Genomic DNA, 57671 nt, shown 5'->3' on the forward strand with positions numbered 1-57671 from the left:
GGAGCCCGCAGAGGATATCGAGGTTCTATGGCGTGCTGATTATGGTGTTATGGACCAAGGCAGTGCTTTGCGCACAACCATCGTGCCAAGTCTGAAAGGGGAGACCGATGTATTTGGGGACTACGCTCTCGATACACCCACGATTGAAGATAGGGATTCTTTCGGTACCTCTCTGACGGTGAGTAAAGATTTCGATAATTTTACCTTCACCTCGATTACCGCTTATCGAAAATTTGATGCGCACTTGCAGCAGGATGAAGATGGTACCGCCAATCCAGATCATATGTTTGGGTCTGCCAATACCGATGACCAGAGTCAGTTCTCGCAAGAATTCCGACTCAATGGTGCTACCGATACGGTTAAATGGACTCTGGGGGCCTCTTATTCTCAAGAAGAGTTGGACCATACGACTTACGCCTATTTCACTACCGGTTCTGTTGAATCCTTTGCTGTGTATGAAGGGGTTAAAGCGCTCTATCCAGATCTGACTCAGACAGAGCAGGAGGACCTGGCGGTTATTAATCGGCAGTATTTTGAGTCGATGGGGCTAGAGGGCGCCGCTAGTGCGACTTTTGTCTACGACCTGATGTTGCAAAGTGGTCAGGTGGATGAGCTGTTATTTGCCTTGGGTGCGCCAGACTATGTCACAGGCAGCATGCTTAAAGCAGATCAGGTTGTAGGGCAGATGATGGCGGGTTTCCAGCCTTGGATAGCCTCCGATGCGCCCTGGAATGAGAGTGTGCGCAACACCGGTGATTATCGCTCCACAGCGATCTATGGTGATATGACTTGGGGTATCACCGATAAGATGGATCTCACGGTAGGTGCTCGCTACACCTACGATAAAAAAGATTTCACTATCCAAACCGCCTATGGCAACAGCATTCCCCTGTCACTGTCTGGCGGAGAAGTTGATCTCCTAGATGAAGATGGCAATAAGGTTGGCAGTATAGCGCTACCAGCAATTGACTTGGGCTCAGAGCGTTTCGGCATTGCCTTCTACAACAATGGTCAAACTGAGCTTAATTCCAAGTTGAGCGACAGTTGGAGTGATATTTCCGGCCGCATCGTGCTCGACTATCGCTGGACGGACGAGATGATGACCTTTATCTCCCTGGCGGATGGTTTTAAAGCCGGTGGATTTAACAGTCTTAACTTTGGTCCGGGCGTTGAGTCGTCTTTCGATCAGGAAGATGTGGTCAATCTGGAAGTGGGCCTGAAGAGCAATCTGTTCGACAACCGCGTACGCTTGAATGCATCCGTCTACACCTACGAGTACAAAAACTTACAGGAGCTGGACTTGGTCGGTTACCCAATCCCCAGCTACAACCTAAGAAATGCTGATGCGGAAGGTACTGGTGCCGAGATAGAGGTGCAGTGGGCCGCTACCGATAGCCTGTTTATTGCCGGTAACTACTCCTACCTGGACACCGAATTCACGGACTACCAGATAATAACGGCTATTGGCGAAACCGAGGAGGACTCCAAGGTCGGTCAGGCCAGGGTTTCCACCCCTGAGAGCAAATTCAACCTGATGGCAGAGTATACCTTTGACTTGGCTTCTGGTGGGGAGCTCGTATTCCGGGGGGATTACAACTGGACCGATGAACGGATTGGCTCTATCACCGATAGAACCCGCATAGTGGATGATTATCAATTATTTAACTTGCGAGCAGCCTGGAACAGTGACTCTGATAACTATTCGGTAGCTCTTTGGGTGCAGAACTTAACTGATGAAGAAATAGCCGGTGGTTATGGCGGTACCGGCGCTGCGATCGGGGCTAGCCCTGCATGGCGCTTTATGCCGAGGATGTACGGTGCAGATTTTACTGCACGATTTTAATTCGTTATTCATGTCAGCATGACGAGAGTGTGGGCCGGTTTACCGGCCCTTTTTTTTGCACGGTTCCATCTTTACGAAATAAAGTGGCGTGAATTAGATCCTATAATTCTGCAAGCTCTTAGGAATACACCTAAAACTGCGTATGATGATTTCAATAGAACTGAATTCTATCGTAGTTGATTATTGATATGACAATATTCGCAGGTGAAGTTTCTCTGGAAGAGTTACAGCAGCAGGTTCTTTCAACTTATCAAAGGGTGCGGGGGGAGACAGAATGTCTTGCTGCGCCTCTATCTGTCGAGGATATGCAGCTGCAATCAATGCCCGATGCCAGTCCAACCAAGTGGCATCTGGCGCATACCAGTTGGTTTTTTGAAACCTTTATACTCGCTCAGCATTTGCCCAAATACCAACTTTTTGATCCCCAGTTTCATCACCTTTTTAATTCCTATTACAACAGCTTGGGTACACCCTATGCCAGGCCACAGCGGGGCTTGATATCCCGCCCTGGAGTTGAGCGTATTTACGCCTATCGGCAGTTTGTAGACTCAGCCATGGAGCAGCTGTTAAATGACCACCCCTTTACCTCGAGCATCAGTGCACTGTTAGATCTCGGCCTCAATCATGAGCAGCAACATCAGGAGTTAATGCTGACGGATATCAAGCATGCACTTTCGATGAATCCAATGGCTCCCGCTTACAGTGATAGCGCCCCCGAAGATGAGGCAGAGAATGTAGCACCGTTACGTTGGCTGGAAATTCCCGGTGGATTTTATGGCATCGGTAGTGATGGAGAGGATTTCTTTTTTGATAATGAGGGGCCTGCACATCAACAGTTTCTGCCCGATTTTTCCATTGCTTCACGATTAGTGAGTAATGCTGAATACCTAGAATTTATCGAAGATGGAGGCTACCAACAACACCGGCTCTGGTTATCTGATGGTTGGTCGCTGATAGAAAAGCACGCCCAGAAGCATCCTTTATATTGGCGTGAAACCGATAGTGGCTGGCAACAATATACTTTACACGGTTTGCAGCCGATAAATGGTTATGAGCCTGTGCATCACCTGTCTTTTTATGAAGCAGATGCATTTGCCACCTGGGCCGGTAAAAGATTGCCCACTGAATTTGAATGGGAGGCGGCTGCCTGCCACCTTCGTCAACTAAATCAGCTTGCCAGTGCCAATTTACTGGAAAAGCGTTATTTGAAGCCTTTGGCTGCGCAAAATGGACAGACCCAATTCCTGGGTGACCTGTGGGAGTGGACCTCAAGCGCCTATTTGCCATACCACGGCTTCAAGGCCCGCAGGGACGCGGTTGGTGAATATAACGGTAAGTTTATGTGCAACCAGAAGGTCTTGCGTGGAGGGTCTTTCGCAACCCCATCTGATCATATCAGAATTAGTTATAGAAATTTCTTTTATCCACATCAAGCGTGGCAATTTACCGGTGTCCGATTGGCAGGAGACTAAAGTGAAAGCAGCCTTATCGTCAGTTATGGAAAATCAACTCCAAAATAATGAATTTCTAAGAGATGTTTTAGAGGGGTTGGGGGGTAATAGAAAAACATTGCCCTGCAAGTACTTATATGACGAAGTTGGCTCTCGTCTTTTTGAAGAAATATGCGATTCAAGTGATTACTATCTGACCAGAAATGAAGCAGACATATTCGCAATTCATTTGGATAAAATTGCAGAAAGAATTGGGCCCGAAGCTCTGCTAATAGAACCGGGGGCCGGAAACTGTGAAAAGGTAGAAGCGCTGCTTGCCGCATTGGATTCTCCCAAGGGCTATTATCCTATTGATATATCCCCTGAGATATTACTGGATGCCGAAAGGCGAATAAAAAATGGATTACCGGGGATGCAGGTATGGAGTGAAGTCGGGGACTTTACTCAGGCAGCTGTGTGGGACAACTTGATTAATATCCCTTCCCGAAAAAGGGTTGTCTTTTTTCCTGGGTCGACAATAGGTAACTTTGAACCACTGGAGGCGGAGTGTTTATTGGAGTTGTTCGCTTCCAACCTGAGCCCTGGTGATGGCTTGGTGATAGGTACAGATTTGGTTAAGGATTCAGTGACTTTAGAGCGGGCCTACAACGATAGTGATCATATCACTGAGAAATTTAATTTGAATCTCCTGCAGAGAATTAACGTCGAGCTAGGGGCGGATTTTGACCTGTCTCTGTTTGCGCATCGTGCATTTTACCACTCGTTGCGTCAGCGGGTGGAAATGCATCTGGTTTGCCTTAAGAGTCACAGTGTTTCGATTGCGGATACAAAGATAGAATTTATTGAGGGAGAAACGATTCATACTGAAAACAGCCATAAGTATTCTATTGCAGGCTTTAATAGCTTACTGACCCGTAGCGGGTTTGAACCTGTCTGCTTCTGGCAGGATCCCGCTGAGACTTATGTCATTCATTATGCCCAGGCCATATAGGATTAAGATGTTGGAGGGGTGGGTAAAAAGGGCTTTCTTGTCTTTAATGTTCGCCGCTTCACTGGCTGGTATTGCCATCGCTGAAAGTACAGGTAATACCGCCGCTATGGTTGTCTATAAGCATCCATTGTGTTTTTGTTGTAATAAATGGATTACTCATCTAAAGGAAAATGATTTAGAAACCACCTCGGTTTTTAAAGTGGATATGCAGGGAGTTAAACGTAAGTGGGGTATCCCCAGGGGTATGGAGGGGTGCCATACCGCGATTTGGCATGATAGATACGTCTTTGAAGGGCATGTACCGGCCTTACATATTCAGAAGTTCCTGGCCTCACCTCCCGAGGGGAGTGTGGGGCTGATCGTTGCCGGGATGCCGATTGGTAGCCCCGGTATGGAGGATGGAGAAAAATTTGAGCCCTACAATATTTACTTGCTACTAAAGGGCGGTGATTATCGTCTGTATGCCCGCATTGAAAAGCCTGACGAGACCTAATCACTTAAAATATTTGCTCTTAAATATTTAAGCCCCAGAGCTTAATGCTTGTAAAGTTCTTTACCAGCTTGCATACCAGATAATCCAAAAGTAGCTTACTAATACGCTGATAATGCTGACGGGAAGCATAAGAAAGAAAAACTGCCAAAAGTTAAAGGGCTTGACTCCGAACTTCTCTGCTTGCTGCAATACAATCACATTACTAGCAGCGCTAATAATGAATAAGTTTCCAGCCACTGTTGATATGGCAGAGAGCATCATTAATATCTGGGTATCTTGTTGGTGCAGGAGGTTAAGGTAAATCTCAACTACTGGCACGTTGGAAAATAATTGGCTGGCAAAGAAGCTGACAAAAGCAACGGTCTCTGGTTCGGCCAAGTCAATATTGCTTACTTTAAGGAAATGTTGGAGTGACCCAGATTGAAGCAGGGATCCTGTCACTACAAACATAGAGATAAAAAAGAATAGGGTGGACCAGTCTACCTCTCTTAATATGCGCCTGCGTTCGTGGCTGGCAATATAGATAGGTAGGCAGGCAGCCAAACCAATTTGCCCAATAGTGGGATGATATATACCGTCTACATTGTGCAATATACTTGCAAGAAAAATGAGTGCTAATAAAAGAGCGGCAGATAAAAGTGCTGGCCACTTTTGAGTAACTTCTTCCCCCTCTTTGTACTCTCTTGAGGCTTCGTAATTGATGATATCACTGGTTTTAAAGAAACGTTTTAACCATATCATCGAAAGAAACATAATAATGATGGCGGGAATGAGAATCCACTGGGCAAAAACGACAAACATATTGTCGAAGTTCCCGGCATTGGCAATCAGTATATTTTGTGGGTTGCCCACGGGGGAGACCATGCTGCCGATGGTTACAGTTGCGCACAGGGTTATCAGGAGGGGGATCAGTCCCCATTTCATATTTCGTGCTAGCACTATCGCAATGGGGACGCCAATCACTGCGGCGGCGTCATTGGTAAGAATGGCTGCGCATAATGCCATTACAAGGATATAACTTATCAATACCAAACCAGGATGCTTGATTGAGAGAATTCGGTGGCTGATTTGTGTGGATATCCCGGTATCGTACAGGGCCGAAGCAATAGAGAAAACGGAGAATAAATACAGTATCAGATCCCAATCTATGGCAAAAAAGGCTTCCCTCAAACTAATCTGGCGCATTAATAGTAGTGCGATTGCGCCAAAGGTCATGATGTGCCATATGCGAATAATAGATGGAAGCCACTGCCTCGCGGCAATCAATATAAAAATGACTGCCGACACAATTAGGCTAATGGACATTGGTACAGCCTCGGACTTCGTCTCTGCTAACTGCTACTCTGAGAATCATTAAACAGTTCTTTTGGTTAGTGTTTGGCTGCCTGTCTGGGCAGATAAAGCAAAAAATAAGACTTATTTATGAGTTTAAACAAACCTCTTCTCTTTACGAACTTCTTCGCGGGAGATGTGGTTGCAGGTTTGGGGCCCTATTTAGCGATATATCTTTTGTCAGCCATGCACTGGAAGACTGGAGATATTGGCATTGTTCTGGCAATTGGCGGCATTACAACCGTTTTACTGCAAACACCCGCCGGAGCATTCATTGATAGCACCCGCTTTAAGCGTGCACTGATTGCTTCTTGCGGCGTTATTATCGCTATTGTCTCTGTCGCTATTGTTGCTCTTACCAATCATAAACCTATCATCTATGGCTCCCAGGTTTTAATGGGAGCAGCCATTGCCTTTGTGGCTCCCTCTATCGCGGCGATTACTCTGGGAGTCTGTAGCGATAAAACTTTTACCTTACAAACCAGTGCCAATCAGGCAGCTAATCATGCGGGCAATGTTTTTGCCGCAGCAATTGCCGGAATTGTGGCGCTGACGATTGCGGCTGAAGGGGTTTTCTGGTTGATGGCCATTATGGGTGTGTTAATGGCGATCTCTGTTGGATTTATTCCCGCTAATTCCATCGACCATATACGTGCGCGGGGTGGTGAAAAACGCGATGCCTCAGGGAAAAAGGAGCCTGCTGGATTTTCCGTACTGCTCACCGATAAGCGCCTGATCGCTTTGGCTGTGAGCGTCTTCCTGTTTCATTTTGGCAATGCGGCCATGCTGCCTCTGGTCAGCCAGAAGCTATCGCTGAATTCAAACGTGAATCAAGCGATTGCCTTTACCTCGGCTTGTATTATTGCTGCGCAATTTTGGATGATGTTGATGTCTCTTATGTGTGCGGCCAAGGCGGATGACTGGGGCCGTAAAGCCATCTTCATGATTGGGTTCTGTATCAACCCGATTCGCGCAGTCTTGTTTATGTCGACAGATAACCCTTTCTTTTTGGTGGCAATACAGTCGTTGGATGGTGTCGCCAATGGGATCTTTGGGGTGGTTATTATCTTGATGTGTGCCGACCTCACCAGGGGCACGGGGCGTTTCAACATTACTCAAGCCTAGATTCTCACAATAACCGACACACTTGGCGATAGCGAAGGAGGCCAGCTGGTTGTAGGCTAGTAAGCTTCCACACAAACAAGCCAGGAACCTCATGGGAACCCGTACCAACCAGCTGACCTTGAAAGAACGATACCAGATTGAGGTCCTTAATGGGCAGAACTATTCAGCCCGAGCCATTGGACTACGCCTCAATAGATCCAATAAGACCATCTCTCGTGAGCTTGGTCGTTACAGCCCTTACTGTGCCGAGAGTGCCCACCGTCAGGCACTGCAACGACGGCACGGAGCTATTAAACATACCAAGCTCGACTTTGCCATGCAGGTACAAATCGACCACCAGCTGAAAAATGCAAGTCCTGAACAAATCGCTGGGCGAATGCAGCTTGAGAGGTGTGCGAAAACGGTTAGTTGTTCAACAATTTACCGCTGGGTCAGTCGACTTAACTGGAGGTCACGTCTGCCAAGGAAAGCCAAACCTTATCAGAAACGGGCAGGTTCCGAGGCAGGCGTAAAGCTTATTCCAGAGCGCATAGATATTGATCAAAGACCTGCGATTGTCGATGAAAACACTGAGATCGGTCACTGGGAAGGCGATACAGTTTATGGTCAAGATGGCTATCTGGTGACACTGGTTGAACGAGTTTCCAAATTATTGCTCACTCGCAGAGTCCCAAATAAGAGCAAGAAAACAGTGAGCCGGGCGATCAAGCAGATGTTGAAGCCATATCAGGCCATCTGTAAAACCATCACCTTCGATAATGGAGGAGAATTTGCAGGTCATCAATCGATTGCGCAGAAGCTAGGATGCAGAATATATTTTGCGAAACCTTACCACTCTTGGGAACGCGGGCTGAACGAAAACACTAATGGCCTTTTGAGGCGCTTCTTCCCAAAAGGAGTGGAAATTGGCAAGATACCAAAAAGCCGTATTGATGACGCAGTGTTTCGAATCAATACTCGACCTAGGAAAGTACTAAATTACTTGAGCCCGCTGGAATTTTTGGCGGGTAAACGTGTGTCACTTATGTTGGCAATCTAGGAAGGAGTCATGGCCGCTCTGGTGGGGATAGGATCTGCTTGTAGTAACTTCTCGGCGGAATATGTTACCCAATTCTTTGGCTACGGTGCGGCCTTTCTGACTTTGGCAGGGATAGCGACCGTTGCAGCGATATTCTTCCTGATCTTTGTTCCCGAAACCATGCCGAAAAAGCGGGCTCAACCTCTGGAATAGCAGGCGCTATCTGGCGCTTACCCCAACTTATGCCGGAGTTCGTTATATACTGATGATATTCGCGCAATTTTATCGGGGTCCAATAACCCCTGGTGTTTCGCGAAATCCGCTCTGCCTGGTTGGCTCGGGGCAGCACCAGGCCCGGCACCTAAAGGAAGAGCAGGGCAGGTTATTAGCAATAGCGGGACCCGGGATATGACTGATCAGTTTACCCCCGCCATAGGCCTTGGAAATTGTCATGTTCAAACGGTCTTTGGCCGTGTGCACCGTCCAGTTCCTTGGATAGAAACCCAGTGCCGCTGGTATGAAACCCCGGACGGGGATTGCCTCGCATTACTCACCCCGCGCCCATTGGTGGATGACCCGGATCTCCCACTGGTTCTGATTCTCCATGGTTTAGCAGGCTCTGTAGCCTCTCCCTATGTCCAGGGCATGATGGATTCTCTTCTCTCGCACCGCTACCAGGTTGCGGTTATGCATTTTCGCGGCTGTGGCGGGGTACCCAATAGGTTGCCGAGGGCATATCACAGCGGTGATAGCGAGGACCCTCGCTGGATGGTTGAGCAGTTAAGGGGAGAGCTACCCGCGACACCCATTATGGTGGTCGGATACTCACTGGGTGGTAATGTCCTGCTTAAAATGCTGGGCGAGGATGGAAGCTGCAGCCCGGTGGCCGCCGCCGTGGCGATTTCATCGCCAATGGACCTCCATGCCTGCAGCCGCAAAATCAATACTGGCTTGTCCAAGCTGTACCAGCGCCATCTGCTGAGTTGCCTGCGCCTCACTTTGAAAAAAAAGGCAGAAGACCCCTGTATCGCTGCAGCTCTGCCCAATGTGGAGGATGCCACCTTCTTTGCCAACTTCCGTTGTTTCGACGACACCTTTACGGCGCCACTACACGGATTTCGGGATGCCGATGACTATTACACCAGGGCTTCGAGCAAGCATCTTCTGCGGGAAATTGGGGTGCCGACGATGATCATTAATTCCGTAGATGACCCTTTTGTTTGCCCATCTGCCATCCCTGAGAAGAAAGAGGTGAGCTCTATGGTGCAGTTGGAGGTTACCCTGCAGGGAGGACACGTCGGGTTTGTTAGCGGATCTCTGTGGCGGCCGAATTATTGGTTGGAGCACAAAGTCCCGAAATTTCTCGATTCTGCCATTTTGCGAGATAAAGGCTAAAAACTCAGCGCCGCTGTCGCGACGCCGATTAGATACCCCTCAGCAACATTGGCTTCCAGTTGCAGCCTGATCACTGGCCCCTTCTGAGAAAGGCATTTCACGTCCACAACCGGGAAATAATCCGAAGTGCTGTGAGAAATCGCCGATAAAGTCAAAATGTGGGGCCATTCGTGTTTCTGCAAGCATTTTCCAGGTATTACCACAGACGGGGAAGACCCGCCCCTTTTCTATTCGATGGTGTCCATCCAAAGTAAATGCTGAAGGCTGGTTTGGAATGGTGCCCTTATAGATCACGGCTTGGCCGTAGTCCTCACAATCCTTCTCCAACCCCGACAGTTTGAACAAGCGGTAGGTGGCAGAATAAAAACGGACAGCGCCACAACGAGTGAGTAGAGCCTCATTGGTCACTTCCAAAGGGCGGCTTTCCACCAGGCGACTGTCGCGGAAGCCACTGACTTGGGCGAGCTCCAAAAAGTCATTCCAGTAAAGTGCACCGCCCAGGCACTCACCCACCAGCTCAGGGTCTGTGCGCAGCGCATCGGGGACGCGGCGATCGGCATAAACATCGGAGAAGTAAAATTCACCCCCCTCTTTGAGTAAGCGGTGTAGGCCTCGAAGTACTGCTCCTTTGTCTGTAGAAAGATTCACAACACAATTGGAGACAATCACGTCAAAGCTGCCGGGTTCCAGACCGAGCTCCTCAAGCTTTTCGATATAGCCGTGCAGGAAAGTTACATTGTTATAACCAAATTTTTCCGCGTGGTAACTCTGGTGTTGTCGGGCAACCTGCAATTGCTCATCGGTCATATCCACGCCGACCACTTCACCGCTCGGGCCCACCAGCTGGGAGAGTAGGTAGACATCACGGCCGGTGCCGCAGCCGAGATCAAGTACCCTGCAGCCCTCTAAAAGTGGGGGGCACACCAGCCCGCAACCGTAATAGCGGGATAGGACTTCCGGGTGGATACTGGCTAACAGTGGTTTCAACCAACTGGGCACTGCACTGGCGTCACAGCAGGCATCGGTTTTTAGGTCCGATGAGCTTTTCAGTTGGCGGCCGTAGTAGTCCTGAACAATATCGTGCATGGGGATACCTTTCGCAGAGTGATTTTCCTTTCCGGCGCTGGGCGCCTTTGCGGGGCAATTTTTACCTCTCCTTCCCTTTGTAACAAGTGTCGCCTTTCTGCGACTAAGGACTTTCGAGGTTTCGATTGTTAGTGTGTAGAGAGGTCTTAAAGTTGCCTTTTGGTGTCAGGGTCGGCTGGCTGTTAGATAATCTTCGTTTTTTGGTTAATATCGCCGGTTTCTGCTTCGATTTTATGAGGGACCGTAATTGAGCGATTACCTTGCCCCCGATACGTCATCTGAAACGAAGTCCGAAACGAAAGTTGAGGATTCTTTGCAAAATCCCCAGTTTCTCGTGGACTTGCGCCAGCAGATGCTTCGTTTTGCCAGCCTGCAGTTGCAGGACGCCCAACTGGCCGAAGATGCGGTGCAGGAGGCACTGATGGGAGCCCTAAAGAATTCCCGCAGTTTCACTGGCCGTTCGGCCCTTAAAACCTGGGTGTTTGCCATTCTGAAGAACAAAATTGCCGATATTCTGCGGCAACGACAGCGTTTCGTCGATGCGGACCAGCTGGTGCGCGGTGATCGCGAGGAGCACGATCACAATGAACTGTTCGATCAAACGGGCCATTGGCGAAAGGATGAGCGCCCGAAAAAATGGGCAGATCCTGAGTCTGCCATTCACGACAAGCATTTTTGGAGAATCTTCGATGCTTGCCTCAATCACCTGCCATCCCGGCAGGCGCAAATATTTATGATGCGGGAGTTTATTGAGTTGGAAAGTCACGAGATCTGTGCTGCGGTGGAAATCTCGGTGAGCAACTTGAATGTGACATTGCACCGGGCACGCCTGCGCCTGCGAGAGTGCCTTGAGGACAACTGGTTTGGTGTGGAGGGCTAAGTCAATGAAATCGTGCCGGGAAGCAACGCGGTTGATGTCGGAGTCCCAGGAGCGCAACCTGCCTTTTGGTGAGCAGGCCAGCCTTAAGCTGCATTTGGCAATGTGCGCTCCGTGCCGGAACTTTGGCAAGCAGCTGCGAATCCTTCGCCGTATCAGCAAATCCTATGCCGAGGGCGGGCCGGAAAAAGCGGAAGAATAACCCTTTCTGTTAACTTCCAGCGCCATGAACCCAACTGGGTGGATTAATTTGGCGCTGGAAGACCCTGCTACCGTCGCGGAGCGGCGACATGTCGATAGGCGATGTGCCCCCCGACAAAGTGGGGTTCATACCAATAGGTTCCGCAACGCTCATAAGTCACATTGCCGATCGTCACCCTGACACAGCTGGGTGGCAGGGTGTACAACCAACCACCAACGCCCACTGCGGTCACACCCCAGTAAGCCGGGCCTGGATAGGGCCAGTGGCGCGGACGCCAGGGTGGGGGGTAGGGTGGATGATGGTGTCCCGGGCGAACTGGATGAAACGGTGGGTGGCCAGGAAATCTCCGCTCAAAGTCCCCCCTGGCAAACTCTCCGTGAAAGCCACCACCGGGCATGGGGCGAACGGCATTGAAATGCCCTCCCACATTGAAGTGGGCACCGCCCCCGCCAAAGTGACCTCGCGCCTCCACCTGCGGGCTAAATAGAGCGGCGAGGAAAACGCCAGAAAGGAGCAATGGCGCAGCCCAAAGTGATAAGGCTCGCGACTTGCGACACTTAACTTGGATCATTGTGGGGCCTCCTGCTTGTTCGGCTCGGCCTTCTTAAACTTGATCTGCTTAAGCTTCTGAGTAGAGGGGGTGAACTCTTTTGCCGCCTCTGGCTTAGCTTGCATCCACTTTAGCGTCGCGATAAAGCGCGGCTTGGCTGGGTCGCGGGTATTGACCGTGGAGATGCGTAGGGGGAGAGGCTTATCTCCAACCTGGATCCAGATCTCCCAGTCCAGGTTCTCAGAGCGAAAGGCCCAGTGCTTGGTGCGCTTGCCGTAGATCATGGGAGAATTAACCAGGAAACCTTCTTTGATCCCTGCCCAGGCATCCGGTTTGCGGCCCCACTCGAGCAAATCAGCCAATGGCACTTCAATTCCGTAGTCTTTCGCCGCTTTGGTCAGCACTTGGGCGGTGGGTTGAGAGGCCTGCATTTCGGCAAAGTAGCCATTGCGCGGGGCGATCATGGTGAATTTGTCACCGTTATGAATGAAGTTACGGGTAATCGAATCAGTAGTCAGGTCTACCCGCAGTTTTTTGGGAGGCATAGCCAAATATTTGACTTTGCCACCAATTAATAACTTCTGCTCATTCTCCAGTACTACATCGGCAAAAATCCTGGCGTTAAACATCAACGTCTTCATGCTTGCCAGGTATTTCCCCATTGCCTTCAGGGCCTCCATGGCTTTGGGGTCAATCGCTTCGCCATTCTGCGCAACACCTGCCAAGGGCTGGGTGTTCTGACCCTGACCGCTCTGTCCCTGTCCATCTTGCCCCTGTCCATCTTGTCCCTGTCCGGTTGTGCCATCTGCCGGCGCGGGTGCTTGGCCTTGGCCTTGGCCGGTAGTACTGCCCGATGGTGGCTGGGGTTGACCTTGCTCGTTTGTACTGTCTGAGGGCGTGGGGGGCTGACCCTGTCCATTGGGGTTATCAGTGGGGGCAGGGGGTTGATTCTGTTGAGGATTGCCAGAGCTATCCTGTGGGTCCTGAATAGGCGTGCCGCCTGGCTGAGGCGGTGGGGGAGTGGGCTGTGCGATTACGGCCGGAACCAACACTATCGACACCGCGAGAAGCAGCGCCCTGGCGTGGCAGCCAAATGGGTGAGGGGCAAGCATATACGGATACCTCCCGGTACAAGATCAAGTTAGTGGCATCAAAATCAGTGTAGAGGAGATGGGAGTGACTAACTGGACAGGGAGACCGACTTTGCTGACTGGCGCTTCAGTGTTCGGGGCCTATGCGCTGAGTAGCAAGTTTGCTTGTCGGGTTTCTATTTGAGCTATGCTGACTTGTTTGCTAGAGTCCAAAATAAGATTTTGTGGTCCCGTTGTTCTTATGAACCTAGTCAGACTGTCTTTTTTATTGATTGCGCTGTTGGTCTTCCAGACCGCAGGTGCTTTCTATGACAGTCACGAAGAATTGCAGGATGTCACCAACCACCTTCCCCCCCACCATCTGGACCAGTCTGATAGCAACAGTGAATCTGGGTCACCCGATTCAAATATTAATTTAAATGAAGTTGCCAAAGCATCGCTCGCTACTGATGAGTCCGGTACGCAGGCACCGCTTCTGGATTTTTGCAATCACTGCTGCCATTGTCATGGCGGTACTGTTGCCGGCTTGCTTGGGCAGTCATTTCAGCCCCTTCTCCGGGGGGCTATTTCCTATCGTGAAGTGTTAAGCGCCGCTGTTCCCAGTGGTTACTTTTCTCCCCTGCTGCGCCCACCTATAACCCAAGTCTGATTGCTCAATTGTTGCGCGAGTAAAGGCAGAGCTAAGAAACCTGCTTGCGCCGGTGAGATGTGATTTTGGGAGATATCCATGGAATTTTTTCGCACGCTCTTTGTGAGCGTGATCTGTCGCCGTGCCCTGTGGCCGCTTGTGGCAACAGTTTTATGTATTCCAGTGCAGGGTTTGTCTGCACAGAGGGGGGAAATGCTGACTCTGTCGGATGCGATCGAGTTAACACTCGCGCAGAACCCACAGCTGGCGGTATTCCCATTACAGCGTATCGGCTTGAATGGTGCGGCACAGACAGCAGCACTGCGTCCGGCCGTCAATCTGGGTTTTGAATCTGAGTATGAGTACTACGGCCCTGGCGATGGCTTCTCCGCAGAAGAAGAGCTGGAGCTGACCGTTTATCTGTCATCGGTGATTGAGTTGGGCGGCAAGCGCCAGGCTCGTATAGATGCCGTAAGTGCTCAGCGTGATCTGCTGATCGCCGATGAACAGGCCAAGGCTCTGGAGCTGTTGGCCGAAGTGCTTCGCCGCTATGCGGAAGTATTGGCCGCTGAAGAGTTGCTGGTCCTTGCCAAGGAAAAGGTCGCTCTAGCAGAGGACACTCTAGAGGCTGTGACCACCAGGGTGAATGCTGCCGCGAGCTCTATTTCCGAGCGAATGCGTGCGGAATCGGCTCTGGCCGATGCCAAGCTTTCCGAGCAGGGCCAGCAGGCCATGATCGGGTACTACAAACATGCTCTGTCGGCGCTGTGGGGAGATCCCGAGCTGGACTTTAAGGTGGACTCCAGGGAACTTTACCGCTTTGGTCCCGGCGCCAGTTTTGAAGAGCTTTATGCGCGAGCTAAAGACAACCCCACAATTGCTCGATTTGCTTCTGAAGAGCGGGTTCAGGCCTCTAAGTTACGGATTGCTCAAACCAGATCCAAGCCAGATGTGGAGTGGTATTTGGGCTATCGAAAAAATAATGCCGAGCAGGAAACCGCAGTGATGGGAGGGGTGACCGTACCTCTATTTACAGGCCAGCGCAGCCGGGGCTCACTGCTCACCGCAATGAGTGAGTTGGATGAAGTTGTTCTGCGTCGCGATGTGGCGCTCTTGCAGTTATATCCACAACTCTATCTGACGGTAGTTAGCCGCGAGCAGGCGCTCAGAACTTTTTACACCCTGCAGGATTTCATCATTCCAAAACTTCGCGAGGCCTTGAAAGAGGTCGATCGTGCATATCGCCGTGGTCGGGACTCCTACGTGGAACTGATTTCAGCGCGGGAAGAGCTGCTCGCCGCCGAGCGGTCTCGAATCAAAGCGGCGCAAACCGTATTGCTGTATGGCGCAGAGATAGAACAGCTGACCGCTGGGCCCCTGGGGCCTCCCGGCACTGAAAGCAGGAAATGATTTTGGTTGGAATTATGAATAAATTAGCAAAAGCGATTCAGCGGGTTACTTTTTCGCTGTCCCTCCTTTTCATGGGGCTTTTTATCGCGATCCAGGCCTATGCCGGGGGGGACCATGGTGCACATTCCGGTGAGGAAGATTCTCATATTGAACAGGGCCCGAACGGTGGCCGTTTACTAGAAAATGGCGATTTAACGGTAGAGCTGCTGATTGATGAAAACGGCGCGCAGCCGGAATTTCGAGCCTGGATTACTCGTGATGGTAAATTACTCAACAACGCCCGACTCTCGGTGACATTGGAAAGACTCGGTGGGAATGAAGAGCAAGTTCCTTTTACCTGGGAATCCAGCACCGGGTATTACCGCGGCGAAGGCACAGTGATGGAACCCCATTCCTTCGATGTCGTAGTCTCTGTTTTGTATAACGATAAGCGTAGTGAGTGGGAATATGAGTCCCACGAGGGACGCGTACAAATCTCAGCGCAGATGGCGAAAAAAGCCGGAATTGAAACAGCGGTCGCTGGCCCCGGAATTATCAAAGAAAGTGTGACCCTCTATGGCAAAACCGCGATTGATCACCGCAGTATCAGTCATGTGCGGGCGCGCTACCCGGGAACTGTAGTCACTATTGAAAAAGCGCTGGGTGACTTAGTAGAAAAAGGGGAGAAGCTCGCAACCATTGAATCCAATGACAGCCTGCAAACCTATCCCTTGGTCGCACCGATCAATGGGCAGATCATCGATAAGCAGACCAGCCGTGGCGAATTCAGCGGTGAGCGAGTTTTGTTCACCATCGCCAACTACACCCAGTTGTGGGCTGAACTGCAGGTATTCCCAACCCGCCGCGGTCAAATCAGTCGGGGCCAAAAGGTTTCCATTGTCGCTGGGGACCGCACTTTCGATTCAACCATTACCAGTCTCGCTCCTGGGGGTAACGGCCAGCCCTTTGCGATAGCTAGAGCGGCTATTGAAAATCCCAACGATCTCTGGACTACAGATCTTATGGTGCAAGGGCAGGTGGTCACCAGTGAAAACCCTGTGCCTCTTGTGGTGGAAAACCGGGCTCTGCAACCATTTCGCGATTGGACGGTGGTATTTATCAAGGTGGGGGATACCTATGAGATCCGTCCGCTGAAACTGGGACGCAGCGATGGCAGAGTGACCGAAGTGCTGAGTGGCCTCAATGTGGGTGATCGTTATGTCACTGAGAATAGCTACCTGATCAAAGCGGATATCGAAAAATCCGGCGCTGCTCATAGCCACTAAGAGGGGCCAGAAGATGATTGAAAGCATCCTGCGCTTCTCTATTGAGCGGCGCTACTTCGTGCTGTCCCTGATCTTTGTATTGGTGGGACTGGGTGTCTGGAGTTATCAGAAACTCCCGATCGATGCAGTCCCCGATATCACCAATGTACAGGTGCAGATTAATACCGAGGCTCCCGGCTATTCGCCTTTAGAGGCTGAACAGCGGATCACCTACCCTGTCGAGGCCGCACTCGCCGGCTTACCGGATCTGGAATATACCCGCTCCCTTTCCCGCTATGGGCTTTCCCAGGTAACAGCGGTTTTTAAGGAGGGCACAGACCTTTATTTTGCCCGCAATTTAATCAATAGCCGGCTCGGGACCATTAAGAGCAATCTACCACCGGAGCTGGAACCCGAAATGGGTCCCATCGCTACCGGGCTCGGTGAGATCTTTATGTATACGGTGGAGGCTCTACCCGGTGCTAATCAGGCGAACGGGCAGCCTTACGATGCCACTGCCTTGCGGGAAATCCAGGACTGGATCATCAAGCCGCAATTGGCCCTGGTGCCAGGCGTGACGGAAGTGAATACCATCGGTGGTTTCAACAAGCAGTATCACGTAACCCCAGACCCACGCCAGATGCTCAACTTCAGCGTATCCATGGAAGATATTGCCGAAGCCCTAAGCCGCAATAACGAGAGTCGCGGTGCCGGCTATCTGGAGAATAACGGTCGCCAACTTTTGGTGCGCTCACCGGGACAGCTGCGAAATATCGCTGAAATCGAAGATGTCGTTATAACTAGTCGCGCCGGTGTGCCAGTAAAAATCTCTGACGTGGCCGAAGTGGCTATCGGCAAAGAGTTACGTACTGGTGCTGCTACTCGCGACGGTGAAGAGACTGTATTGGGTACCGCCATGATGCTGGTGGGGAAAAATTCCCGCGAAGTTGCCCGCGATGTGGCGGAGGCATTGGAGCGGGTGAAATCCACCGTGCCTGAAGGTATCAAGGTAGAGGCGGTTTACGATCGCACCACCCTGGTAGATAAAGCCATTGCTACCGTGCAGAAAAATCTTATCGAAGGTGCTCTGCTGGTGATCGCGGTATTGTTCCTTTTATTGGGGAATATTCGCGCAGCCTTTATTACCGCAGCGGTAATTCCGCTTTCCATGCTCGCTACCTTTTTCGGTATGGTGCAAACTGGTGTTTCAGCAAACCTAATGAGTCTCGGTGCCCTCGACTTCGGCCTGATTGTCGATGGGGCCGTAATAATCGTGGAGAATGCGATTCGCCGACTCGCCGAAGCACAGCATCGCAAAGGGGGCAAGCTGCCTCTGCATGAGCGTTTGGAGTTGGTATTCCAGGCGACCAACGAAGTGATTCGTCCAAGCTTGTTTGGTGTGCTGATTATTACTGTGGTGTATATCCCTTTGTTCACGCTTACCGGCGTGGAAGGCAAGATGTTCCACCCCATGGCCGCTACTGTGGTGATGGCCCTGCTGGCTGCGTTAGTGCTTTCATTGACTGTTGTTCCAGCAGCGGTAGCTGTTTTCCTCACTGGCAAAATCAGTGAGAAAGAAAATAAGGTGATTGTTGCCACCAAATCCCTATATAAACCACTGTTGATCGCGGCTATGAAGGTACGTTGGCTGGTGCTTTCCGGGGCGCTAGCACTGGTACTGTTCTGTAGCTGGCTTGCGACTACTTTGGGCTCCGAATTTATTCCGCAGCTTAACGAGGGGGATATAGCACTACACGCCTTGCGAATTCCCGGTACAGGCTTAGAACAATCGGTAGAAATGCAGCGATTGTTGGAGCAACGTATCAAGGAATTTCCACAGGTTGATAAAGTGTTCGCGAAAATTGGTACACCAGAAGTGGCGACAGATCCAATGCCACCCAATGTGGCCGATAATTTTGTGATCCTGAAACCCAGGGACCAATGGCCCGATTCGAAACTGCCCCAAGAGCAGTTGGTAGCAGAAATCGAGGAAGCCGTACGACAATTGCCGGGTAATAACTACGAGTTTACCCAGCCAATCCAGATGCGTTTTAACGAACTGATTTCTGGGGTACGTGCAGACTTGGGTATCAAGGTGTTCGGTGACGATCTGGATCAGCTGGTCGCTTTTTCCAATGAAATCTTAAGCGTATTAAATGGAATTGAAGGGGTTGCCGATGCGAGAGTAGAGCAGGTGGAGGGCCTTCCTGTGCTATCTGTTGTACCCAAGCGCATTGCGCTCGCCCGTTACGGTATCGACCTGCAAACCCTGCAGGATCTGGTCTCCACCGCCATTGGGGGGGAAGAGGCTGGATTGATTTATGAAGGTGATCGCCGCTTCCGGCTGGTGGTACGCCTGCCAGAGGGGTTGCGCAGGGACTACGAAAACCTCGGCGACCTGCCTATTCCTTTACCTGCTAACAGCCAGTTGGGCAGCTACGTTCCGCTATCAGAAGTGGCGAGTCTGGAAATGGCACCGGCCCCGAACCAGATCAGCCGGGAAAATGGCAAGCGCCGCGTGGTGGTAACAGCCAATGTGCGCGACCGTGATTTGGGGTCATTCGTTGAAGAGGCGAAGGCACGCATCGAACAACAGGTTTCCCTACCTGCAGGTTACTGGTTGGCTTATGGCGGTACCTTCGAACAGTTGGAATCCGCCAGTACTCGCCTGTCCATCGTGGTACCGCTAACGCTGTTGGTAATTCTTGGTTTACTGGTCATGGCCTTTGGTTCTTTTAAGGATGCCCTGATTATCTTTACTGGCGTCCCCTTGGCACTGACTGGGGGTGTTTTGGCCCTGTGGTTGCGGGGTATGCCCCTGTCGATTTCATCAGGGGTAGGCTTTATCGCACTTTCCGGTGTGGCGGTGTTAAACGGCCTGGTGATGCTCTCTTTTATCCGCCAACTGCGCCAGCAGGGTGGTGAGCTAATTACTTCAATTGTCGACGGTGCCATGATCCGCCTGCGCCCGGTGTTGATGACGGCATTGGTGGCCAGTCTCGGCTTTGTACCTATGGCCTTGAACGTTGGTACAGGGGCTGAAGTGCAGAGACCCCTTGCCACAGTAGTGATTGGGGGAATTATTTCTTCGACATTGTTGACGCTATTTGTATTACCGCTGCTGTATCGGATAGTGCATGGAAGAGATGAGGCTAATAGGGACACTACAATAGCCGAATAAACTGACCAGCTTACTCATACTATCTCAGGGAGTTAGGGTTAGTATGAGTAGGACTCCTATTACAAATCATATGAAAGTTGACAAATACGCCTCCACTCTATCTGGCCTAAGTATACTGGCGCTACGGTGCTTTGAATCGCAGATGATTTTTAAATAGCCATGGTTTTCAGCGCAATTTACTTCACATCTGAAATTTTGAGTATTCAACCACAGTTAGGAATTTCAAAATGACTCTAAGTAACTGGAAGTTGAAACTGCTTGTAGGGGTGTTCTTGGGAACTGCTTGGTTCACATCCTTGGTCCCAGATATTAGCGGTTGTCCATAATTGAAAAGGCATCACTTATTAGTGATGCCTTTTTTATGTGATAAAACTTACCTATATAGGTTAATTCTATCTACTGTGCTTTGTGCATGGTCTCAGTAACTTCAACCCGACTTTCAATGGTCAAGCCAGATTGTTTTATTGCATTGAAAGCTTCTAGCAAATCATTACCTTCTTTAATTTTTAAGATGGCAATGTCAGTGCCAGGAAATACCGACAATACTTTCATGCCGGTTGCTTCTGCTACTTCAGACGCAGTGACATTTTTACTTAATAAAACTGTTACGTTTCCAGTTAGAGTTGTTAGTTCTCTAGTTATTGTGTTTCGTACGATTGTGCCTTTACCGACAACATCTTTTACAGAATCGTCACCGATATTCACTATGGCTACTTCACCCTTTCTTGCAACAATATGTTCTGGTGCAGCAATCGATGATGGAACACTTTTTAGTGATCGCTCAACTTTAAAGATGCCAAACTCAGCAGAACTTGTTCTTGCAGCAGGTAAAGTTCTTGGCTGTTTGGCTCCCACATCTTTTTTGTTCATGCTATCAATAGAGCCAGCTTGCGCCATGCCTGATACACATAATGCGGCAGTCAAGATCAGTAATTTATTTAACTTCATTGTATTATCCTTCTTATTGAGCAGCACGACCGAATGTTCTTAATGATACCCCCTCTAGAACACTTTCTACGGGATTGTTTATCATGCCTGTCGGCTTCTCTTCTGTCTCTTCATTTACAAGAATAACGAGATCTTCTGTGTCACTAAATTCAAAGTTGGTGTCACCAGTATCTAGTGCCTTGATAGTCCAAGTTCCCCTAGCATTTTCACCATAAAACGCATTAGATAGGAATACGGCACCATCCAATATATAACCTTCGCTATACCCATTTGCAGAACTCCAAGAAGCCTCCAGTAATGCCTGCTTAGAGGAGAGTAAAACGCTTCTAGTACCTGAAGGAGAGACTACTTCAAGCGCCAGGTCGTTACCTGCAGAGGATAGTAGATTATCATTTACAAAAGACCCCATATCATCATTGCGGATATCAAACTCGAATTGCATAGCTTCAATAATGATATCTTCTGTTACTTCGATTTTCCTGGTTACACCAATTGCACTGTTGTCTGGAATAGTTGCCTGCAAGGCTTCTTCTCCAGCAGTTGAGCCTAGACCTTTCCATTCGGTGATAATTTGCTCGCCAAGATTTTCTGAGTAGTCTAAAGCCTTAGCAACAGCTGCGCCGGCATCAACACGGCCAAAGCCATAGAGGTTATTAAAGTTATAACCTGCCGCATTTTCAACCCAGCCGTCATGGGCAAAGAAAGAGCCATCTGGAAGTGTGAGCTTAACTTTTTCGTTTTCAGCGTCAATCAAAGTACTTGTTGAAGCCAGAATGTGTCGAACATCACGCCAAGTCAGTTCTGGGTTTGCGGATAAGATTAGAGACACAACACCTGATGCATTTGGTGCAGCGGAAGATGTCCCATTGAAAGTTGATGTATAGTTGCAGCTCACATTCTCTGGGTGGCCAGGGTAGTTGAACGGGAACTGGCTGGCAGCAAAGTCTTCGCCATAGGCACCGCCCCAAGCGCTGATTGTTCCACCATTGAAGCCGGAATAACCATTAATACAGGTCATTTGATCTGTTGTTACCATCGCTGGCGCCCAGCGACCATACTCACCCGCAGGAGCCGATACCATTGTGCTTGCGCCGGCTGTTGAATAACTAGTATGTTTACCGTTAGCGTTCACCGCTGCAACACTCAAGTAGTATGGGTGGGCCTGGCTAGGCTCGAACGCTGTACTGTAACAAGTTAAACCTAATTCATTAGCTCCATTATCAGCACATAAAGAGCCTTCACGACCGTTGCCATCTTCAAAAGAATTACCGTTAGACTTAATGTTCAAAGCACCTTTGCCGCTACGAAGCATAAGGTTAGGGTAAGATTCAATAGCTTCATCTAAAGCAGAGTAAGCAATAAAAGCTGGCCAAGTGATACCGTAGCTGCGATTAAAAGCTGAGATTTCCTCACTTGTAGAAATACCACTTCCCGGAAACCCATGAATTAACAGTTCGGTTTGCTCTATTGTATCACCGCCCAAATAATTCATGCCGATTAACCCAGTATCTGGGGATGTGCCACGGCTACCTATATTGTTCCAGCCTTTAGCAGCAATTAAGCCCGCGACACTAGTACCATGATCGCCGCTATTGGAAAGACTGGTTGGGTCTGTTCTGTCGTTTGCCGATACAGCTAAATTGAGAGAGCGATTAACTAGTACATTATCTATTAAGTCTTCATGACGAATTTCTAAACCAGAGTCTACGACAACCGCTGTTACACCTGCACCAGTTACACCCTGAGCATAAGCAGCTGCAACATTCATATCTTCGCCGGCAACAAGCTCCTCGGCTTCACCTTCTGCAAGTGCTTCGGCAGCTTCTACGGGAGTGTAAAATCCAGCATCTACCAATCCTTGAGCCATCTGCTCACTTAATGCATAAGATTTTTGCCCTGTATTGCGAAGGTGCCACTGCTGATAAGCTAGTGGGTCATTTGCAACATTTAAGAAGTCAATTGTTGCAGATGTTGAGATATCATTTGCTGTTACGGTATAAGTAATTGTGGCATCTTGTCCAGAGATTGATCTATATTCAAATTGACCGTCTTCTTCTTTAAGCTCCCCATGGCTAAAAGTATAAATGCCGTCAACTTCATTAACAGCCACACCATTCTCAGAAAAACTATAGACTAACTCATCGCCATCTTCATCGTTGCCCAGCAGCTCGACAGATATCGGTATCCACTGCTTTGCACCATCTATAGTAACAGTGTTCGCTGTTGGAGGAATATCGGCGATGATTTCAATCTTAGCAGAGGCTGAAGCGCCATTAGCTGTTACGGTATAAGTAATAGAGGCGTCTTGTCCTGAAATTGAGGTGTATTCAAACTGATTACCATTTACTGATAATTCACCATGGCTAAATGTATAAACGCCATCAACAGAACTAATAGTCTTATCTTTTTCTGAAAAGCTATAGGTTAAAGAATCACCATCAGGATCGTTGCCCAATAGTTCTCCAGATACTGAAATTCCTTGCTTTACACCACTGATTGTTACATTGCTAGCAGTTGGTGGTTGATCTGCAGGTGTAGGGGCAGGTGTAGGTGTAGGTGTAGGTGTAGGTGTAGGAGCAGAAGCAACAGGAGTAGCAGCAACAGGATCAGACGACGAGTTACTATTACTATCACAGCCCGTTAAGGCTAATAGAACAGCTGCCGAAATTGCAGAAAGTCGAAACATCTTTTTATTCATCAAATTTCCCCATTATCCCTATTTTAAGTAATTCTCGGGTATTGGCATTATATACAACCTCAAAGGTGATTATCCAACTAAACTTGGCCAGCCTATATCATCATCCTGTCTTTGATTTTTATTGTGACATTCGATTATTTTTTGATTAAATATCAACCGGTTTGATAAAAGGAAATGTTCTTCAGAATTAAAGCTAATGGCCTTACGTGTGTTGCTAGAGAGTCTACGCTGGACTCTAAAGCTGGATAGGTAGAAGCGATAAGAGTTTAAATGAGTCACTGTTATTCGAAATTAGCTGAACACTAAAATCTGAGAGGGAATATCAATCTGGCTAAAGGGTAGGAAAAAATTCCAAAAATACGCTCGTTATCTTGATTTTGGACTCGTCGAATGTAATAAGGGGATCAAACTACCGAAAGGATAGCCATGCCACTCTGCAGATCTATGACGTATTCAGTTTGTACCTGTCAGTAGTTTGAGTTGGACCCGCCGGAAGTAGACAAAAAATTTGAAGAAATATAAATACAAGTGCTTACTAAGGCAACGTAAAAATCAATATTAACCTAGTCAAGTTCTTTGCTCTTCTCAAAATTGAGGTCTTCTCCAACAAGTACTTGGTGAGGGGGAGTGTGAAGGAGGGTCTTTCCATCAGGCATCTGAACGTGAAATCCACAAGATGCTTTCAAAATATGTTTGATTATCAATTGGCTTTGGGATTTCTTTCTCTCGTTTAAGATCGGGAAGGCAAGGTTTGATCAGTTTTCATTGATTGTTGTTTAACGCAGGTTTGAATCGAATCACAAATGCTGGCCTTTTTCTAAGTAATTTAGTGAGAAAAGCCGTTTTCAATTTATGAAATAGTCTCTAGGAAAGTCGTAGATTTATTGAAGGTATTGGCATTGATTCTTTTAATTTCGTGTGTGGAAAAGCCGGTGAGGTTTGGATGGTGAGGGAAGAATGAAGGGTATTGTCTTTGAGGTTGTACTATATATGTAGGCCGAGTTTTTGATGTTTCTGGTAGATCTCCTATCCAAGATAAATTTCAAGAGGGTTATCAAATGTCATATGTAGATGGTTGCGTGGCGGCAGTGCCTACTGCAAAGAAAGATGCTTATATAGGGTATGCAAAGACTGCTGCAGAACTATTTAAAGAGCAGGGTGCCTTGAAGGTTGTGGAAAGCTGGGGGGATGATATTCCTGATGGTGAAGTCACCTCCTTCCCTATGGCTATAAAATGTACAGAAAATGAAACTGTTGTATTCTCCTGGGCTATTTGGCCTTCAAAAGAGATTCGTGATGCTGGCTGGCAAGCTCTTGTGGATACATCCAAGAATGCTACCAGAGGAAAACCCAATGCCGTTTGATGGCAAGCGGCTTATCTATGGTGGCTTTAGTGTCATCCTTGACGTTTAGATATATAAAAAGAAGAGCTATAGATGCACTGCTATAAGAGATTCAGCGCTATAAGTGAAACAAATGAATATATTTACTGGCTCATGCGTTTGTATTGCCGATCTTTAATTGTGTCAACTGCTTTTGATTAAATAATGAGAATAGTGTCATGGCATAGATAATGAGGTCTTAATCTTGTCACGAAAGGATTCTGCTGCAAGAGACCATGTATATCCCCTCGATTTATCCAACATGAATTATCTTCTAGTTATGGTTCTTTTATACATGTTGGTGGATAACAGTGTCAGCAGAAAATGGTAGCTATATAAAGGAAACGCTTCACCTGGAGCTTAAGTCAAAAAAAGAATGTGATTCTTGCGCTGAGCCCTTAGTTCATAAGTATGGTGACAATAAGATCTGCGTCACTGATAAAGTTGGATATTCTGCTGTAGAGAATACCTAGATTCTCACAATAACCGACACACTTGGCGATAGCGAAGGAGGCCAGCTGGTTGTAGGCTAGTAAGCTTCCACACAAACAAGCCAGGAACCTCATGGGAACCCGTACCAACCAGCTGACCTTGAAAGAACGATACCAGATTGAGGTCCTTAATGGGCAGAACTATTCAGCCCGAGCCATTGGACTACGCCTCAATAGATCCAATAAGACCATCTCTCGTGAGCTTGGTCGTTACAGCCCTTACTGTGCCGAGAGTGCCCACCGTCAGGCACTGCAACGACGGCACGGAGCTATTAAACATACCAAGCTCGACTTTGCCATGCAGGTACAAATCGACCACCAGCTGAAAAATGCAAGTCCTGAACAAATCGCTGGGCGAATGCAGCTTGAGAGGTGTGCGAAAACGGTTAGTTGTTCAACAATTTACCGCTGGGTCAGTCGACTTAACTGGAGGTCACGTCTGCCAAGGAAAGCCAAACCTTATCAGAAACGGGCAGGTTCCGAGGCAGGCGTAAAGCTTATTCCAGAGCGCATAGATATTGATCAAAGACCTGCGATTGTCGATGAAAACACTGAGATCGGTCACTGGGAAGGCGATACAGTTTATGGTCAAGATGGCTATCTGGTGACACTGGTTGAACGAGTTTCCAAATTATTGCTCACTCGCAGAGTCCCAAATAAGAGCAAGAAAACAGTGAGCCGGGCGATCAAGCAGATGTTGAAGCCATATCAGGCCATCTGTAAAACCATCACCTTCGATAATGGAGGAGAATTTGCAGGTCATCAATCGATTGCGCAGAAGCTAGGATGCAGAATATATTTTGCGAAACCTTACCACTCTTGGGAACGCGGGCTGAACGAAAACACTAATGGCCTTTTGAGGCGCTTCTTCCCAAAAGGAGTGGAAATTGGCAAGATACCAAAAAGCCGTATTGATGACGCAGTGTTTCGAATCAATACTCGACCTAGGAAAGTACTAAATTACTTGAGCCCGCTGGAATTTTTGGCGGGTAAACGTGTGTCACTTATGTTGGCAATCTAGGATAGATCCCCATTGGATTTGGTGTTACACAGTGGGGAGGGATACATTCCCCTTTGGAAAGCGGGTGTAACTCTAAGGTGGAAGTTTGATGAAGAATCTTTGCGGTATTTTAAAAACCCAGATGAAGTAAAAGACTATATTCGAGTTCTACTTGGAGAGGCCCTGTTAAAGTGGGGCGATGCTTCTCCGGTGAAATTTAACGAGAACCCAAATGTTTGGGACTTTAAAATCAGAGTGGAGCCTGTAGAAAATTGTAGTGTGGCAGGTTGTACATTAGCGCGCGCCTTTTTTCCTAATCCGGGGCGTAATGAACTGGTGCTCTTTCCCACCATGTTTGAACAAAGCTTGAAAGAGCAGGTTGATACTATGATTCACGAACTGGGCCATATATTTGGGCTAAGGCATTTCTTTGCTGATTTGAAAGAGGAAGCTTGGCCCAGTGTGATCTATGGTGTGCATAAGCCGTTCTCCATCATGAACTATGGTGAAAATAGTGAACTCACCGAAGCTGATAAGAATGATTTAAAAGCTCTTTATGATTCAGCCTGGTCTAAACAGCTTACTGAAATTGATGGGACACAAATTAGATTTGTTAAACCCTATCATGAGGCTATTGAACAGATACCCGTTTCTCTTGAAGTTTCAATTGGGTGATTTCTACAATGCTCTAAAGTTGGTGGATTAGTGAGCCCAACTGTTACGGCAAAGGATCTGTCTTTTATAGCCATGTCCTTTTGATCCAAGAACGCTTGGTTTTGTGTGTGGATTGATTCAGCTCATTATTTTCAATCGTATAAGCTGAGATCTATGCTTCGATAATGAGTATTTTAGGTTATGCATGGTAAGGCTTCTTCGCTGTCGAAGGTTAAACGAAAAGTATTAAAATTTTTAATTGGCATATTGCCTTTGAACACGTTCCATGATCCTATTTATTTCTACTAAGAGACTTCGCTGTGAAAAGCGATAGCCATTCTGTAAAGCTCTTAGTGATTGGTTTTTCAAGCTAGTATCCAAAATAAATTTCAATAAAAAGGAAGCTGTTTTGAATAAAATAGTATTTGTGGTATTGCTGATTGTATTTAGCGTAAAGGTCCTTGCATCAGATCCCAACGTAGATCAGGCCAGGAGTTCATTGCAGGTGATTAAGGCGCTGACTCCATGGCCTTGGGAAGAGCCTGTTACTCCAATTCTGGATGATTACCTGGCTGCTGAGTTTGACCAATATCAGGGGCGCGCGAAGTCGCTTTATATGGTCGATGAGCTAAAAATGCATAAGTGGGGGCAGTCAATTACTGAATTTACGGTGCTCGCGGAGCTTTTGTATACCTTTCAGTCAGAGGACTACCAAGAGGAAAATAGGTTGGCTTTTGAATCTGCTCTCGCAGATTTGGATCTGTTTAGACAGGAGCTTAATGACTTACTGTATCCCTATGTGCCCGGTTATAACCTTAAACAACACAATCTAGTTAGGCACTTTGATGGGGAGGGTATTGTTATTGGGGTGTTTGATTTGTTTGATCCTGTCCGTTTGCAGGAGCAACGTGAGCAGAATCCTAATATCGAAGCTGAAGTTCAGTTTGGTGATCCGATCACTTTCCTGCATGGCAATACCGTCATTGATATTATCCTCGATATTGCACCTAAGGCCACCATTGTGCCCATAAGCACCGAGAGCAAGACGTACAATGAAGCCATGGCCTATATGCGCAGTCGCGATGATATCAGTGTGATTAATATGAGCCGGGCCTTTCATATCACCAATGATCAGTTAGACCCAGAGTTTTCAGGTCATCTCTCACATATCTTACAGTCCAAAATTTTCACCAAATCGATTGGGAACACGGGAACGGATTTAAACGGTGAGAATACCGATGTACGTAAACGCCTCGGTCTTCCCCCTTTGGGAAGTTTCTTTACTTATGATTTGGATCTGATTAAAGCTTTCTTGCTGCAAAACCAAGGCATGCCGGGAAGTCAAAACCTGATGTTTGCGATCAATTTGCAGCCATTTTCCGATGAGGTGTCTCTCACCGCTACAGTTCCTGGCTATAACGAGTTGGCGATTAACCGAAGCTTTGCCATCTCAGGTGATGCAGTCTACTCGGCTTCTAGTCAAAACTTTGAATCTGGTAGCTCTTTTGCAGCTCCACAATTGGCAGCTGTTAGTGCGCTGCTATTGGATGCGGCAGACCACTATGGTTACTCAAGGGGTGAGGCTGTGCCAATGGTTGTACAGGCTCTTCAGGGCACAGCAAGGCACTCTCACTTGGGTGCTAATAATACTGGGCTGGGTTTTGTCGATGCTCATAAAGCTCTTGTAGAGCTGATACGGTCTAGAAGGGGACCCAAGTATATCCACTAGCGGATTAATATGACGGCATAATCGTGTACTAAACCGTGCGTGCTTTTGAAATGAAGACGGGTGAGAATGCGGCAGGATCGTTTATGATTGCTACCCTGAGCAGAGGGTCTTTTCAATCTACATCTTTGGGAAGTTTAACTTGAAAGTAATCGTGTTCTTCGCTCTTTTTGTGAGCAGTCTTGCCTGGTCTTCACAAGATATTAAATGTGGCAAATCATGCACATTTGTTCTTAAGAATCATAAAGAGGCCTCCTACTCAGTTGTCAATGAAAGTAGGGCAGATGTCAGGCTTACCCCTTTCTCAACATTCAAGGTGCCGAATACCCTGATTGCTCTGGATGCTGGAGTGGTTCGTAGTCTTGTTCAAGAATTAACCTATGACCACTTGAAGTATCCAGCGCAAAGATGGTGGCCCAGTATTTGGTATGACAAGCCACTCCCCATCCGGGCGGCATTCCAGAATTCCGCAGTGCCTATTTACCGTCAGTTAGCCATTCAAGTTGGCGAGGAGCGGATGAGTCAATATTTGACCAAATTCAATTACGGGAATAAAGATATTTCCTCGGGTTTGGATAAATTTTGGCTAAATGGCAGCTTAAAGATATCGGCCAAAGAACAGGTCGACTTCCTGCAAAAGTTGTTTTCCGGTTCATTGCCCGTTTCTGAGGAGACATTGTCTCTATTTAAAGCAGTGATGCTGGTAGAGGAAACGGATTCTTACAAACTCTATGCGAAGACCGGGGGCGGACAAATTTCCGATAATTTCGCTTTAGGCTGGTATGTTGGGGTAGTAGAAACTGAAAACAATATGTATTTCTTTGCCGCGAATATAGATGGTAAGAGCTTTGCAGAAATACAGACGAAGCGCATTAGATTTGCCCGACAGCATTTGTCCAGGCTTGGGGCCATTTAGTTTTCTTATGGTTTTTTTTAGTTTTCTTAGTTCCAGAGTAGATAATTGGCCCAGCCACAGTAAATGTCAGAATTTGAAGGCTGAAACAGAGCAAGGTGAGAAGTGGCGCTGATCGGTGCCACCTTTTAACCGCTGAAATTATATTCTAATTTTTTCGCCCATGATAATCACTCGACTTGCAGGAATCCGGTAATACTCCACGGCACTACTAGCATTGCGAAACATGGCAGCAAAGAGTCGCTCCCGCCAGAGAAACATGTGACTGTCTTCTTGTTTGGTGGGGATGATGGTCTGCCGGGTTAAAAAATATGAGGCCTTATTCGGCTCGATATCCAACTCTCTTTTTGAACGTATCCTTTTGAGAACCTTCCAGATATCCGGTTGCTCTATATAGCCATAACGTAGGAGCAAGTAAAAACTGTTTTCTCCAACTTCGCTGAGAATGTACCGGTTACCGGGCATCACCCGTGGGGTGTTTACAAAAGATACGGTAATAAACAGTAACTTTTCGTGCAAAACTTTATTGTGCTTCAGGTTATAGATCAGGGCGTGAGGGGCATATAGCTGTCTGGAGATAAGAAACACTGCAGTTCCAGGCACCCTTATCGGTTTTTTCTTCAATAGAGCCGCCAAATAGGGTTCCAGTTTAAACTCCTGCCGCTGAAGATGTTGCGCCAATACTTCCTTGCCATCCCTCCAGGTGAACATGGAAATACACGCTATTGCGCCCAGGCCCAGCGGGAACCAGCCCCCATGGCTGATTTTCAGCAGGCTGGAAGAGAAGAATGACAGATCGATACAGATAAAGAAGGTTGCAACGGAGATGCACAACAGTAGGTGATATTTCATTTGGATGCGGTAAACGACTGCGGCTAGACAGGTACTTATAAACATGGCACCACTTACAGAAACGCCGTAGGCGCTGGCCAGGTTGGTCGAGGAGCCGAAACCCACTACTGCGCCAATAACTAACAGCATAAGCAGCCTGTTGACTCCCGGCATAAAAATTTGCCCTTCCAAGTGCGCAGAGGTATGCCTGAGGGCAAGGCGGGGCAGGAAGCCCAGTTGCATGGCCTGTTTGGCCATAGAAAAACTACCGGTAATACAGGCCTGAGAGGCTATGACTGTAGCGGCGGTGGCGAGCACAATCACCGGGTAAAGCCCCCAGCTGGGAAACATGCGGTAGAAGGGATTGTCCACCGCATTCGGATCACTCATTAACAACGCCCCTTGCCCCATATAGTTCAGAAATAGAGCAGGAAATACCAATCCGAGCCAGGCCATCCTGATAGGAGAGCGACCGAAATGTCCCATATCGGTATAAAGCGCTTCGGCCCCGGTAAAAACCAGCAGAACGGCACCGAGTACCACAAAAGAGCTAAATCCGTGGGTGGTTAGGAATTTCAAGGCGTGCGCCGGGTTTATGGCCTGAAGAACCTGGGGGTTGCTGATAATGCTGGAAATTCCAGCCACCAGCAGGGTGAGGAACCACAGGGCGGTAACTGGCCCGAATAGGGCACCAACAGTTGATGTGCCGTAACGTTGTACAAAAAAGAGACTGATTAATACGCCTATGGCAATTGGTACAACCAGGATTTTGTGTGTCTGGTTGCCCACCTCAAGCCCTTCAATGGCTGAAAGTACAGAGATTGCCGGGGTTAGCACGGCATCACCAAAGAACAGGGCAGCACCGCAGATGCCGGCGGTGACCACAAACCACTGCAGATACTTGCGTCCTTTTGAGGCCTCCATTGCCAGCGTCATCAGAGCCATGATGCCGCCTTCACCGCGATTATCCAAACGCATTACCAAGGTGACATATTTGATGGTCACTATCACGATCAGAGCCCAGAAGATTGCAGATATCCCGCCCAGGATATTGGCTTCGGTCAATGGGATACCGTATCGCGAGTGAAAGATCAGCTTAACCGCGTAAAGAGGGCTGGTACCAATATCCCCAAAAACCACCCCAAGCGCGGCGAGCGATAGAAACCACTTTCCCTTGCTGCCCCTCTCTTTGCTCTTCATAAAGGCGCTATTTGCGAAGTCCGGGAAACCTAACTTTTGTGCGGTGGTTGCGGGTCAGCGGCAAACTGAAGCGGGCTCCCATCAAGGTGGAAAGAGTCGCAGGTGGCAACATGAAGTCATTGAGTCGACTCGTGAAATCCATGGGGAGTGCCTTTCTAGATGGTGTTCACCACTCAAAGATATTAGCAAGCAGTGCGTATGGGGGAATTCTGTCTTTCAGAGTAATTCCTGAGGGTGGAGTGTTGGGAAAAGTGGAGTTTTAGGGCACGGAAGACGTCATCCTGTGCTAAAACTCAGAGGGGTTTTACATCTGTATGTTCAAAATCATGTCACTGCCGGTAAGAGTGGCGAAAGGTGGGGGTAGGTTCGGGCCTCTGGGAGGGTAAAGAGAGGCACAGGACATTCCATATTTGCCTAACTCTTGAGAGCTTACAACGACGAGAGACGCTCCTATGAAAGCATCCGATTTATTTGTGCGCGCCCTGGAAGCCGAGGGGGTTGAATATGTTTTTGGTATTCCCGGCGAGGAAAACCTCGACATGTTGGAGTCTCTGCGGGGCTCCAAAATACAATTGATCCTTACTCGCCACGAGCAAGCCGCAGGTTTTATGGCCGCCACTTATGGCCGCCTCACCGGCAAGTCCGGTGTCTGCTTGTCGACTTTGGGGCCAGGCGCCACCAATCTCGTCACCGCAGCGGCTTATGCCCAGCTGGGTGGGATGCCCATGGTATTAATCACCGGCCAAAAGCCCATCAAGAGTTCGAAGCAAGGGCAATTCCAGATTATTGATATCGTGGACATGATGCGCCCCCTCACCAAGTTCACCAAAACCCTCGTCGGTGGGGATTATGTGCCGGCACATGTGCGTGAAGCCTTTCGACGCTCCGAGGAAGAGCGACCCGGTGCCGCACACCTGGAGTTTCCTGAGGATATTGCCCGTGAGCACTCTTCTATGCCAGTGCTCGAAATCAGTTATTCCCGCCGCCCCATTGCCGAAGAGAAAGCCATTCGCAAAGCGGCTGAGGCTATTACCGCCTCACGCAAGCCCTTATTACTGATAGGCGCTGGCGCAAATAGAAAGCTGACCTCGAAGATGCTGAGGAAGTTCGTCGAGAAGTTGGGGATTCCCGCGATCACCACGCAGATGGGCAAAGGGGTAATCGATGAGTCTGGGCCACACTTTATCGGTAACACGGCCTTATCCGATGAGGACTTTATTCATCGCGCAATCGGGCAGGCGGACCTGATTATCAATGTGGGTCACGATGTGGTGGAGAAACCGCCGTTTTTTATGCGCCCTGGCGGGCCCGAAGTTGTACACATCAACTTTAATGCGGCCCAAGTGGACCCAGTTTATTTTCCGCAGATAGAAGTGATTGGGGATATTGCAAATAGCCTATGGCAGCTGCAGGAGAGCCTTGAGCCCCAGGAGCATTGGAGTTTTAGCGATGCCCATCGCATACGTTCGGCGCTGCTGAAGCAAATAGAGGCGGGGGCGAGTGTGGATACCTTCCCTATACGGCCTCAGCGTTTAGTGAAGGATGTTCGTGAGGTGATGCCAGAGAAGGGCGTGATTGCCCTGGATAATGGCATGTTCAAGATCTGGTTTGCCCGCAATTATCCAGCCTACTACCCGAACACCGTACTTTTAGATAACGCCCTGGCCACGATGGGGGCCGGTCTACCATCGGCTATGGCAGCCAAGCTGGTCTGCCCCGATCGCAGGGTGTTGGCGATCTGTGGAGACGGTGGTTTTATGATGAATTCACAGGAAATAGAAACCGCTGTACGCCTGAAGTTGGACCTGATTGTGTTGATTCTTCGTGATGATGCCTATGGCATGATCAAGTGGAAGCAATCCATGATGGAGCTTAAAAACTTCGGGCTCGATTTTGGCAACCCTGATTTTGTCGCCTATGCGAAATCTTATGGTGCTGAGGGTCATCGCATAGAGGCAACAGATGAATTGAAGCCGATGATTGAGAAGTGCTGTAAGGAGGGAGGGGTGCACTTGATTGATGTCCCCATGGATTACAGCCATAACGATCGGATTTTGAATCATGAAATTAAGGATTTGGCGAGCAAGCTATAGGCTGAGGCCTTAGATTGAGGTCTAAAGAAATAGCAATATCGCTGTAGCTTTCGTCGCGATTCATGAGCCGGCTGCCTCAAGCTGTAGCGATATTGCAATAACATTTACAATGAGAATCTTTCTTACTTTTCAATAATTTTTTTCATCGCGCGACTACGCCAGCCGAGCCGAATCAGTATCAAAACAAAGACGGCTGCGAGGGCAGTTATAAAGAATGGCAGCCGGATATTGATCTCCATGGCACCGCCGCCCAACAGCGAGATAAGAGTCGCTACTATAGTAAATCCGGCCGTGGCGATACCCATTACCCAGCCCTGTTCGCTCTCATCCACACTCTGGGCAAATAGATGTAGTAGTGCTGGATAAGCAAGCCCAAAGCATAAATAAGCGATAAACACACTCACATAGCACAGCCAAACCTGACCGCTAAAGGCAAACACCAGAGCACAAGCGCCTATGATGAAAGCCGACACTTTAATGATCAGGGGCTTGCTCCAACGGGATAACACGGGCTTCACCAGAAAAATACTGGAAATACCCACGGCGATTCCCATAAACAGCATGGCCATACTGGTTCCCAGTAACCCGAGTTGAAAGCGGCTGTTCAAGTAGTTGGTGATAAAGATATAAAAACTGAGGTGTACCAGCATAAAGCTCAGGTAGGCCGGGCATAGTCTGACAACCTGTGGGCGGTCTTTCAGGTGTACAAATTGCCTGAACAAGTCGAGGAAGCGTAATTGAACAGGTGCCGTAGGTTTCCGGCTATCGTGATAAAACGCCAAAATCAGACCTAGGGTAACGGCAACCAACAACAGCGCGAAATAAAAAGGGAGCTGAATACTCGCGATATTGCCCAGCAGCGCCTGGTCGGCTAATACGCCGGCGATAATTGGCCCGGCTACTGCCCCAGCACTCATTCCCGCCACCAGCAGCCCCAGATTTTTGGAGGCTTCCAGTTCGCTGCGGCTGGCATCAATCATTGCCGCCTGGGCGATGGGTTGATTGCCTGCGGTAAATCCACTCACTACACGCCCCAATATCAGCAACCACAGGCTACTGGTGAATAGCGCTACAATCGTGATGGTGTAGCCTGCCAGTGCACCAACCAGACAGAGCACCATTGCACTCTTGCGTCCGATGCTGTCGGATAGCTTCGCGACATATACAGACCCCAAAAACCAAGCCAGGAAAAAGCTACTAATAACGATGCCATAGAAAAGATGGCGTGTGGGTTGCGGGGTATCGCTTGGCAGAAAGTGAAACTTAGTCGACATGACCAGCTCACTGATGATGGGAAAAAGCAGCCCTTGTCCCATTAGGTCGACAAATACCACAGCCAGCAGGGCCAGGCGGCTCATCGCGGACATCAAATCTCCCCTGTGGGGTTGCTAATTGATAGCAGTGCCATAAATGTCGGCACTGGGAAGAAGATAGCACCGAAATAACGGCTTTACGGGAGTGGAATGAGATAGGGAGGGGGCATTGGAAGCTGAAACTCTAAATTCGAAAATCTGTAAGGTCGCCCCCAAGGTGCTCAATGGCTCTGAGGGCGAGAAGCTACCGTGCCCGGTCAGCGGACTTCCTGGCACAGGTTATATTGCGCAACACAGCGGCTTACGTAACCAATCTTGATAAATGTTGCGCTGATAATCATAAAAATATGGCCCGCCACCTGCGCTGGGATCGAAAAATAATGCGAGAACGGATAACAGATAACGACGGTGAGCAGTAGCATAGGAGCTGAAAGTAACAGGGTGAGATTTCCGGCTTTGAGCAGAAGTTCGAAACGTCTGCGAATTTTCAGAGAGTATGTGTCCAGCATTGTCTTTGCCTCTATTACTGAATAACCTCAATAGTTACTAGGCAAAGGGTGTGCCAACCTGAAAAATTCATATAAAACAATAAGATAGGTTTTCTTTAATATAGGTTTGTGTCATTTTGACTGAATCTGCTGCTGTGTCATAATGACTTAATGCGAACTTATTGACTGGGTAAGTTATGGTGGATATCAATTCTACTTTGCTGCTTGAGGTGGCGTTGGATCTCGCGAATAGCCTGAACAATAGCGATCGGTTTGAGCGATTGCTCTCCACCATCCGTAAGGCCATTAAGTGCGATGCGGTTGCCCTGCTGGGCTTGAATGGTGAGGTGCTTACACCCCTGGCTGTGCAGGGCTTAGCGAGGCGTACATTGGGTCGGCGCTTCCTGGTTAGTGAGCATCCTCGCCTGGCTCAAATCTGTAACTCTGAAACACCTGTACGTTTTCCCTCCGATTGTAACCTGCCAGATCCCTTTGATGGTTTGCTGCTGGATAGGGAAGGGGACCTGCCAGTCCACTCCTGCCTCGGTTTGCCGCTCTATTCCGATAATCACCTGGTGGGGCTGCTCACTTTGGATAGCATGGCATCTGATGCCTACAGCCTGATTAGTGATCGAACCCTCGAACTGATCGCGGCGCTGTCGGCGGCAACCCTCAAAACCGCCTTGGAACTTAAAGCACTTTCTCTTTCTGCTGAGCATGCCGAGCAATTGGTGAAAGAGTTGACCCAGGAAGCTTTTCAGCGGGATGGTGGCGAGCTGATCGGTGAGAGCAAGGTGATGAAAACCTTGCGCAGTGATATTGAGCTGGTCGCAGGGTCCGATTACAACGTGCTTATTCTCGGGGAAACGGGCGTAGGCAAGGAACTGGTTGCCCGCACGGTGCACAGGCTATCACCGCGCAGGGAAAAACCCTTGGTGTATCTCAACTGTGCCTCCCTGACAGAAACATTGGCAGAGGCTGAACTGTTCGGACATGCCAAAGGGGCTTTTACTGGCGCTGAACGGGAGCGCCCCGGTAAGTTTCTGCTGGCGAATGGTGGCACTCTTTTTCTGGATGAAGTGGGTGAGCTGCCTTTATCTGTACAGGGCAAACTACTGCGGGTACTGCAAAGTGGTGAGATCCAGCCTGTTGGTAAAGATGCGGTGCAGCATGTGGATGTGCGCATTGTTGCGGCAACTAATAGAGACTTGCTGAAAGAGATCGCAAAGGGTGCTTTCAGGGCCGATTTATACCATCGTCTCTCTGTGTACCCTCTGGAAGTCCCCGCGCTGTCGCAGAGGGAAAACGATATTCTCTTGCTGGCGGACTACTTTTTGGAGAGGTCTACAAGAAAACTGGGTTTCCGCCAGCTAAGGCTCACTGCGGATGCTTCCAGCAAATTAAAGCGCTACGGATGGCCGGGCAACGTGCGGGAGTTGGAGCATATCATCAGCCGCGCAGCACTCAAGGCCAGAAAAAACTCATCTCCCTCTGAAATTGTATCGCTAACCGCAGCGCATATAGAGATCCCTGAAGATATAGCGCCACAGCCAGACTTTGAAAAACCACTTGAGCCGACGCTCGAAGCAATAAACCTCAGAGCCGCGACCGAAGATTACCAACGAGATCTTATTAAACATATCTTGATTCAGTGTGAAGGAAATTGGAGCAGGGCTGCCAAATTGCTTTCTACTGACCGGGGAAATTTGGTCCGTCTTTCAAAGCGGCTGGGTATTTATGTTAAAAAAGAGATCGTCGGAGTGAAGTGACACTACGCTGCCCTATCTAAGTGATGCGAAATATGTATAGATAAGGATGTCAGGCAATCCATAGTTGTTGGTGTTATTGCCCTGCTGATCGGAATCGCTGCATTTGCTTATAATTGGCTGATTGTAGGTGGAGGTTGGCAGTATTTCCGTGTTTTTCTGTTTCCAGGAAATTTAGTACTATCCCTATTTACTGAAGAAATTGACTTTTGGCCAAAGCTGGCCTTGCAAATGAGCGGGCAGTTTATAGTGACATTCTCTGCTACCTACTTGGTACGAAGGGCACTAAATAGTGTTGCTCATTAACCTGGTTGTTTTGTATCAATTATTAGGTTAAAGCCCTACTGGCTCTATCTATCCCAACAGATGTGTCTTAAGATATTTTGGCTTATCTAAAAGTGGTTGGGCCTGCAGCGTGTTGACGAGGTTTGCGGGGGCTTAAAGGCTTCGTATTGTCAGTGGGCTTATATCAAGGTTTTTTACAAGGAAGAGTATGAACCCGGTAATAAGAAGAATTCTCCCTTTCATTTTTTTAGTTGTTACCAGTCTCTCTTGGGGTATTTACTACACTACGACTACCCATTTTAATAATTCTGGTGAGGCCAATTATGAATGGCTTTTCTTGATTGATGGCTTGTTTGTACTTCCGCTTTTGTGCTTCGTGTGTATAAAAGATAAAAAGCAGGCCCTGGTAAAGGCCGTTGTATACGTCAGTCTCGCCATTCTCGTTGGTAGCTTTATAATTCCAGATGAAAGTAAAGTTATTTGGGAGTACCTTGAGTCCGGCAGATATGTATTGCTCATTGGCTTTGTCTTATTGGAGGTAATGGCAATTGTCACTATGTTTATGGCAATAAAGGTGGCCTTGAGCAAGCAAGAAGACCCCGATCTTGCGATTGTTTCAGCTGTTCAGAAGTATGTAGGTAAGGGGGCACTCTGCAAAATCTTAACTTTTGAGACCCGAATGTGGATGTTCTTGTTTTGTGCAAATTCTATCAGCTTTAAACACTTTCATGGTAGTCAACATTTCAGTTACCACTTAAAAGATGGCTCTCAAAGTACAGCCCTGGGTTTCATTCCTAGATTCTCACAATAACCGACACACTTGGCGATAGCGAAGGAGGCCAGCTGGTTGTAGGCTAGTAAGCTTCCACACAAACAAGCCAGGAACCTCATGGGAACCCGTACCAACCAGCTGACCTTGAAAGAACGATACCAGATTGAGGTCCTTAATGGGCAGAACTATTCAGCCCGAGCCATTGGACTACGCCTCAATAGATCCAATAAGACCATCTCTCGTGAGCTTGGTCGTTACAGCCCTTACTGTGCCGAGAGTGCCCACCGTCAGGCACTGCAACGACGGCACGGAGCTATTAAACATACCAAGCTCGACTTTGCCATGCAGGTACAAATCGACCACCAGCTGAAAAATGCAAGTCCTGAACAAATCGCTGGGCGAATGCAGCTTGAGAGGTGTGCGAAAACGGTTAGTTGTTCAACAATTTACCGCTGGGTCAGTCGACTTAACTGGAGGTCACGTCTGCCAAGGAAAGCCAAACCTTATCAGAAACGGGCAGGTTCCGAGGCAGGCGTAAAGCTTATTCCAGAGCGCATAGATATTGATCAAAGACCTGCGATTGTCGATGAAAACACTGAGATCGGTCACTGGGAAGGCGATACAGTTTATGGTCAAGATGGCTATCTGGTGACACTGGTTGAACGAGTTTCCAAATTATTGCTCACTCGCAGAGTCCCAAATAAGAGCAAGAAAACAGTGAGCCGGGCGATCAAGCAGATGTTGAAGCCATATCAGGCCATCTGTAAAACCATCACCTTCGATAATGGAGGAGAATTTGCAGGTCATCAATCGATTGCGCAGAAGCTAGGATGCAGAATATATTTTGCGAAACCTTACCACTCTTGGGAACGCGGGCTGAACGAAAACACTAATGGCCTTTTGAGGCGCTTCTTCCCAAAAGGAGTGGAAATTGGCAAGATACCAAAAAGCCGTATTGATGACGCAGTGTTTCGAATCAATACTCGACCTAGGAAAGTACTAAATTACTTGAGCCCGCTGGAATTTTTGGCGGGTAAACGTGTGTCACTTATGTTGGCAATCTAGGATTTATTTAGTATTGCTGGAACTACCTATCGTTCATTTAATAGCATACTTTGTGTGGTCTCCCACTGCTGCCAACATTATCAGCTTTCTCAGTATTCTGGGGTTATTGTTCTTGATTTCCGATTATCGTTCCATGTCTAGGCGACCAGTCTCTATTACGGTAGATAGCCTGGTTGTTCGCTATGGAATTTTTCACAGTAAAACAATTCCTCTGGAAGATATCCAATCTATTAATAAAAGTAATGGCTATATTGAGAGGCGAGGTGGCGTAAAACGCTATAATTTATTCGGCAACCCAAATGTTGTTGTCGAGGTAAAGTTAAAGAATGAATCAATAGAAAAAGTTTATATTGGGCTGGATCATCCTGAGATTTTTATAGCGAGCCTAGATAGGGCGGCTAAAGCTTCTTGATTGATAGGTGGAAAATATTTTTTTGAATGTTTATATGGTTTGTTTAATTGATTTGTCTATGTTGAGTTTGCGGAAGTACTTAAGAGATCCGATCGGATGAAACTTTCATTTCTAGCTATGTGATTCTCTATTATCTTAAGCACTATAGTTCGAAAAATACGATGTTTTCTCGCAGGATAGAAACGGGTTGTAGCCTGAAAAACTGAATGCCAGCAGTTTTTAATGAACAGGCTTTATACGCCCAATAACATTCTGACTCCGTATTTGAGAACTAGTGGATTTGCATAAATGCTACGGTCTTGAGTACAAAGACAAAAGTCATTCTCTTATTTTATATAAGAGATAAACTTCTGTTACTGCATATTGGGCGTTACTCGGCTTGGCAAGTAATTATATTTATTTGTCCACGATATGAATCCCGTATTGCTTAACGAACCGCTCCTTGTCCGCTTGTGTCGGCGCATCGGATAAATTGGATACATCGTGCATAAAGGCCTCCGCCGGTCCTCCCGGTGCATTGATCACTACGAGTCGGCTGTCTGTCAGTGCTTTAAATCTGCGATGTACCTTGGGACCGGCTATCACCAGGTCTCCGGCAGTAGCAATGAACTCGTCATCGTTAACACCGAACTCGACTTCACCTGAAACGATATAGAAAATCTCATCATCTATGTCGTGGTAGTGCCAAGGCGCACCGTTGCCTTTTGGCAGCCAACTCTCAGACACTGTGACACGTCCTGCGGTGTCGGCAGCCGTGGCGAGAAACAGTGTTGTCTCACCGCCTTCAACCTTGAGGGATTGGGCATTGGCAGGAGTAATATGCTTCGATCTCATCGTTCAGCTCCAAGGGTTCAGTTTGATCGGGCCTGTTGATACTGGTGTTAACGGCTAGAGGCTCCAAAAAGTCCATAGCGTTTATCTTAGAGCGCAATATAATCAATACTTAGTTGAAGTTAATCATAGCTAACGTAATAATAGAATTTACTAAAAGTATCGAATGGACAAGTTGAGAAAGATGGCTCTGTTTTGCAGAGTGGTGGAACTGGGCAGTTTTGCTGCAGCTGCGGATGATCAAGGCATTAGCCCCGCAATTGTTGGGCGTCATGTGGCCGACTTGGAGAATCTACTTGGCTTGCGTTTGATCAATCGCACCACCAGGGCTATGGAAATTACCGAAGCCGGCCAGCTTTACTATCAGGGCTGTAAGGAAATGCTTGACCAGCTGGTCTCATTAGAGCAGGTCGTTTCCGGAGGTAGTGCTCAAACACCCAGTGGCATTATTCGCATTTCTGCACCGGAAGGTTTGGGCTCTCCTCACCTGTTGGAGCTTATTGAAAGCTTTCAAGCAAAGTATCCCGACGTTCTATTTGATCTTTCCCTGGATAACGACAGAACGGATTTTGTAAGTTCCAATGTTGATATCGCTATCCGAATGGCGATCTCTCTGGAAGATAGCTCTTTAATAATGAGAAAGCTTGCAAAAACCCCATTTGTCCTAGTCGCTGCCCCCGCCTATCTGAGAGAACATGGAACCCCTAAAACACTGGCAGATTTGTCTGGACATGCTTGTCTGAGTTTTGGCGCAACCCGCTTAGGGAATAGCTGGCCGCTGGTAACAGCGAAGGGAATTCGTAAATTCAGCCAACCCTGGAGGTTGGTGCTGAACCAAACGTACACCCATCGCGATGCTATTGCCCGTGGTATGGGAATAGGGTTATTGCCTAGGATCATGGTAGAAGAACTAATTGGCCAAGGTAAACTGATCCCAATAGAGCTCGATGCAGAATTTCCAGTGCTGGGAATCTATGCGGTATACCCCAGTCGAAAATTTCAGCCTAATCGGGTTCGCTTATTTTTAGAGCACTTGCAGGAAACGTTTTGTCTCAAGGCTGGTGCAAAGAATGAGTAGTAAAAGTTTTAGACTTAATTACATCCTAGCAGTACAGGAAGAATGATTGGGCTCGGAATGATCCTGTTAATACAGTAACCATACTAGCCATTCTAAAAGTTTCTCTTCATCGCTGGGCTGATCTTTAGCCATTTTAAAGCTGACTTTAGTTCTAATATTTTTATACTCTTGGGAGCTGGCTTCATATTTGAAATGTTTTGCTGCCTCAATGGCTGCCTCTTCAAAGAAACCTTCTGGAATGCTCTCGATGATACTTGGATTAACTGAATTACCATTTTTGTCAACAAGGTACTCAACAATTGCATAGCCTTCTATCTGATTTACAAGAGCTTCTTTGGGGTAAATTGGTTGAGCTTTATAAATAGGTATAGGGTTTCCTCTTTCTCTTGCCTTGTCCTTTTCCTCCGTACTGTACCTATAGTAATCAATTAGGTATGGGCACTCTTCATATGAATTGCAGACTTTGGATAATGGAGATTCAATACAACCAGAGAGGGTAACAGTCAATAATAGAGCGAGCCTTTTCATTACTTCGTCTTCAAGCTTTTTGTGTTTATCTGAGATGCTCCAGTATTGTACTACGCTCTATTTGCTGGGGGTAAATGTACTTCCTATAATCCAATGATGTTGTTTCAAAGGCAGATAACACCGGCAAAACATATATTTCAAGCTAGCTCGAACTCAAAAACCCTATCACTTCCGCATCAATCGCAGCCCATTAAAAACCACCAGCAAGCTGGTGCCCATATCCGCAAATACCGCCATCCACATTGAGGCTTCGCCGGCAAAGGCGAGTGCCAGGAAAATCACTTTGATGCCGAGGGCGAGAATGATGTTTTGCCAGAGAATATGCGCGGTAGTCCGGGAGAGGCGGATAAAGCTGGCAATCTTACCCAGGTTGTCATCCATCAGGGCAACATCGGCGGTTTCTATGGCGGCGTCGGTGCCGGTAGCGCCCATGGCGAAGCCGATATCGGCTCGCGCCAGGGCAGGGGCGTCATTAATACCATCGCCCACCATACCGACACGCCCGTGGCCCGCCAGGGCATCCACTTCGCGCAGTTTATCTTCTGGGAGCAAGTTGCCCAGGGCCCGGTCTATGCCCACTTCCTGCGCGATGGCATCGGCGGTGTGCTGGTTGTCGCCGGTCAGCATTAGGGTTTTCACCCCCAGCTGGTGGAGTTCCTCAATGGCCTTGCGACTGGATTCCTTTACGGTATCGGCCACGGCAAATAGGGCCAGTACGCCGTTCTTATCCACCAGCATCACCACAGTCTTACCCTGGTACTCCAGCTTGGATAGCCGATCCTCGAGTTCAGCGTTGCAGACTTTTAACTCCTCCACCAGGCGATGATTGCCTAAGTAGTAGCCGGTACCTTCGATTTCTCCGCGAATTCCCCGCCCGGCTAGGGCCTCAAAAGCCTCTACTTCTTGCAAGTTACCCTCTGCTAAATTGAGAAAGTCCGCCACGGCCTTGGAAACCGGGTGATCGGAGCGGTGGGCGAGGCTGGCGGCAAGCTGCTTGATTTGCCGCTCATCTGTGCTGTCTATAAGGGCAAAATCGGTGACTACCGGCGCACCATGGGTGATGGTGCCGGTTTTATCCAGGGCCAGCCAGCGCAGGCGGCGGCCCTCTTCGAGATAAGCTCCACCCTTGATCAATGTGCCGTGTTTTGTAGCGGCGGCCAGGCCGCTGACAATGGTGACCGGGGTAGCAATAACGAGGGCACAGGGGCAGGCGATCACCAGCAGTACCAGTGCGCGGTAAATCCACTCCATCCAGGCGTCAGAGAAAAATAGCGGTGGAATTAGCGCAGTGGCCAGGGCTACTGCAAACACCAGGGGGGTATACCAGCGGGCGAATTGATCCACAAAGCGCTGGGTAGGGGCACGGCTGCCCTGGGCTTCTTCCACCGCATGGATAATTCGGGCAAGCACCGCATCGTTGGCGGCAGCGGTCACCTTGTATTCCAATGCGCCGGATTCATTGATACTGCCGGCAAAAAGGCCATCGCCCGTTGTTTTGTCCACTGGCAGGCTTTCACCGGTAATCGGGGCCTGGTTTACTGCGGAGTTGCCTTTTACCACCTCGCCATCCAATGCAATGCGCTCGCCGGGCCTGACCCTGACGGTGGCACCGAGGGAAACGGTTTTGGCATCCACTTCACGCCACTGGCCATCAGCTTCAAGCACTGTGGCAGTTTCAGGAGCCAGGTCCATCAATTCGCGAATGGCATTTCTGGCACGGTCCAGTGACTTGGCTTCAATCAGCTCGGCCAGGGTAAACAGCACCATCACCATGGCCGCCTCGGGCCAGTGTCCAATCAAAAGTGCGCCTGTGACCGCAATGGACATCAGCGCATTCATATTCAGATTGCGGTTCTTAAGGGCAATCCAGCCTTTCTTGTAGGTGGAAAGCCCCCCGCCGGCAATGGCGCCGAGCGCCAGAAGCATTACCAGCCAGTTATTCCCTCCCTGTAGCCAGAACACCAACTCAGCGGCGAGTGCCGCCAATCCCGCCGCACCCAGAATCCACCAATTGGCTTTTGCGGCTGGCGGTGCGCTTTCTGTATCTGATGGGGAGGCGATCCTGGCGTCCAGATCCAGCGGGGCGAGTATGTCCAAAATCTGCTGTTGCATACCCGGAGCGTGCCCCACCCGCAGGGTGCGTTGCACCAGGTTGAAGTCGAGGCTGTAGATCCCTTCCAGTGGGGTGAGTTTGGCGCGGATCAGGCTTTCCTCGGTGGGGCAGTCCATCTTGGTGATCGAGAAAAGGGAGCTTTCACTCTCCTTTCCTGCGCCACTATCGACGGGTTGTTGCTGAGGTTCATCGTTGGTGCCGCAGCCACAAGTGGAATCCTGTTTTCCCATGATTATCTCTCGAATAGCCCAATGAGTGAGCCAGCATTACAATCCCTCTAGTAACTATAGAGTCAAGGGGGCGCCAGCATGGAGTACCGGATAGGGGAGGCCGCCAAGCGGGCAGGCTGTAAGGTGGAAACGGTACGCTACTACGAACAGGTGGGCCTGCTGCCGCAACCGTCCAGGTCCGAGGGCAACTACCGCCTTTACTCCGAAGAGCACTTGGCGCAGTTGCGCTTTATTCGCCACTGCCGTTCACTCGATATGCCCCTTGAGGATATACGCAATCTGTTAACGCTACGGGAGCGGCCGAAGGAGCATTGTGGTGAAATCAATGCCCTGGTCGATGAGCATATTGATAGGGTAAACAGCCAAATGGCATTGCTAGAACAGCTGCGTGAAAGTTTGATGGCCCTGCGCAGCCAGTGTGCCGGCCCCGGTTATACCGACTCCTGTGAGATTGTGCGGGAGCTCTCTCACTGTGAATGTCACGATACATAAATCAACGCTTAAATAATCATCTGTACCGAGAATCTCTCATTGAGAAAGCTGTTAAGAAAGTCTCGCATCCTATTTCTACTGATTCTGATGGTGGGTTTTATCCTCGCCGTTTGGGCATTTTTCGCCGAGCCCAGGAGTTTCCGAATCAATGAACAAACGCTACGCCTGGATACTTGGCCTGCCGCCTGTAGTGATTTAAGAGTTGCAGTATTGGCGGATTTGCATGTGGGTTCCCCCTACAAAGGGATGGATAGTCTGCGTTCATTGGTACGCAAAGTGAATGCCAGCCGGCCGGATCTGGTGCTGCTACCCGGAGATTTTGTGATTCAGGGTGTGCTCGGAGGCTCTTTTGTCACCCCTGAACGTGCTGCCGAGGTACTTGCCGGGCTTAAGGCGCCGTTGGGTGTCTTTGCCGTATTGGGCAATCACGACTGGTGGTTGGACCCCGGCCGGGTAGCGCGGGCATTTTCTGAGCAGGGAATCCCGGTGCTGGAGGATGCCTCCACCAAGATAGCCACAGAAGACTGTGCTTTCCGCTTAGTTGGCATCAGTGATTTTTGGGAGGGGCCACACAATATTGATCAAGCAATGGCCGCTGTTGAAGAAAATGCACTGGTCATGGCCTTCACCCATAACCCCGATATTTTTCCCCAGATACCGCAATCTATTGCTTTAACGATTGCCGGCCACACCCACGGTGGGCAGGTATATCTGCCAATGATTGGCCGCCCGATTGTGCCTTCCCGCTACGGGCAGCGCTATGCGATAGGCCATATCGTCGAAGAGGGTAAGTACCTGTATGTCAGCCCTGGGGTGGGCACCAGCATCCTGCCGGTGAGGTTTCTTGTACCGCCGGAAGTGACTCTGCTAACGCTTATGAGTGCTGAGTAATAAATGCTCAAATTGAGAGTGATCGAAATGGTTACTCGCTTTGGCAGGATGCCGCAGGGCTGGCTGGAATAGAATGCTGGCCGGGCTTTTGGTAGAGGGAAAATCTAATGATAACCGTCAGACGCAAGGTTTTGTTTGGGGACTGCGATCCAGCGGGCATTGTCTATACCCCCAGGTTTTCGAACTTTGCCCTGGAAGCCACTCATGATGCACTGTCGGATCTTTTTGGTGGGCCGGCTATCACCACGATGCAGCAGCGGGGATTTGTGACCCCGGTGCGGGCCTTTAATTTGGAGTTTCTTACCCCGGTTACCTGGGATCAGGAGTTAGAAATAAAGGTCAGCGTATCCAGGGTCGGCAACCAATCTTTTACTCTTGAGGTGAAAGCCTACCTTAATCCCGACCAGCTGGCTTTTACTGCGACGATTACCTATGTCACCTTATCGGTTGAAACTAAGGAAAAAATAAGTCTACCTGAATGGCTGAGAAGTGCTCTGAGCAAATCTGCAGCGCGGTGAGCACTAAATTAAACGCTTATCAATCGGTAATGGTCACTAATCCATAAAATTCTCTACAAAGATATCCTTCCAGTTTAATTCCAGGGTGACTTTCACTTTTTCAGACAGAGGAAATTTTTCCGGGTCTGAGAGTACAATTTTGGCGAGCTGGTTGCGCTCTTGGGGTTTGAAGGTATTCTGAAACTCTTCCGGTAGCTGATCGGAAATTGGCAGTAATTCAGAGATCACACCTTTGTCTTTGTAACGCCCACTCTTAAGGGTGACAACCATCCCGGGCCGGATTGCGAGCAGATAGCGGCGGGGCATATAGGCAAGGACATAGGGTTCTCCCCAATACACTTGCATTAATGGTTCCCCCTCCCTGTAGACATCCCCTACGGAGGGAATCGTAGCCCCGACTATGCCTGTCACCGGGCTGTGTACTTGGCCATCGTCATAGTGCTCTTTTAACCTCTTGTACGCTCTACCGGCTACCTCAATCGCTGCATCTACGGCCTTTCTTTTCTGGTCTAGTGTGGAACTCTCTACCTGAATCTTCACCAGTTCCTGGCCTGCTTCAAAATTATCCCTGAGAACCTCCTGATAGGTAATCTTGCTGACAAAACCCTTGTCGGCCAGCTTATTGATTCGCGCCAGGATTTCCTCTATCTCTTGCTTGCGGTGTTCTGCTGGTACCAGAAGTTGCTTGGCAGTCTCGGAAAGCAGGGTAAACTCGGCAGAAATTTGTATCAGGTTGGCTTGGCGGCTGGAGAGATCTGCCAGGCGCTCCAGCAATTGCATGGATTCTATTTTAAGGAGTAGTTGCCCCTCTTTAACCGCCTCCCCCTCATCGATTTCCACTGCGGTCACTTTAGTAATGTAACCCATCTCTACGGCCGCATAATCCCTGAGGACCAGCCCATCCCCTTTCAGGATAAACAAATCCCCAAACAAATAGCGGAGAATGCCCAGGGCAAATAATATCAATACCCCGATATAGATGCGCCGCCCTAAGGCGCTGTGGTGGGGGCGGACCTCACTGGCCATATTATCCGGGCGGATATGTTTTCGTATAGTTCTCATACTACTTACTCCCGAACACGATGCACTTTCGAAGGTGAATAGGTGTCGGTATAGGAGGTTTTAAATATCCACTCTTGAGTGTAAGAATAGAGCCGGACAATGCGCATCAGGTTAACGTACAAAATACTGTACCCCAGCAGGTAAGGCCAAATGGGGGTTGCCTTAAATTTTGGTGTGGAGAGAGCGCTTAGAGTGAAGGTAATAATGTCCATTATCATAAGGATCATCTGGGCTGCTATTAAAACAAACCACCCGTTAGTTCCATAGGTAAAAAATAGCCAGGCCAGATAAATTGGTAGCACCAAGATGGCGATTACATTAAAGAGCAGGAACTCAAATTGGTGGAATAACTCTTTGGGTCTAATGCGGTGTTCAAGAGGGTTGATAAAGTGGCGGTATTTTCTGTAACGCAGGCGGATAGCGTCCCGCTCCCAGCGAAACCGCTGCCGAACCAGCGCTACCAGACTGGTGGGAACATCGGTATAACAAATAGAATCGGCTGCAAATCCAATTTTCCAGCCATAATGGCGTAAGCGCAATGTGATATCCAGGTCCTCCCCTCCGCCGGAATCCCAGCCGCCAGCTTGCATGAGAGCTGCTTTTCTAAATGCACTGAAAGCCCCCGAGGCGCAGGTTACCTGCCCTAACATAAGCAATGCGTGTTTTCCAAGGCTGATGCTAATACTATATTCAATGGCTTGAAATATTGTAATTAGGTTCACTCCCCAGTTGCGCACTAGGATACTGTTAGATGCTGCCCCTATTTTCGGGTCGTCAAATTGATATAAGATATTCCTGATTGCGTGATAATCAAAGGAACAGTCGCAGTCCACATTTATAATGATATCTCCGCTACAAAATCGTACCCCTAGATTTACGGCAGAAGACTTCCCTCCGCGTAATTCTGTTGAATGTGCTCCATGAATAAGCCTTTCTTTTAATAAGCGACGTAAAATATTTCTTGTGCCGTCTGTAGAGCCATCGCTCACTACTACAATCTCATTGGGAGGGCGGCTCTGCTCCCATAAGCTGCGCACACACTTCTCTATGGCATCTTCCTCGTTATGCCCGGCAATAATTACCGACACTTTGCCCAAGCTTTCTATATCTACCTCAAACTCCGATTTTTTTCGAAGAAATGTTAAGGCAGTAAAAAATGAAAAAAGATAGCGGGGAATCTCGAAAATAACCAACACCCAGAGCATCAGAAATAGCGTTATGTAACTCTGGGAGATCAGGTAGTAATAGCCGTCGTGAATTTGCTCCCACATTAACTCAGGTCCTCTGGGCCGAAGACTTGCAGGATAGGTTCCACATCCAGGCGGAGTGAGCTCGCCGCTTTCTGACCGGCCTCTTCACTAAAGGTGTACAGGTCTTTCTGGTTGATATGGCTCACCAGGATAAAATCTTCCAGCCTGCCTTTGGCTGCGGTAACCGGGTATTCTCCCTTCATGACTTTTTTCAAGGAGTGGCTTAGGCTCTGGAAAAACTGATTGCGACTGTGAAAGAACTGGCGGTTGCCGTGCTCTTGCTCCACCAGATATTCATTTTCGTATTTGATGCAGAGTAGGGCGAATTCGCTCTCTTCGTTTTTCCACTTCTTCAGTTCTTTGTTTAAGACCACTATCAGCTCGAAGGGAAGCCCGGCAAAAATGGGGCTCTGCTGGGTGAGTTCCAGAAACGCATGGCCGGCGTGTAGGTAGTGAACCGCTTTTTCGGTGAGGCTATATTTAAAGATATCCCCGGTTTTTACCGAGTCACCATCAATATGGGTGTCACAGTTCAGGCATAAAAAGCCCACTTCTGTTTCTGAACTGGACTTGCCGCAGGAATTGCAGATTAAAATGGTACCGGGCTTGTCGTAATCACTGCCGAAATGGCTCATCTCCATTCTGCACTTGGGGCAGATCAAGTATTCTCCCTGGCGGAAGTCATCCTCCGGCCCTAAATAGGCACACTTAAAGTGATGCAGGTAGAAGGATTCCCTTAAATTCGGTGATCGGCATTCCGGGCACTCTTCCCGCACATTAAATTGAGAGGCACTGCAGCCGTTACAAATATGCCGGCGGTCAAAAAAGCTGCCGGCCAGTAGTTCGGCCGTCATCATTTTTTCGCATTCGTGCAGCACCGTTTCGGAATCTAACAGGGTGTTGAAAGACACCGTGGAGCGCGAGTCTGGCTGGTAACTTGGAGTCAAACTTACCCCAGAGACAAAAATTCGGGCCAGGATTTTGTCGTCATCGTTCTGGGGGTTTTGAAAGTCCGGGTGCAGCTGGGAGCGACGGAAGTTAAAAGAGTCGATCAGCTTGCCATATTCCACTGGGTCTGCCTTGAGGGTATTGGAGGCATCCAGATCCGCCCTGTTTCCCAGTGTGCCCGTTAAGTCAATCACCGGCAGCAGGTGCAGACCTATCTGGCTGTTCCAGAGCTTTTCAATACATTGCGGAGTCATGGGCTCCTCAATCACCAGGGCATCACACTTCTCAATGCCTGGATGCACCGTATTAAAATCACTGGGCCAGCGATAGTAGTTATATGCATCAGTGAGAAAGGAGATGGCAAACCCTCCTATAGAAGGGGCAAACTGACGCCGCTTGTACTTGGTTCATACGGTTGGCGGGTAAAATCTCGCCTTAAGTAAAACGATAGACCACGAGGGCTGAAGCGCCAGCTGGCAGGAGAGATGTAGGTTGGGCTAAGTATTATGAGTTGAAGGGACAGGGAATAAAGATGTTGCTATTAGTTATAAACCGGGCATCTAGATTGACTATAGAGGCATGTTTCAGTCAAAAAAGTAGGATAAAAGGGTGATAACCATCGGCTCCTGATGTCTCCCAAGCAATCTATTCCCTCACCTTGTGTACTTTTGAAGGGGCGAAAGAATCCGCGTAGGAAGTTTTGAAGATCCACTCCTGTACATAGGCATAGAGCCGCACTACACGCATTAAGTTGACATAGAGGATGCTGTAGCCAATAAGAAAGGGCCAGAGTGGAAAAGTACTGAATTTGTAGGTGGCATAGGCCGCGAGAGCAAAGGTAAGGCAATCCAGCATGATGAGTACTATTTGGGCACCAATTAGAATAAACCAGGCATTACTGCCGTAACTCACAAACAGCCAGACCAAATAGATCGGTAAAGCGATTGCAGCGATCACATTAAAAATCAAAAACTCAAACTGGTGAAAGAACTCTTCGAATTTTATTCGGCGCTTAAGAGGATTGATAAAGTGGTTGTACTTGCGGTAACGCAAACGCACCGCATCCCGCTCCCAGCGCAGCCGCTGCCGAATTAGGGTCAGGATATTGGTGGGTACATCGGTATAGCAGATCGCCTCTGGGGCGAAGGCGATATCCCAGCCGTAGTTGCGCAGACGGAAGGTAATATCCAGGTCTTCCCCACCACCGGAGTCAAAGCCACCAATCTGGTCAATTGCGGTTTTTCGGAACCCGCTGTAGGCACCGGAGGCGCAGCACATCTGGCGGATCATGGCCAGCGCATGCCTGCCCAGGGAAATACTGACAATGTATTCGATGGTTTGAAAGGCGGTAAGTAGGTTGTCGTGGGGGTTGCGCACAAAGACATTACCGGATACCACGCCTACTTTGGGGTCTTCAAAGGGGAGTAACACTTCCTTCATAGTGTGGTGTTCAAAGGAGCAATCACAGTCTACGGTGATGACGATATCGCCGGTGCAAAAGCGTATTCCCAGGTTTAGGGCGGAGGCCTTGCCACCTCTAAGCTCTGTCGCATGGGCCCCCTGAATAAGTCCCCTGGTGAGCAGGCTGGACATGACTTTTCTGGTTCCATCGGTGGAGCCATCGCTGACCACAATAATTTCATAGGGTTTGACGCTCTGGGCCCAGAGACTGTGCACACATTTCTCAATCGATTCCTCCTCGTTATGACCGGCAATAATGACCGAAATTTTGCCGATTTTTTCCAGGTCCACCTCTTTCTCAATCCTCGAACTGAAAAAGAAAACCGCAGTAAAAAACGAGAAGATATAACGTGGGAGCTCCAGAAAAATCACAATCCAGAACATGATAAACAGAGCGCCCCGGCTCTGTGCGAACAGGAAGGTGAAGCCGTCATGCACTGTCTCCATCATTGGTGGAGTTCACCTTTGACAGGGATTTGGGGCTGCATAAGCGAGGGGCAACTCAATGAATAGTCGCAACTGACTATGCCACTATATTCGTAGCTCTGGTCGCGACTCTCGTGGTAAGGCTTGCCGTGACTCTTGCCGTGACTATGGCTCTCTCTGAGCCTAAACATGGTTATTCCTCCAGCTGTGAGGCTAACCTGGTGGTCAGTAGGGCTACTGTCTATTTCTGTAGGGCACGACTATGACGGCCGCGCAACACAGAAACGATAGGTTGGAAGAAACGATAGGTTGAGATGAGTAAGACGCCAAGAGAAGACGCCAAGAGAAGGTACCAATAGAAAGTGCCAAGGCAAGGCCAGCAGCATTTACAGACTTGTGAGGCAGCATGCCATACAGAAAACTGGCAATGCCTGAAATAGGGCGCTTGCGAACCCCAATAGCGAGCCGCTTAGCGCTCCAGATAAGCCGCAGTAGCCATGCCACCAGCGGTACAGACTCCAATAATCGCTTTGTGCGCATCTCTGCGCCCGAGCTCCAACAGGGAAGAGCCCAAATAGCGAATACCGGACATGCCGTAGGGATGCCCCAGGGCAATAGCACCACCATTCACGTTGGTAATATCCCACGGGGTGTCCAGTTCCGCTTGGTTATAGAGCGTGGTAACGGCAAAGGCTTCGTGTAGCTCCCACAGATCTATCTCGCCCATCGAGAGGTTGTGATGCGTCATCAAGCGCTTGATAGCTGGCGCCACGGCAATACTCATCTCCTCGGGGGCCACAGCAGCAAGCTGCATGCCGCGGAACAGGCCCAGGATAGGCAAGTTCTTTTTTGCAGCCAGCTCGGCATCCATCATGACGACCGCTGCGGCTCCGTCAGAGAGCTGTGAGGCGTTGCCCGCGGTGACGGTACCGCCGGCATTGACCGGTTCCAGAGCCGATAAGCCTTCAAGCGTGGTACCGGGGCGGGGGCCTTCGTCTTCCGCAAGTAGTACGGTCTTTTCTGAGACCTGACCGCTTCCTTTATCCAATACCGACATGACCGTCTCAAAGGGGGCGATCTCCTCGGCAAATTTCCCCGCTTTGTGGGCTTCTGCCACTCTTTTTTGCGATTCCACCACATAGGCATCTTGTGCCTGCCGGCTGATGGCAAATTTGTTGGCGACGAAATCTGCAGTTTGGATCATGGTCCACCAGACCGCGGGGATTTGCTGCTGCAGGGGTTCATAGACAAAGTGATTCAGGTTCAGGCTGAACTGGACGAGGCTGATACTTTCCACCCCACCGGCAACGCCGATCTGCATTTCCCCGGCGGCGATACGATTCGCCACGATTGAGGCCGCATTCAGGCCCGAGCCGCAATAGCGGTTAATGGTGATACCGGGCACCCCGCTGCCACAGCCGGCAAAGAGGGCGGCATTGCGCGCAATATTGTGGCCGGTTGCTCCTTCCGGTAGTCCACAGCCCAGCACCACATCTTCCACTTCCTGCGGGTCCAAGGCTGATCTGTTTATTGCTTCCTTGATGACGTGTGCCGCCATTGGAATGCCGTGAGTTTGATTCAAGGCGCCGCGTCTCGCCTTGGCGATAGCGGTTCTACAGTAGGCGACAATGGCGACATCTCGCATGGGGTCTGTCCTGCGGTGGAAGGGGTTTCTAATACAGTAGAACAGTTATTAGCCACTGAAATTGCTTTGAGCTGGAAGCATTTATGGAGAAAAAAGTGAGCAGTGAAGTACAATTTCAGTCGATTTCTTAAGCTGTGCAACCGCATCTGTCAAAACGGATAAAAGTGACATTCATTACATTTTTGGCGCATTAGTAGATAAAATTTCATCAAAAAGTAACTTTACGTAGAATAGACCGACTTCTTTGTTGGTACGCTTTTCTATAGAATGCGCGCCAATTCACATTATTCGAATTCAAAATAACAACAGGAAGTTGGGGTTATGACCGTCTCTCGTCGCACATTCGTTCAGGCAATGGGGCTTGCGCTGCTCACACCATTTACCGTCCGCTCCTTAGCGTCCAGCAGTAGCGAAACCTACGCACGTTTTAATCTGAGCGGCAGTCCATCGGGCTATGACATCGATCAGGATGGCCTGATTTTCGATTTGTCCGTGGCTTCGGGCGATCCCAGCCAAACGGGTGTGGTGCTCTGGACCCATATCAACCCAGCCGCCTTTGTGCCCGGTCAAACGCTGTATTTAGATGTGGCCCTGGATGAGTCATTTACCCAGCCGGTGATGAGCGCCGAGATCCATGCCGAGGATATCAGTGCGGATCGCGACTACACCGTGAACATTGATCTGGAAGGCTATCTGTCTCCCAACCAGCGTTACTACTATCGCTTTAAGTACGGCACCTTATGTAGCCGCACCGGGCGCTGCCATACCCTGCCGACCGGCGGGCTGGAAAGTATCAAGATGGCGGTGGTGACCTGCCAGGATTACACCACGGGTTATTACAACGCCTACAACCATCTGGCAGATGAAGACGTGCACTGTGTATTGCACCTGGGTGACTTTATCTATGAGTACGCGCAGTACGAAGGTTTTGAGGATGCTATTGTCCATCCCCTGAGCCTGCCTTCCGGTGCGAAGGTGGCTATGGACCTCGAAGACTATCGTCATATTTACCGGGAATACCGCAAGGATAAAAACCTGCAGCGGGCGATGGAGAGGCATTCCTTTATCATCACCTGGGATGATCACGAAACTGCAGACAACGCCTACTGGGATTACGATCGCGATACCCTCGGCGTACCATCCCATCCCTACCAAACCGGTGACAACAACCCCGAGCAATTGCGTCAGCTGCGCCGGGATGCACAGCAAGCCTGGATTGAGTATGTGCCGGCGCGCGTGAAGGTCGATGAAGCGGCCAGCCATGCTTTTGACTACCTGCAGATCTATCGCTCTTTCCAGTTTGGTGACCTGGTCGATTTATATATGACCGATAGCCGCACCTACCGTACCAAGGAGCCCTGCAAAGACGGCACCGCCTGGCAAAACTATTGGTGCACCGACTACGAAAAGAAATCCCAGACCATGCTGGGTAAAACCCAGCGCGACTGGTTAATTGATGGCATCGTCAATTCAAATGCGCGCTGGAAAGTCTGGGGCAACCAGACCCTGTTGGCGCAACTGGCCGGCACTGCTCTCGGCCAGCCGTTAGTTTTTGCCAATTACGATGCCTGGGATGGCTACCAGTGGGAGCGTGAAAAAATTCTCTCCAGTGTTAAAGACAGCAATGTCGATAATTTTGTTGTGTTGACCGGAGACCTGCACACCAGTATCGCCTCTTACCTGAAGGTAAACTTCAATAAGGTCAGCAACTGGAACTACGATAACCTGGTGGGCATTGAACTGATGACCCCATCAATCTCATCGCCGAATATGAACGATACGGTGGAAAGAGGGCGCGATGTGGGTGCTGTATTTACTTCACTGCTCAATGGCGGAGTGCAGGTGAATAACCCTCACATCAAGGATTTCGTCAGCGATATCTATGGTTATGCGGTGATTGAGTTCAACCACAGCGAGTTGAATTGGACTGTCTATAACATCGACAAAAAGTCGGACAACCCGTCCACCAAGAAAAAGACCTATAAAAAGTTCAACTACGAACCCGAAGGCATGTGGCTGACGGAGAAATAGGCCAGTAAATAACAGTCTTCTATAGCGCCATCAAGCCTGTTTTGGTGGCGCTTATCTAACTCTCTTCGCCCAAGTCCCACCCACCAAAGTCTTCACAAGTCTCTCAGTTGCTATCTGGCCCAGGGTGACCTATACCCTCGTGATTGATCGAGCGGGTTCTGATGTCGATGCTCACCGTGAACGCCACTTGGAGGCATCGATGTTACAGAAAGCATATCCCTACTACCTGGCCAACGAAGCCGTCTATGCCAATACCGAGCTGGAGGTGACAGATAAGTACTCCGGCGAGGTGGCAACACGGGTTGCCATGGCGGATGCCAAGGTGATCGACAGCGCTATCGATTGGGCCCTGCTGGCAGAAAAGCCCATGGCTGCGCTGCCCCCCTACAAGCGCCAGCAAGTTTTGGATCATTGCGTACAGCGCTTTCAGACAAGATTCGAAGAGCTGGCCGAGGCCCTGTGTGTTGAAGCGGGTAAACCGATTCACGATTCCCGCGGGGAAGTCTCTCGTTTGATTGATACTTTCCGAGTGGCGGCAGAAGAGGCCGTGCGTATCAATGGCGAGATTATGAATCTCGAAATCTCCAAGCGCAGCGCGGGTTACCGGGGGTTTGTTAAGCGTGTTCCCGTGGGGGCCTGCTCTTTTATTTCACCGTTCAATTTTCCACTTAACCTCGCGGCCCATAAAGTGGCTCCAGCCATTGCCGCCGGCTGCCCCTTTGTGCTCAAGCCCGCGAGTAGAACACCCATTGGTGCCCTGATTATTGCAGAGGTGCTTGCGGAGACCGATCTGCCCAAGGGTGCCTTCTCGGTGCTGCCCTGTCATCGCGAAGGTGCTGACCTGTTTACCGTGGATGATCGCTTTAAATTACTCAGCTTCACCGGCTCTCCTGCCGTTGGTTGGGATTTGAAAGCCAGGGCAGGGCGCAAGAAAGTGATTTTAGAGTTGGGCGGCAATGCTGCCTGTGTGATCGATCGTGATACCGACCTGGAGGATGCGGTAGAGCGCTTAATCTTTGGGGCTTTTTATCAATCGGGCCAGAGCTGTATCGGAGTGCAAAGAATTTATGGGCACTCCAGCTTGTATGAAGATCTGAAGGCGCGCTTGCTGGAGCGCACCAAGAAGCTTAAAAAAGGCGATCCAAAATCCGAGCAGACTTTTATCGGGCCAATGATTTCCGAAGGCGAAGCGACAAGATTGCATAACTGGATTAAAGAAGGGGTTGAGCAGGGGGGCACACTCCTATGCGGTGGCAACCGCGATGGCGCCATGCTTGAGCCAACGTTAATGGAGAATGTTCCCAGTGACTGCAACGTAGTGCAGCAGGAAGCTTTTGGTCCTGTCGCAATACTGGAGCCTTTTGATGATTTCGATGAGGTGCTGAAGAAGGTCAACGACAGCGCATTTGGTTTACAGGCCGGGATCTTCACCCGTGATTTGTATAGAGCCCAAAAAGCTTGGGACACCCTGGAAGTGGGCGGCGTAGTGATTGGTGATGTGCCCAGTTGGCGGGTAGACAATATGCCCTACGGTGGCGTGAAAGATTCAGGCTTGGGACGAGAGGGGGTACGTTGGGCTATTCAGGATATGACGGAGGAGCGGTTGATGGTGGTGCGCACATTGCCTTCTTAACTCGAGGGCTCTCGAACGAGAGTCATGAAAAATTGAGTTCCAGTATTCCTGTGCGTATTGGAAATACCCAGAACTTTGCTGAGTGCTAGCCAGTAACTTTCACTTTGCCCCTCAATTGTTTATATTTCGATAAATCTAGAATTTAGGGCGTTGTGGAAATGGGAATTGATGAGGTAGCCAAAGCTTTAAAAGAGCTGGGTCACCCGACCCGGTTATTAATCTATAAAAAGATTGTTAAAGCAGGTAACCCTGGGATTCCCGTGGGTAGCATCCAGGAGCAGCTCGACATCCCTGGGTCCACTTTATCTCACCATATCGCGAGCTTGGTCTCTGCCGGTTTGATCACTCAGCGGCGCGAGAGTCGCACTCTGTATTGTGTGGCTGAATATCAGCGCTTAGTGGGAGTTATCAATTTTTTACAAGATGAATGTTGTAATGATGACCTTGCAGGCCAGGCCGATAACTGTAGTAAGCCGGAGTGAGGCGAATCCCTCTTGTCGAGCCTTCTTTCAGTCCCCCCAATTTATCTACGCTCCTTTTTATCTCCCCTCCTTTGCTAGCTAAACATCGGCTGCTTGTT

49 protein-coding genes (1 of these 49 running past the window's edge) are annotated in these 57671 nt (G+C 49.0%); 31 read left to right on the forward strand and 18 right to left on the reverse strand.

The window, feature by feature from the left end:
* From FIU95_RS09085 to FIU95_RS09100, 4 genes are all read left to right on the forward strand, one after another.
* A protein-coding gene (locus tag FIU95_RS09085; RefSeq protein ID WP_152453476.1) for a TonB-dependent receptor crosses the window boundary here: on the forward strand, positions 1–1843 show its 3' portion. 710 nt of this gene lie to the left of the window's left edge; only the last 1843 of its 2553 coding nucleotides appear in the window; its start codon lies beyond the left edge, outside the window; the stop codon is at positions 1841–1843.
* A gap of 188 nt (positions 1844–2031) precedes the next feature.
* Positions 2032–3315, forward strand: coding sequence for an ergothioneine biosynthesis protein EgtB (gene egtB / locus FIU95_RS09090; protein WP_152453478.1), 1284 nt, complete (start codon positions 2032–2034; stop codon positions 3313–3315).
* A 1-nt stretch (position 3316) separates the two neighbouring features.
* Positions 3317–4285, forward strand: coding sequence for an L-histidine N(alpha)-methyltransferase (gene egtD / locus FIU95_RS09095; RefSeq protein ID WP_152453480.1), 969 nt, complete (start codon positions 3317–3319; stop codon positions 4283–4285).
* A gap of 46 nt (positions 4286–4331) precedes the next feature.
* Complete coding sequence (locus FIU95_RS09100) at positions 4332–4778, forward strand: DUF411 domain-containing protein (protein WP_253869100.1); 447 nt, start codon at positions 4332–4334, stop codon at positions 4776–4778.
* A 60-nt stretch (positions 4779–4838) separates the two neighbouring features.
* On the opposite strand, the gene FIU95_RS09105 is transcribed toward FIU95_RS09100, so the two are convergent.
* Positions 4839–6083 carry an SLC13 family permease gene (locus FIU95_RS09105; protein ID WP_152453484.1) on the reverse strand — a complete coding sequence of 415 codons (1245 nt, stop codon included), beginning with the start codon at positions 6081–6083 and terminating at the stop codon, positions 4839–4841.
* Positions 6084–6200: 117 nt separating this feature from the next.
* On the opposite strand from FIU95_RS09105, the gene FIU95_RS09110 reads away from it, so the two are divergent.
* From FIU95_RS09110 to FIU95_RS09125, 4 genes are all read left to right on the forward strand, one after another.
* The gene (locus FIU95_RS09110; protein WP_152453485.1) at positions 6201–7235 is read left to right on the forward strand and encodes an MFS transporter; all 1035 of its coding nucleotides are present in this window, start codon (positions 6201–6203) and stop codon (positions 7233–7235) included.
* Between the two features lie 91 nt (positions 7236–7326).
* A complete protein-coding gene (locus FIU95_RS09115; RefSeq protein WP_152450975.1) occupies positions 7327–8274 on the forward strand; it encodes an IS30 family transposase in 948 nt (315 codons plus the stop codon).
* 9 nt (positions 8275–8283) lie between these two features.
* Positions 8284–8466 carry a hypothetical protein gene (locus FIU95_RS09120; RefSeq protein ID WP_152453486.1) on the forward strand — a complete coding sequence of 61 codons (183 nt, stop codon included), beginning with the start codon at positions 8284–8286 and terminating at the stop codon, positions 8464–8466.
* Positions 8467–8661: 195 nt separating this feature from the next.
* The gene (locus FIU95_RS09125; RefSeq protein ID WP_152453487.1) at positions 8662–9648 is read left to right on the forward strand and encodes a hydrolase; all 987 of its coding nucleotides are present in this window, start codon (positions 8662–8664) and stop codon (positions 9646–9648) included.
* A gap of 39 nt (positions 9649–9687) precedes the next feature.
* Here the strand turns inward: FIU95_RS09125 and FIU95_RS09130 are convergent, their stop codons facing one another.
* A complete protein-coding gene (locus FIU95_RS09130; RefSeq protein WP_152453488.1) occupies positions 9688–10734 on the reverse strand; it encodes a methyltransferase domain-containing protein in 1047 nt (348 codons plus the stop codon).
* A 247-nt stretch (positions 10735–10981) separates the two neighbouring features.
* On the opposite strand from FIU95_RS09130, the gene FIU95_RS09135 reads away from it, so the two are divergent.
* Together FIU95_RS09135 and FIU95_RS09140 are read left to right on the forward strand one after the other, a co-directional pair.
* Complete coding sequence (locus FIU95_RS09135; protein WP_152453489.1) at positions 10982–11614, forward strand: RNA polymerase factor sigma-70; 633 nt, start codon at positions 10982–10984, stop codon at positions 11612–11614.
* Between the two features lie 4 nt (positions 11615–11618).
* Positions 11619–11813 carry a zf-HC2 domain-containing protein gene (locus FIU95_RS09140; RefSeq protein WP_152453490.1) on the forward strand — a complete coding sequence of 65 codons (195 nt, stop codon included), beginning with the start codon at positions 11619–11621 and terminating at the stop codon, positions 11811–11813.
* A 67-nt stretch (positions 11814–11880) separates the two neighbouring features.
* Here FIU95_RS09140 and FIU95_RS09145 read toward each other — a convergent pair whose 3' ends face one another.
* Together FIU95_RS09145 and FIU95_RS09150 are read right to left on the reverse strand one after the other, a co-directional pair.
* Entirely contained in the window at positions 11881–12384 is a 504-nt protein-coding gene (locus tag FIU95_RS09145; RefSeq protein WP_152453491.1) for a hypothetical protein, read from the reverse strand.
* The gene (locus tag FIU95_RS09150) at positions 12381–13475 is read right to left on the reverse strand and encodes a DUF2092 domain-containing protein (RefSeq protein ID WP_152453492.1); all 1095 of its coding nucleotides are present in this window, start codon (positions 13473–13475) and stop codon (positions 12381–12383) included. The genes FIU95_RS09145 and FIU95_RS09150 overlap by 4 nt, the downstream gene beginning before the upstream one ends.
* 220 nt (positions 13476–13695) lie before the next feature.
* On the opposite strand from FIU95_RS09150, the gene FIU95_RS09155 reads away from it, so the two are divergent.
* From FIU95_RS09155 to FIU95_RS09170, 4 genes are all read left to right on the forward strand, one after another.
* Positions 13696–14103 carry a hypothetical protein gene (locus FIU95_RS09155; RefSeq protein ID WP_152453493.1) on the forward strand — a complete coding sequence of 136 codons (408 nt, stop codon included), beginning with the start codon at positions 13696–13698 and terminating at the stop codon, positions 14101–14103.
* A 78-nt stretch (positions 14104–14181) separates the two neighbouring features.
* Entirely contained in the window at positions 14182–15492 is a 1311-nt protein-coding gene (locus FIU95_RS09160; protein WP_152453494.1) for a TolC family protein, read from the forward strand.
* 14 nt (positions 15493–15506) lie between these two features.
* Complete coding sequence (locus tag FIU95_RS09165; protein WP_152453495.1) at positions 15507–16757, forward strand: efflux RND transporter periplasmic adaptor subunit; 1251 nt, start codon at positions 15507–15509, stop codon at positions 16755–16757.
* Between the two features lie 13 nt (positions 16758–16770).
* The gene (locus FIU95_RS09170) at positions 16771–19917 is read left to right on the forward strand and encodes an efflux RND transporter permease subunit (protein ID WP_152453496.1); all 3147 of its coding nucleotides are present in this window, start codon (positions 16771–16773) and stop codon (positions 19915–19917) included.
* Between the two features lie 396 nt (positions 19918–20313).
* On the opposite strand, the gene FIU95_RS09175 is transcribed toward FIU95_RS09170, so the two are convergent.
* Together FIU95_RS09175 and FIU95_RS09180 are read right to left on the reverse strand one after the other, a co-directional pair.
* A complete protein-coding gene (locus tag FIU95_RS09175; RefSeq protein ID WP_152453497.1) occupies positions 20314–20865 on the reverse strand; it encodes a hypothetical protein in 552 nt (183 codons plus the stop codon).
* Positions 20866–20878: 13 nt separating this feature from the next.
* The gene (locus tag FIU95_RS09180; protein ID WP_253869004.1) at positions 20879–23563 is read right to left on the reverse strand and encodes a S8 family serine peptidase; all 2685 of its coding nucleotides are present in this window, start codon (positions 23561–23563) and stop codon (positions 20879–20881) included.
* A gap of 1058 nt (positions 23564–24621) precedes the next feature.
* On the opposite strand from FIU95_RS09180, the gene FIU95_RS09185 reads away from it, so the two are divergent.
* From FIU95_RS09185 to FIU95_RS09205, 5 genes are all read left to right on the forward strand, one after another.
* Positions 24622–24927 carry a DUF1428 domain-containing protein gene (locus FIU95_RS09185; RefSeq protein WP_253869007.1) on the forward strand — a complete coding sequence of 102 codons (306 nt, stop codon included), beginning with the start codon at positions 24622–24624 and terminating at the stop codon, positions 24925–24927.
* Positions 24928–25509: 582 nt separating this feature from the next.
* The gene (locus FIU95_RS09190; RefSeq protein ID WP_152450975.1) at positions 25510–26457 is read left to right on the forward strand and encodes an IS30 family transposase; all 948 of its coding nucleotides are present in this window, start codon (positions 25510–25512) and stop codon (positions 26455–26457) included.
* A 12-nt stretch (positions 26458–26469) separates the two neighbouring features.
* Positions 26470–27111 carry a matrix metalloproteinase-11 gene (locus FIU95_RS09195; protein ID WP_216646327.1) on the forward strand — a complete coding sequence of 214 codons (642 nt, stop codon included), beginning with the start codon at positions 26470–26472 and terminating at the stop codon, positions 27109–27111.
* A 388-nt stretch (positions 27112–27499) separates the two neighbouring features.
* The gene (locus tag FIU95_RS09200; protein WP_152453498.1) at positions 27500–28819 is read left to right on the forward strand and encodes a hypothetical protein; all 1320 of its coding nucleotides are present in this window, start codon (positions 27500–27502) and stop codon (positions 28817–28819) included.
* A gap of 139 nt (positions 28820–28958) precedes the next feature.
* Positions 28959–29732: a class D beta-lactamase gene (locus FIU95_RS09205; protein ID WP_172975361.1), complete on the forward strand. Its 774-nt coding sequence runs from the start codon at positions 28959–28961 to the stop codon at positions 29730–29732.
* Positions 29733–29870: 138 nt separating this feature from the next.
* Here the strand turns inward: FIU95_RS09205 and FIU95_RS09210 are convergent, their stop codons facing one another.
* Positions 29871–31760 carry a potassium transporter Kup gene (locus FIU95_RS09210; protein WP_152453500.1) on the reverse strand — a complete coding sequence of 630 codons (1890 nt, stop codon included), beginning with the start codon at positions 31758–31760 and terminating at the stop codon, positions 29871–29873.
* A gap of 452 nt (positions 31761–32212) precedes the next feature.
* Between FIU95_RS09210 and FIU95_RS09215 the strand changes: the two genes are divergently transcribed.
* Positions 32213–33853 carry an acetolactate synthase large subunit gene (locus FIU95_RS09215; RefSeq protein WP_152453501.1) on the forward strand — a complete coding sequence of 547 codons (1641 nt, stop codon included), beginning with the start codon at positions 32213–32215 and terminating at the stop codon, positions 33851–33853.
* Positions 33854–33975: 122 nt separating this feature from the next.
* Here FIU95_RS09215 and FIU95_RS09220 read toward each other — a convergent pair whose 3' ends face one another.
* Both FIU95_RS09220 and FIU95_RS09225 read right to left on the reverse strand, forming a co-directional pair.
* Complete coding sequence (locus FIU95_RS09220) at positions 33976–35220, reverse strand: MFS transporter (protein WP_253869011.1); 1245 nt, start codon at positions 35218–35220, stop codon at positions 33976–33978.
* Positions 35221–35423: 203 nt separating this feature from the next.
* On the reverse strand, positions 35424–35675 hold the full coding sequence (locus FIU95_RS09225) for a hypothetical protein (RefSeq protein ID WP_152453502.1): 252 nt from the start codon (positions 35673–35675) through the stop codon (positions 35424–35426).
* A 176-nt stretch (positions 35676–35851) separates the two neighbouring features.
* Between FIU95_RS09225 and norR the strand changes: the two genes are divergently transcribed.
* From norR to FIU95_RS09245, 4 genes are all read left to right on the forward strand, one after another.
* Entirely contained in the window at positions 35852–37423 is a 1572-nt protein-coding gene (norR, locus tag FIU95_RS09230; RefSeq protein WP_152453503.1) for a nitric oxide reductase transcriptional regulator NorR, read from the forward strand.
* 490 nt (positions 37424–37913) lie between these two features.
* Positions 37914–38516: a hypothetical protein gene (locus FIU95_RS09235; protein ID WP_152453504.1), complete on the forward strand. Its 603-nt coding sequence runs from the start codon at positions 37914–37916 to the stop codon at positions 38514–38516.
* A gap of 78 nt (positions 38517–38594) precedes the next feature.
* Positions 38595–39542, forward strand: coding sequence for an IS30 family transposase (locus FIU95_RS09240; RefSeq protein WP_152450975.1), 948 nt, complete (start codon positions 38595–38597; stop codon positions 39540–39542).
* A 13-nt stretch (positions 39543–39555) separates the two neighbouring features.
* Entirely contained in the window at positions 39556–39954 is a 399-nt protein-coding gene (locus FIU95_RS09245) for a PH domain-containing protein (RefSeq protein WP_152453505.1), read from the forward strand.
* 396 nt (positions 39955–40350) lie between these two features.
* Here the strand turns inward: FIU95_RS09245 and FIU95_RS09250 are convergent, their stop codons facing one another.
* Positions 40351–40788 (reverse strand): cupin domain-containing protein, encoded by a 438-nt coding sequence (locus tag FIU95_RS09250; RefSeq protein WP_152453506.1) that lies wholly within the window; start codon positions 40786–40788, stop codon positions 40351–40353.
* Positions 40789–40951: 163 nt separating this feature from the next.
* Here FIU95_RS09250 and FIU95_RS09255 point away from each other — a divergent pair, with 163 nt between their 5' ends.
* The gene (locus FIU95_RS09255; RefSeq protein ID WP_152453507.1) at positions 40952–41863 is read left to right on the forward strand and encodes a LysR family transcriptional regulator; all 912 of its coding nucleotides are present in this window, start codon (positions 40952–40954) and stop codon (positions 41861–41863) included.
* Positions 41864–41929: 66 nt separating this feature from the next.
* Here FIU95_RS09255 and FIU95_RS09260 read toward each other — a convergent pair whose 3' ends face one another.
* Both FIU95_RS09260 and FIU95_RS09265 read right to left on the reverse strand, forming a co-directional pair.
* Positions 41930–42391: an energy transducer TonB gene (locus FIU95_RS09260; RefSeq protein ID WP_152453508.1), complete on the reverse strand. Its 462-nt coding sequence runs from the start codon at positions 42389–42391 to the stop codon at positions 41930–41932.
* Positions 42392–42556: 165 nt separating this feature from the next.
* Positions 42557–44734: a heavy metal translocating P-type ATPase gene (locus tag FIU95_RS09265; protein ID WP_152453509.1), complete on the reverse strand. Its 2178-nt coding sequence runs from the start codon at positions 44732–44734 to the stop codon at positions 42557–42559.
* 78 nt (positions 44735–44812) lie between these two features.
* On the opposite strand from FIU95_RS09265, the gene cadR reads away from it, so the two are divergent.
* The 3 genes from cadR (at position 44813) to FIU95_RS09280 (ending at position 46635) form a co-directional block, all read left to right on the forward strand.
* Positions 44813–45226, forward strand: a complete 414-nt coding sequence (gene cadR, locus FIU95_RS09270) for a Cd(II)/Pb(II)-responsive transcriptional regulator (RefSeq protein WP_152453510.1) — start codon at positions 44813–44815, stop codon at positions 45224–45226.
* A gap of 39 nt (positions 45227–45265) precedes the next feature.
* On the forward strand, positions 45266–46117 hold the full coding sequence (locus FIU95_RS09275; protein WP_253869015.1) for a metallophosphoesterase: 852 nt from the start codon (positions 45266–45268) through the stop codon (positions 46115–46117).
* A 107-nt stretch (positions 46118–46224) separates the two neighbouring features.
* Positions 46225–46635, forward strand: coding sequence for a thioesterase family protein (locus FIU95_RS09280; RefSeq protein WP_152453511.1), 411 nt, complete (start codon positions 46225–46227; stop codon positions 46633–46635).
* 36 nt (positions 46636–46671) lie between these two features.
* Here the strand turns inward: FIU95_RS09280 and FIU95_RS09285 are convergent, their stop codons facing one another.
* The 6 genes from FIU95_RS09285 to FIU95_RS09305 form a co-directional block, all read right to left on the reverse strand.
* Positions 46672–47697 carry an HlyD family secretion protein gene (locus FIU95_RS09285; protein WP_152453512.1) on the reverse strand — a complete coding sequence of 342 codons (1026 nt, stop codon included), beginning with the start codon at positions 47695–47697 and terminating at the stop codon, positions 46672–46674.
* 5 nt (positions 47698–47702) lie between these two features.
* Entirely contained in the window at positions 47703–48968 is a 1266-nt protein-coding gene (locus FIU95_RS09290; protein WP_152453513.1) for a glycosyltransferase family 2 protein, read from the reverse strand.
* Positions 48968–50197 (reverse strand): hypothetical protein, encoded by a 1230-nt coding sequence (locus FIU95_RS09295; protein WP_152453514.1) that lies wholly within the window; start codon positions 50195–50197, stop codon positions 48968–48970. The genes FIU95_RS09290 and FIU95_RS09295 overlap by 1 nt, the downstream gene beginning before the upstream one ends.
* A gap of 343 nt (positions 50198–50540) precedes the next feature.
* Entirely contained in the window at positions 50541–51806 is a 1266-nt protein-coding gene (locus tag FIU95_RS09300; RefSeq protein WP_152453515.1) for a glycosyltransferase, read from the reverse strand.
* A complete protein-coding gene (locus tag FIU95_RS21120) occupies positions 51803–51973 on the reverse strand; it encodes a hypothetical protein (RefSeq protein WP_172975362.1) in 171 nt (56 codons plus the stop codon). The genes FIU95_RS09300 and FIU95_RS21120 overlap by 4 nt, the downstream gene beginning before the upstream one ends.
* Positions 51974–52251: 278 nt before the next feature.
* Positions 52252–53427 carry a thiolase family protein gene (locus FIU95_RS09305; RefSeq protein WP_152453516.1) on the reverse strand — a complete coding sequence of 392 codons (1176 nt, stop codon included), beginning with the start codon at positions 53425–53427 and terminating at the stop codon, positions 52252–52254.
* Between the two features lie 321 nt (positions 53428–53748).
* On the opposite strand from FIU95_RS09305, the gene FIU95_RS09310 reads away from it, so the two are divergent.
* From FIU95_RS09310 to FIU95_RS09320, 3 genes are all read left to right on the forward strand, one after another.
* Positions 53749–55458 (forward strand): alkaline phosphatase, encoded by a 1710-nt coding sequence (locus FIU95_RS09310; RefSeq protein WP_152453517.1) that lies wholly within the window; start codon positions 53749–53751, stop codon positions 55456–55458.
* A gap of 199 nt (positions 55459–55657) precedes the next feature.
* Entirely contained in the window at positions 55658–57091 is a 1434-nt protein-coding gene (locus tag FIU95_RS09315) for an aldehyde dehydrogenase family protein (RefSeq protein ID WP_152453518.1), read from the forward strand.
* A 158-nt stretch (positions 57092–57249) separates the two neighbouring features.
* The gene (locus FIU95_RS09320; protein WP_152453519.1) at positions 57250–57573 is read left to right on the forward strand and encodes a helix-turn-helix transcriptional regulator; all 324 of its coding nucleotides are present in this window, start codon (positions 57250–57252) and stop codon (positions 57571–57573) included.
* Positions 57574–57671 lie beyond the last annotated feature (98 nt).

This window comes from Microbulbifer sp. THAF38 (assembly GCF_009363535.1).
Classification (GTDB): Bacteria; Pseudomonadota; Gammaproteobacteria; order Pseudomonadales; family Cellvibrionaceae; genus Microbulbifer.

Bases quoted from the DNA above. Each gene is read 5' to 3' on its own strand.
- FIU95_RS09235 (WP_152453504.1), top strand. From the start codon at position 37,914: ATGAACCCGGTAATAAGAAGAATTCTCCCTTTCATTTTTTTAGTTGTT.
- FIU95_RS09140 (WP_152453490.1), top strand. From the start codon at position 11,619: ATGAAATCGTGCCGGGAAGCAACGCGGTTGATGTCGGAGTCCCAGGAG.
- FIU95_RS09130 (WP_152453488.1), bottom strand. From the start codon at position 10,734: ATGCACGATATTGTTCAGGACTACTACGGCCGCCAACTGAAAAGCTCA.
- FIU95_RS09285 (WP_152453512.1), bottom strand. From the start codon at position 47,697: ATGAGAACTATACGAAAACATATCCGCCCGGATAATATGGCCAGTGAG.
- FIU95_RS09160 (WP_152453494.1), top strand. From the start codon at position 14,182: ATGGAATTTTTTCGCACGCTCTTTGTGAGCGTGATCTGTCGCCGTGCC.
- cadR (WP_152453510.1), top strand. From the start codon at position 44,813: ATGGAGTACCGGATAGGGGAGGCCGCCAAGCGGGCAGGCTGTAAGGTG.
- FIU95_RS09225 (WP_152453502.1), bottom strand. From the start codon at position 35,675: ATGCTGGACACATACTCTCTGAAAATTCGCAGACGTTTCGAACTTCTG.
- FIU95_RS09265 (WP_152453509.1), bottom strand. From the start codon at position 44,734: ATGGGAAAACAGGATTCCACTTGTGGCTGCGGCACCAACGATGAACCT.
- FIU95_RS09155 (WP_152453493.1), top strand. From the start codon at position 13,696: ATGAACCTAGTCAGACTGTCTTTTTTATTGATTGCGCTGTTGGTCTTC.
- FIU95_RS09185 (WP_253869007.1), top strand. From the start codon at position 24,622: ATGTCATATGTAGATGGTTGCGTGGCGGCAGTGCCTACTGCAAAGAAA.
- FIU95_RS09110 (WP_152453485.1), top strand. From the start codon at position 6,201: ATGAGTTTAAACAAACCTCTTCTCTTTACGAACTTCTTCGCGGGAGAT.
- FIU95_RS09180 (WP_253869004.1), bottom strand. From the start codon at position 23,563: ATGAATAAAAAGATGTTTCGACTTTCTGCAATTTCGGCAGCTGTTCTA.
- FIU95_RS21120 (WP_172975362.1), bottom strand. From the start codon at position 51,973: ATGTTTAGGCTCAGAGAGAGCCATAGTCACGGCAAGAGTCACGGCAAG.
- FIU95_RS09210 (WP_152453500.1), bottom strand. From the start codon at position 31,760: ATGAAGAGCAAAGAGAGGGGCAGCAAGGGAAAGTGGTTTCTATCGCTC.
- FIU95_RS09260 (WP_152453508.1), bottom strand. From the start codon at position 42,391: ATGAAAAGGCTCGCTCTATTATTGACTGTTACCCTCTCTGGTTGTATT.
- FIU95_RS09250 (WP_152453506.1), bottom strand. From the start codon at position 40,788: ATGAGATCGAAGCATATTACTCCTGCCAATGCCCAATCCCTCAAGGTT.
- FIU95_RS09305 (WP_152453516.1), bottom strand. From the start codon at position 53,427: ATGCGAGATGTCGCCATTGTCGCCTACTGTAGAACCGCTATCGCCAAG.
- FIU95_RS09150 (WP_152453492.1), bottom strand. From the start codon at position 13,475: ATGCTTGCCCCTCACCCATTTGGCTGCCACGCCAGGGCGCTGCTTCTC.
- FIU95_RS09115 (WP_152450975.1), top strand. From the start codon at position 7,327: ATGGGAACCCGTACCAACCAGCTGACCTTGAAAGAACGATACCAGATT.
- FIU95_RS09280 (WP_152453511.1), top strand. From the start codon at position 46,225: ATGATAACCGTCAGACGCAAGGTTTTGTTTGGGGACTGCGATCCAGCG.
- FIU95_RS09105 (WP_152453484.1), bottom strand. From the start codon at position 6,083: ATGTCCATTAGCCTAATTGTGTCGGCAGTCATTTTTATATTGATTGCC.
- norR (WP_152453503.1), top strand. From the start codon at position 35,852: ATGGTGGATATCAATTCTACTTTGCTGCTTGAGGTGGCGTTGGATCTC.
- FIU95_RS09300 (WP_152453515.1), bottom strand. From the start codon at position 51,806: ATGATGGAGACAGTGCATGACGGCTTCACCTTCCTGTTCGCACAGAGC.
- FIU95_RS09320 (WP_152453519.1), top strand. From the start codon at position 57,250: ATGGGAATTGATGAGGTAGCCAAAGCTTTAAAAGAGCTGGGTCACCCG.
- FIU95_RS09310 (WP_152453517.1), top strand. From the start codon at position 53,749: ATGACCGTCTCTCGTCGCACATTCGTTCAGGCAATGGGGCTTGCGCTG.
- FIU95_RS09290 (WP_152453513.1), bottom strand. From the start codon at position 48,968: ATGTGGGAGCAAATTCACGACGGCTATTACTACCTGATCTCCCAGAGT.
- FIU95_RS09120 (WP_152453486.1), top strand. From the start codon at position 8,284: ATGGCCGCTCTGGTGGGGATAGGATCTGCTTGTAGTAACTTCTCGGCG.
- FIU95_RS09240 (WP_152450975.1), top strand. From the start codon at position 38,595: ATGGGAACCCGTACCAACCAGCTGACCTTGAAAGAACGATACCAGATT.
- FIU95_RS09145 (WP_152453491.1), bottom strand. From the start codon at position 12,384: ATGATCCAAGTTAAGTGTCGCAAGTCGCGAGCCTTATCACTTTGGGCT.
- FIU95_RS09220 (WP_253869011.1), bottom strand. From the start codon at position 35,220: ATGTCCGCGATGAGCCGCCTGGCCCTGCTGGCTGTGGTATTTGTCGAC.
- FIU95_RS09255 (WP_152453507.1), top strand. From the start codon at position 40,952: ATGGACAAGTTGAGAAAGATGGCTCTGTTTTGCAGAGTGGTGGAACTG.
- FIU95_RS09100 (WP_253869100.1), top strand. From the start codon at position 4,332: ATGTTCGCCGCTTCACTGGCTGGTATTGCCATCGCTGAAAGTACAGGT.
- FIU95_RS09175 (WP_152453497.1), bottom strand. From the start codon at position 20,865: ATGAAGTTAAATAAATTACTGATCTTGACTGCCGCATTATGTGTATCA.
- FIU95_RS09125 (WP_152453487.1), top strand. From the start codon at position 8,662: ATGACTGATCAGTTTACCCCCGCCATAGGCCTTGGAAATTGTCATGTT.
- FIU95_RS09315 (WP_152453518.1), top strand. From the start codon at position 55,658: ATGTTACAGAAAGCATATCCCTACTACCTGGCCAACGAAGCCGTCTAT.
- FIU95_RS09190 (WP_152450975.1), top strand. From the start codon at position 25,510: ATGGGAACCCGTACCAACCAGCTGACCTTGAAAGAACGATACCAGATT.
- FIU95_RS09165 (WP_152453495.1), top strand. From the start codon at position 15,507: ATGAATAAATTAGCAAAAGCGATTCAGCGGGTTACTTTTTCGCTGTCC.
- FIU95_RS09170 (WP_152453496.1), top strand. From the start codon at position 16,771: ATGATTGAAAGCATCCTGCGCTTCTCTATTGAGCGGCGCTACTTCGTG.
- FIU95_RS09215 (WP_152453501.1), top strand. From the start codon at position 32,213: ATGAAAGCATCCGATTTATTTGTGCGCGCCCTGGAAGCCGAGGGGGTT.
- egtB (WP_152453478.1), top strand. From the start codon at position 2,032: ATGACAATATTCGCAGGTGAAGTTTCTCTGGAAGAGTTACAGCAGCAG.